Origin of the sequence: Brevibacillus sp. AG (genome assembly GCF_028369215.1) — a bacterium.
Lineage (GTDB): Bacteria > Bacillota > Bacilli > Brevibacillales > Brevibacillaceae > Brevibacillus > Brevibacillus porteri.
Map to the genome: position 1 here is coordinate 346,028 of NZ_JAQMYO010000007.1, position 57,256 is coordinate 403,283.

At 47.3% G+C, this 57,256-nt stretch carries 62 protein-coding genes and 1 riboswitch (2 of these 63 cut by a window edge); of the genes, 15 read left to right on the forward strand and 47 right to left on the reverse strand.

Annotated elements, in window-relative coordinates; genetic code table 11:
* The 10 genes in view from POF51_RS20385 to cobO are tightly spaced (at most 37 nt apart) and all read right to left on the reverse strand, a layout consistent with a single transcriptional unit that may run on beyond the window.
* On the reverse strand, window positions 1-440 hold the 5' portion of the coding sequence (locus POF51_RS20385) for a precorrin-8X methylmutase (protein ID WP_017247388.1). The gene continues 211 nt to the left of window position 1, outside the view; 440 of the gene's 651 nt are visible here — the first part of the coding sequence; the start codon lies at window positions 438-440; its stop codon lies off the left edge, out of view.
* Window positions 441-442: 2 nt separating this feature from the next.
* Window positions 443-1,216 (reverse strand): precorrin-6A reductase, encoded by a 774-nt coding sequence (gene cobK / locus POF51_RS20390; protein WP_017247389.1) that lies wholly within the window; start codon window positions 1,214-1,216, stop codon window positions 443-445.
* A gap of 12 nt (window positions 1,217-1,228) precedes the next feature.
* Window positions 1,229-2,200 carry a sirohydrochlorin chelatase gene (locus POF51_RS20395; protein ID WP_069846301.1) on the reverse strand — a complete coding sequence of 324 codons (972 nt, stop codon included), beginning with the start codon at window positions 2,198-2,200 and terminating at the stop codon, window positions 1,229-1,231.
* A gap of 37 nt (window positions 2,201-2,237) precedes the next feature.
* On the reverse strand, window positions 2,238-3,998 hold the full coding sequence (cobJ, locus tag POF51_RS20400) for a precorrin-3B C(17)-methyltransferase (RefSeq protein WP_069846304.1): 1,761 nt from the start codon (window positions 3,996-3,998) through the stop codon (window positions 2,238-2,240).
* A gap of 27 nt (window positions 3,999-4,025) precedes the next feature.
* Window positions 4,026-4,976: an adenosylcobinamide-phosphate synthase CbiB gene (gene cbiB, locus POF51_RS20405; RefSeq protein ID WP_069846306.1), complete on the reverse strand. Its 951-nt coding sequence runs from the start codon at window positions 4,974-4,976 to the stop codon at window positions 4,026-4,028.
* A complete protein-coding gene (locus tag POF51_RS20410; RefSeq protein ID WP_069846309.1) occupies window positions 4,973-5,605 on the reverse strand; it encodes a histidine phosphatase family protein in 633 nt (210 codons plus the stop codon). The genes cbiB and POF51_RS20410 overlap by 4 nt, the downstream gene beginning before the upstream one ends.
* Window positions 5,602-6,342: an adenosylcobinamide-GDP ribazoletransferase gene (gene cobS / locus POF51_RS20415; protein ID WP_017247394.1), complete on the reverse strand. Its 741-nt coding sequence runs from the start codon at window positions 6,340-6,342 to the stop codon at window positions 5,602-5,604. The genes POF51_RS20410 and cobS overlap by 4 nt, the downstream gene beginning before the upstream one ends.
* Window positions 6,339-6,878 carry a bifunctional adenosylcobinamide kinase/adenosylcobinamide-phosphate guanylyltransferase gene (gene cobU / locus POF51_RS20420; RefSeq protein WP_069846311.1) on the reverse strand — a complete coding sequence of 180 codons (540 nt, stop codon included), beginning with the start codon at window positions 6,876-6,878 and terminating at the stop codon, window positions 6,339-6,341. Before cobU ends, cobS begins: the two co-directional genes overlap by 4 nt.
* The gene (gene cobD / locus POF51_RS20425; protein WP_271755994.1) at window positions 6,875-7,990 is read right to left on the reverse strand and encodes a threonine-phosphate decarboxylase CobD; all 1,116 of its coding nucleotides are present in this window, start codon (window positions 7,988-7,990) and stop codon (window positions 6,875-6,877) included. Before cobD ends, cobU begins: the two co-directional genes overlap by 4 nt.
* Complete coding sequence (gene cobO, locus POF51_RS20430; protein WP_271755995.1) at window positions 7,987-8,535, reverse strand: cob(I)yrinic acid a,c-diamide adenosyltransferase; 549 nt, start codon at window positions 8,533-8,535, stop codon at window positions 7,987-7,989. Before cobO ends, cobD begins: the two co-directional genes overlap by 4 nt.
* Window positions 8,536-8,699: 164 nt before the next feature.
* Window positions 8,700-8,915: riboswitch (cobalamin riboswitch) on the reverse strand.
* A gap of 183 nt (window positions 8,916-9,098) precedes the next feature.
* Between cobO and POF51_RS20435 the strand changes: the two genes are divergently transcribed.
* Window positions 9,099-9,791, forward strand: coding sequence for a M15 family metallopeptidase (locus POF51_RS20435; protein WP_069846317.1), 693 nt, complete (start codon window positions 9,099-9,101; stop codon window positions 9,789-9,791).
* 94 nt (window positions 9,792-9,885) lie between these two features.
* Here the strand turns inward: POF51_RS20435 and POF51_RS20440 are convergent, their stop codons facing one another.
* The 6 genes from POF51_RS20440 to POF51_RS20465 form a co-directional block, all read right to left on the reverse strand.
* Complete coding sequence (locus POF51_RS20440; protein WP_069846320.1) at window positions 9,886-11,304, reverse strand: LeuA family protein; 1,419 nt, start codon at window positions 11,302-11,304, stop codon at window positions 9,886-9,888.
* A gap of 13 nt (window positions 11,305-11,317) precedes the next feature.
* Window positions 11,318-12,421, reverse strand: a complete 1,104-nt coding sequence (locus tag POF51_RS20445; RefSeq protein ID WP_271755996.1) for an alpha/beta hydrolase — start codon at window positions 12,419-12,421, stop codon at window positions 11,318-11,320.
* 36 nt (window positions 12,422-12,457) lie between these two features.
* Window positions 12,458-12,907 carry a DUF441 domain-containing protein gene (locus POF51_RS20450; protein WP_017247402.1) on the reverse strand — a complete coding sequence of 150 codons (450 nt, stop codon included), beginning with the start codon at window positions 12,905-12,907 and terminating at the stop codon, window positions 12,458-12,460.
* Between the two features lie 8 nt (window positions 12,908-12,915).
* Window positions 12,916-13,776: a HesA/MoeB/ThiF family protein gene (locus POF51_RS20455; RefSeq protein ID WP_069846322.1), complete on the reverse strand. Its 861-nt coding sequence runs from the start codon at window positions 13,774-13,776 to the stop codon at window positions 12,916-12,918.
* Between the two features lie 30 nt (window positions 13,777-13,806).
* Window positions 13,807-14,655, reverse strand: coding sequence for a HesA/MoeB/ThiF family protein (locus tag POF51_RS20460; RefSeq protein WP_271755997.1), 849 nt, complete (start codon window positions 14,653-14,655; stop codon window positions 13,807-13,809).
* A 214-nt stretch (window positions 14,656-14,869) separates the two neighbouring features.
* Entirely contained in the window at window positions 14,870-16,960 is a 2,091-nt protein-coding gene (locus POF51_RS20465; protein ID WP_069846327.1) for a TerD family protein, read from the reverse strand.
* Window positions 16,961-17,240: 280 nt separating this feature from the next.
* On the opposite strand from POF51_RS20465, the gene POF51_RS20470 reads away from it, so the two are divergent.
* Together POF51_RS20470 and POF51_RS20475 are read left to right on the forward strand one after the other, a co-directional pair.
* Window positions 17,241-17,675 (forward strand): hypothetical protein, encoded by a 435-nt coding sequence (locus tag POF51_RS20470; protein ID WP_244521716.1) that lies wholly within the window; start codon window positions 17,241-17,243, stop codon window positions 17,673-17,675.
* Between the two features lie 75 nt (window positions 17,676-17,750).
* Window positions 17,751-18,281: a peroxiredoxin gene (locus POF51_RS20475; protein WP_017247407.1), complete on the forward strand. Its 531-nt coding sequence runs from the start codon at window positions 17,751-17,753 to the stop codon at window positions 18,279-18,281.
* Between the two features lie 180 nt (window positions 18,282-18,461).
* Here POF51_RS20475 and POF51_RS20480 read toward each other — a convergent pair whose 3' ends face one another.
* A complete protein-coding gene (locus tag POF51_RS20480; protein ID WP_069846330.1) occupies window positions 18,462-20,036 on the reverse strand; it encodes an FMN-binding glutamate synthase family protein in 1,575 nt (524 codons plus the stop codon).
* 73 nt (window positions 20,037-20,109) lie between these two features.
* Window positions 20,110-20,421, reverse strand: coding sequence for a hypothetical protein (locus POF51_RS20485; protein ID WP_017247409.1), 312 nt, complete (start codon window positions 20,419-20,421; stop codon window positions 20,110-20,112).
* Between the two features lie 370 nt (window positions 20,422-20,791).
* Between POF51_RS20485 and POF51_RS20490 the strand changes: the two genes are divergently transcribed.
* Genes POF51_RS20490 through POF51_RS20505 form a run of 4 tightly spaced genes read left to right on the forward strand, consistent with a single transcriptional unit; the run spans window position 20,792 to window position 24,216 of the window.
* The gene (locus POF51_RS20490; protein ID WP_069846610.1) at window positions 20,792-22,084 is read left to right on the forward strand and encodes a NosD domain-containing protein; all 1,293 of its coding nucleotides are present in this window, start codon (window positions 20,792-20,794) and stop codon (window positions 22,082-22,084) included.
* Window positions 22,081-22,662 carry a nitrous oxide reductase accessory protein NosL gene (locus POF51_RS20495; protein ID WP_069846332.1) on the forward strand — a complete coding sequence of 194 codons (582 nt, stop codon included), beginning with the start codon at window positions 22,081-22,083 and terminating at the stop codon, window positions 22,660-22,662. Before POF51_RS20490 ends, POF51_RS20495 begins: the two co-directional genes overlap by 4 nt.
* Window positions 22,663-22,679: 17 nt before the next feature.
* Window positions 22,680-23,486: an ABC transporter permease gene (locus POF51_RS20500; protein ID WP_069846335.1), complete on the forward strand. Its 807-nt coding sequence runs from the start codon at window positions 22,680-22,682 to the stop codon at window positions 23,484-23,486.
* Window positions 23,487-23,490: 4 nt separating this feature from the next.
* Entirely contained in the window at window positions 23,491-24,216 is a 726-nt protein-coding gene (locus POF51_RS20505) for an ABC transporter ATP-binding protein (protein WP_069846337.1), read from the forward strand.
* 52 nt (window positions 24,217-24,268) lie between these two features.
* Here the strand turns inward: POF51_RS20505 and POF51_RS20510 are convergent, their stop codons facing one another.
* From POF51_RS20510 to POF51_RS20535, 6 genes are all read right to left on the reverse strand, one after another.
* The gene (locus POF51_RS20510; RefSeq protein WP_069846339.1) at window positions 24,269-25,186 is read right to left on the reverse strand and encodes a response regulator; all 918 of its coding nucleotides are present in this window, start codon (window positions 25,184-25,186) and stop codon (window positions 24,269-24,271) included.
* Between the two features lie 3 nt (window positions 25,187-25,189).
* Window positions 25,190-26,458: a sensor histidine kinase gene (locus tag POF51_RS20515; RefSeq protein ID WP_069846612.1), complete on the reverse strand. Its 1,269-nt coding sequence runs from the start codon at window positions 26,456-26,458 to the stop codon at window positions 25,190-25,192.
* A 175-nt stretch (window positions 26,459-26,633) separates the two neighbouring features.
* Window positions 26,634-27,284 (reverse strand): amino acid ABC transporter permease, encoded by a 651-nt coding sequence (locus POF51_RS20520; RefSeq protein WP_017247416.1) that lies wholly within the window; start codon window positions 27,282-27,284, stop codon window positions 26,634-26,636.
* Between the two features lie 15 nt (window positions 27,285-27,299).
* Window positions 27,300-27,953, reverse strand: a complete 654-nt coding sequence (locus POF51_RS20525; protein ID WP_017247417.1) for an amino acid ABC transporter permease — start codon at window positions 27,951-27,953, stop codon at window positions 27,300-27,302.
* Between the two features lie 96 nt (window positions 27,954-28,049).
* Complete coding sequence (locus tag POF51_RS20530; RefSeq protein ID WP_069846341.1) at window positions 28,050-28,901, reverse strand: transporter substrate-binding domain-containing protein; 852 nt, start codon at window positions 28,899-28,901, stop codon at window positions 28,050-28,052.
* Window positions 28,902-28,934: 33 nt separating this feature from the next.
* On the reverse strand, window positions 28,935-29,663 hold the full coding sequence (locus POF51_RS20535) for an amino acid ABC transporter ATP-binding protein (RefSeq protein ID WP_017247419.1): 729 nt from the start codon (window positions 29,661-29,663) through the stop codon (window positions 28,935-28,937).
* A 188-nt stretch (window positions 29,664-29,851) separates the two neighbouring features.
* On the opposite strand from POF51_RS20535, the gene POF51_RS20540 reads away from it, so the two are divergent.
* On the forward strand, window positions 29,852-30,430 hold the full coding sequence (locus tag POF51_RS20540; protein WP_069846343.1) for a sigma-70 family RNA polymerase sigma factor: 579 nt from the start codon (window positions 29,852-29,854) through the stop codon (window positions 30,428-30,430).
* A complete protein-coding gene (locus tag POF51_RS20545; protein ID WP_069846346.1) occupies window positions 30,420-31,406 on the forward strand; it encodes a hypothetical protein in 987 nt (328 codons plus the stop codon). Before POF51_RS20540 ends, POF51_RS20545 begins: the two co-directional genes overlap by 11 nt.
* A 78-nt stretch (window positions 31,407-31,484) precedes the next feature.
* Here POF51_RS20545 and POF51_RS20550 read toward each other — a convergent pair whose 3' ends face one another.
* Window positions 31,485-32,003 (reverse strand): DUF2179 domain-containing protein, encoded by a 519-nt coding sequence (locus tag POF51_RS20550; RefSeq protein ID WP_007715966.1) that lies wholly within the window; start codon window positions 32,001-32,003, stop codon window positions 31,485-31,487.
* A gap of 287 nt (window positions 32,004-32,290) precedes the next feature.
* Here POF51_RS20550 and POF51_RS20555 point away from each other — a divergent pair, with 287 nt between their 5' ends.
* Window positions 32,291-32,647: a DUF2512 family protein gene (locus POF51_RS20555; protein WP_069846348.1), complete on the forward strand. Its 357-nt coding sequence runs from the start codon at window positions 32,291-32,293 to the stop codon at window positions 32,645-32,647.
* 140 nt (window positions 32,648-32,787) lie between these two features.
* Entirely contained in the window at window positions 32,788-33,306 is a 519-nt protein-coding gene (locus POF51_RS20560; RefSeq protein WP_106836416.1) for a DUF3231 family protein, read from the forward strand.
* 66 nt (window positions 33,307-33,372) lie between these two features.
* Here the strand turns inward: POF51_RS20560 and POF51_RS20565 are convergent, their stop codons facing one another.
* From POF51_RS20565 to POF51_RS20620, 12 genes are all read right to left on the reverse strand, one after another.
* Window positions 33,373-34,299, reverse strand: coding sequence for an ADP-ribosylglycohydrolase family protein (locus POF51_RS20565; RefSeq protein ID WP_271755998.1), 927 nt, complete (start codon window positions 34,297-34,299; stop codon window positions 33,373-33,375).
* Between the two features lie 38 nt (window positions 34,300-34,337).
* Complete coding sequence (locus POF51_RS20570) at window positions 34,338-34,535, reverse strand: hypothetical protein (protein WP_238144675.1); 198 nt, start codon at window positions 34,533-34,535, stop codon at window positions 34,338-34,340.
* 96 nt (window positions 34,536-34,631) lie between these two features.
* Window positions 34,632-34,922, reverse strand: coding sequence for a DUF3817 domain-containing protein (locus tag POF51_RS20575; protein ID WP_017247427.1), 291 nt, complete (start codon window positions 34,920-34,922; stop codon window positions 34,632-34,634).
* A 96-nt stretch (window positions 34,923-35,018) separates the two neighbouring features.
* Complete coding sequence (locus POF51_RS20580) at window positions 35,019-35,546, reverse strand: PadR family transcriptional regulator (protein ID WP_069846354.1); 528 nt, start codon at window positions 35,544-35,546, stop codon at window positions 35,019-35,021.
* Between the two features lie 12 nt (window positions 35,547-35,558).
* Window positions 35,559-37,076, reverse strand: coding sequence for an MDR family MFS transporter (locus POF51_RS20585; protein ID WP_271755999.1), 1,518 nt, complete (start codon window positions 37,074-37,076; stop codon window positions 35,559-35,561).
* A gap of 111 nt (window positions 37,077-37,187) precedes the next feature.
* Window positions 37,188-37,841 (reverse strand): hypothetical protein, encoded by a 654-nt coding sequence (locus POF51_RS20590; protein WP_069846359.1) that lies wholly within the window; start codon window positions 37,839-37,841, stop codon window positions 37,188-37,190.
* A 117-nt stretch (window positions 37,842-37,958) separates the two neighbouring features.
* Window positions 37,959-38,795, reverse strand: a complete 837-nt coding sequence (gene bla, locus POF51_RS20595) for a subclass B1 metallo-beta-lactamase (RefSeq protein ID WP_271756000.1) — start codon at window positions 38,793-38,795, stop codon at window positions 37,959-37,961.
* Window positions 38,796-38,809: 14 nt separating this feature from the next.
* Complete coding sequence (locus POF51_RS20600) at window positions 38,810-39,493, reverse strand: FHA domain-containing protein (protein ID WP_069846365.1); 684 nt, start codon at window positions 39,491-39,493, stop codon at window positions 38,810-38,812.
* A gap of 27 nt (window positions 39,494-39,520) precedes the next feature.
* Entirely contained in the window at window positions 39,521-40,435 is a 915-nt protein-coding gene (gene blaBBI / locus POF51_RS20605) for a BBI family class A beta-lactamase (RefSeq protein ID WP_271756001.1), read from the reverse strand.
* A 239-nt stretch (window positions 40,436-40,674) separates the two neighbouring features.
* Window positions 40,675-41,073 carry a penicillinase repressor BlaI gene (gene blaI / locus POF51_RS20610; RefSeq protein ID WP_271756002.1) on the reverse strand — a complete coding sequence of 133 codons (399 nt, stop codon included), beginning with the start codon at window positions 41,071-41,073 and terminating at the stop codon, window positions 40,675-40,677.
* Window positions 41,074-41,115: 42 nt separating this feature from the next.
* Entirely contained in the window at window positions 41,116-42,885 is a 1,770-nt protein-coding gene (locus tag POF51_RS20615) for a BlaR1 family beta-lactam sensor/signal transducer (protein ID WP_271756003.1), read from the reverse strand.
* Between the two features lie 231 nt (window positions 42,886-43,116).
* Entirely contained in the window at window positions 43,117-43,686 is a 570-nt protein-coding gene (locus POF51_RS20620) for an FAD-dependent oxidoreductase (protein ID WP_271756004.1), read from the reverse strand.
* A gap of 190 nt (window positions 43,687-43,876) precedes the next feature.
* Here POF51_RS20620 and POF51_RS20625 point away from each other — a divergent pair, with 190 nt between their 5' ends.
* Both POF51_RS20625 and POF51_RS20630 read left to right on the forward strand, forming a co-directional pair.
* A complete protein-coding gene (locus POF51_RS20625; RefSeq protein ID WP_069846377.1) occupies window positions 43,877-44,755 on the forward strand; it encodes a YpjP family protein in 879 nt (292 codons plus the stop codon).
* A gap of 50 nt (window positions 44,756-44,805) precedes the next feature.
* The gene (locus POF51_RS20630) at window positions 44,806-45,336 is read left to right on the forward strand and encodes a hypothetical protein (RefSeq protein WP_069846379.1); all 531 of its coding nucleotides are present in this window, start codon (window positions 44,806-44,808) and stop codon (window positions 45,334-45,336) included.
* 60 nt (window positions 45,337-45,396) lie between these two features.
* Here POF51_RS20630 and POF51_RS20635 read toward each other — a convergent pair whose 3' ends face one another.
* The 6 genes from POF51_RS20635 to POF51_RS20660 all read right to left on the reverse strand — a co-directional run bounded on the left by POF51_RS20635 (window position 45,397) and on the right by POF51_RS20660 (window position 50,819).
* The gene (locus POF51_RS20635; protein WP_069846381.1) at window positions 45,397-45,927 is read right to left on the reverse strand and encodes a GNAT family N-acetyltransferase; all 531 of its coding nucleotides are present in this window, start codon (window positions 45,925-45,927) and stop codon (window positions 45,397-45,399) included.
* A 222-nt stretch (window positions 45,928-46,149) separates the two neighbouring features.
* The gene (gene cyoD, locus POF51_RS20640; protein WP_069846383.1) at window positions 46,150-46,467 is read right to left on the reverse strand and encodes a cytochrome o ubiquinol oxidase subunit IV; all 318 of its coding nucleotides are present in this window, start codon (window positions 46,465-46,467) and stop codon (window positions 46,150-46,152) included.
* A gap of 1 nt (window position 46,468) precedes the next feature.
* On the reverse strand, window positions 46,469-47,077 hold the full coding sequence (cyoC, locus tag POF51_RS20645) for a cytochrome o ubiquinol oxidase subunit III (RefSeq protein WP_069846385.1): 609 nt from the start codon (window positions 47,075-47,077) through the stop codon (window positions 46,469-46,471).
* A 2-nt stretch (window positions 47,078-47,079) separates the two neighbouring features.
* On the reverse strand, window positions 47,080-49,050 hold the full coding sequence (locus tag POF51_RS20650; RefSeq protein WP_017247321.1) for a cbb3-type cytochrome c oxidase subunit I: 1,971 nt from the start codon (window positions 49,048-49,050) through the stop codon (window positions 47,080-47,082).
* A 23-nt stretch (window positions 49,051-49,073) separates the two neighbouring features.
* On the reverse strand, window positions 49,074-50,060 hold the full coding sequence (qoxA, locus tag POF51_RS20655) for a cytochrome aa3 quinol oxidase subunit II (RefSeq protein ID WP_069846388.1): 987 nt from the start codon (window positions 50,058-50,060) through the stop codon (window positions 49,074-49,076).
* 546 nt (window positions 50,061-50,606) lie between these two features.
* Window positions 50,607-50,819, reverse strand: coding sequence for a hypothetical protein (locus POF51_RS20660; protein ID WP_069846390.1), 213 nt, complete (start codon window positions 50,817-50,819; stop codon window positions 50,607-50,609).
* A gap of 266 nt (window positions 50,820-51,085) precedes the next feature.
* On the opposite strand from POF51_RS20660, the gene POF51_RS20665 reads away from it, so the two are divergent.
* Window positions 51,086-52,714, forward strand: coding sequence for an ATP-binding protein (locus POF51_RS20665; protein ID WP_069846393.1), 1,629 nt, complete (start codon window positions 51,086-51,088; stop codon window positions 52,712-52,714).
* The gene (locus tag POF51_RS20670) at window positions 52,707-53,426 is read left to right on the forward strand and encodes a response regulator (RefSeq protein WP_174225361.1); all 720 of its coding nucleotides are present in this window, start codon (window positions 52,707-52,709) and stop codon (window positions 53,424-53,426) included. Before POF51_RS20665 ends, POF51_RS20670 begins: the two co-directional genes overlap by 8 nt.
* Before the next feature lie 28 nt (window positions 53,427-53,454).
* On the opposite strand, the gene POF51_RS20675 is transcribed toward POF51_RS20670, so the two are convergent.
* The 4 genes from POF51_RS20675 to POF51_RS20690 form a co-directional block, all read right to left on the reverse strand.
* The gene (locus POF51_RS20675) at window positions 53,455-54,420 is read right to left on the reverse strand and encodes an EamA family transporter (protein WP_271756005.1); all 966 of its coding nucleotides are present in this window, start codon (window positions 54,418-54,420) and stop codon (window positions 53,455-53,457) included.
* Window positions 54,421-54,439: 19 nt separating this feature from the next.
* Complete coding sequence (locus POF51_RS20680) at window positions 54,440-54,892, reverse strand: Lrp/AsnC family transcriptional regulator (protein ID WP_069846400.1); 453 nt, start codon at window positions 54,890-54,892, stop codon at window positions 54,440-54,442.
* Window positions 54,893-55,127: 235 nt separating this feature from the next.
* Window positions 55,128-55,910, reverse strand: a complete 783-nt coding sequence (locus POF51_RS20685) for a class I SAM-dependent methyltransferase (protein ID WP_069846402.1) — start codon at window positions 55,908-55,910, stop codon at window positions 55,128-55,130.
* A gap of 23 nt (window positions 55,911-55,933) precedes the next feature.
* On the reverse strand, window positions 55,934-57,256 hold the 3' portion of the coding sequence (locus tag POF51_RS20690) for a tripartite tricarboxylate transporter permease (protein WP_069846405.1). 201 nt of this gene lie beyond the right edge of the window; 1,323 of the gene's 1,524 nt are visible here — the last part of the coding sequence; its start codon lies beyond the right edge, outside the window — the gene reads right to left on this strand; the stop codon is at window positions 55,934-55,936.

Genomic DNA, 57,256 nt, shown 5'->3' on the forward strand with positions numbered 1-57,256 from the left:
AGTGCTGTAGGTGCGTTTCCGATGCAAAAGATTCCACCATCTGCTTCCTTGATCGCTTTGCGCATGGAAATGATCGCGCGGGTCGTATTCAGACGCTTCGCCTCTTCCATCACATCGCGGTCAGAGATGTACACCTTTACTTCTCCGCCGAATTTTTCAATTCGGTTTTTGCTGATGCCGACTTGCACCATTTGTACGTCTGCTACGACGATTTTGCCGCTGCGGATTGCTTCGATTCCCGATTTTACTGCGTTCGGGTGGAAAACAAGGCTGCGTCCAAGGTCAAAGTCTGCGGATGCGTGGATGACGCGTTGTACTACCGGATATTGTTCTTCCGTAAAAGAATGCTCGCCCAGCTCATCTGTAATGATTTGAAAGCTCAATTCCTCAATCTCTTGCGGTTGTACGGTCATTGGTTTAAATTCCGTTTTGAAATCCATGGTTAGTTTCCTCCAGTCGCTTGTTTAAGTTCGCCCAGCACGCTTGCGTAATCGGAAAACTTCGTTCCATAATCGATCTTCGGACGACCGATGACGATTGTTTCGATGCCCATTTCCAGTGCCGCTTCCACCTTTTCGTCAAAAGCGCCTACCTTGCCACTCTCCTTGGTGATCATCAGCGTAACACCATAATGATCGTAGAGCGCTTTGTTCAGCTCCTTGGAAAAAGGACCTTGCATCGCGACGATGTTTTTTTGCTCGACACCGAGCTCTTCGCATTTCTGCATATTGTCAAGACGCGGCAGCATTCGGGCGACCACCGTAGTATCCGGCAGGCCCAACAGACGATCCGTGAACGTTTTCAGCGTCTTGCTTCCTGTCGTCAGCATGATGATGCCACGCTTTTCTGCCGCCAACTCAGCCGCTTGGACGTAGTCTTCTACTACAATCAGCTTCTCGCTGCCCGGTGAGGAGAGGCTTTCACGCTCGTAGCGAATGTAGGGGACTCCCGCGCCCTGTGCTCCTGCCATGGCGTTTTTGGAGGCTTCCTCTGCGAAGGGATGACTCGCGTCGACCACGCATTGCACGGCTCTCTCTTGAATCAGCTGCTGAATATCTTCGGCGGTCAGGCGTCCGACCTGGACAGGCACGCCCGCCTCCTCCATGCTTTTCGCAGCATTGTCAGTGACGACCGTCGTCAACAGCTCGTAGCCCTTGTCCTTGATTTGCAAAGCCAACTCGCGCGCGTCGCTCGTTCCAGCCAGTACCAGAATCATGCTGTCTCCCTCCTACTTGGTAACGTGGTCGTGCTTGTGATCATGCTTGTGGTCGTGGTCATGATCGTGATCGTGGTCGTGGTCGTGGTCATGGTCATGGTCATGGTCGTGATGATGATGATGGTGACCATGGTGGTGATGATGTCCATGCTCGTCATCGTGGTGGTGATGGTGATGGTCGATGTGCTCCATCGCTGCCAGCCTGTACTGACAGGTATCACAGTTCAGCTTCACTTCCCCTTGCAACGCTTCCACCACACGATCCTTGAGCACTTCTTTCAACAACGGATGGAAGCCAAAATACTCGGCCATTTCGAACTGGGCTTCTGGATATTGCTCACGGAACTTCTCCAGCTGATCGCTCATCCGTTTGATCAACACACCCGTGAACAAGAAGTACGGCAAGAGAACAATGCGCTTCGCACCCAACTTCAGGCAACGCTCAACGCCTTCGTCGTACAGCGGATACGTCACGCCCATGAAGGCAGTCTCTACCCACTTGGCTTTGTAGCGCTCCCAGAACAGTCGGGACATTTTGTAAATATCGCTGTTAGCATCTGCATCGCTGCTGCCGCGTCCGATTACGAGTACAGCCAGGTCATCATGGTCTTCCCCGGAGGCAAAGCCTGCCCCTTCCATACGCGCGGTCAAAATATTGATCACTTCGTCGTGAATGCCGATCGGGCGTCCGTAGATGAACTGAACGTGTGGGTGCAGCTCCTTTGCCTCGTCGATGGCAGCTGGAATATGAATTTTTGCATGTCCGGCAGAGAACAGAATGATTGGAATCACCGCCACGCGGGTTGCCCCCCGTGCCACGCATGTATTCAATCCTTGCAGCATGTCAGGACGGGCAAACTCCAGAAAGCACGTCTCGATTATCGGAACATCCAAGTCAGGCGTTAGTGTCGCCACAAACTGGCGAATCTCTTCATTACCTTCCGGGTCCTTGCTTCCATGACCTACAAATAATACTGCGTCCATTTTATATCCCCCTCGTTTTTTATTCAGTGTTCTTGCATTAATCTCCGCAGGCAGCATTCTCGATCTCAGCTTTTGCTGGCTCGTACCATGCGTAGCCCTCCAGCTCACCTACACGTTGGAAAAACTTGTGGAAACGCTCATTCGGAAATGCTTCTTTTTTGAATCGGTTCACGATTCGCTCCACGAGTGGAACAATCTCTTCTTTTTCGATGCCTTCTGCTACTGGAATACCGGAGTGTGCATTGCGTCCCACCGTTTTTGCTCCCAGGAATAAATCGAACTTTCCTTTGCGGAATACGATCCCGATGTCCTCTTGAACCGCGCCGTAGCATGCCATCCCGCAGCCGTTGAATCCGATCTTCAGTTCCTTCGGCATTTCTTTTCCACCCAGCTTTTGGTGCAACTCGTCGGCATAAGGAATACTGTCTTTTTTCTCACCGTCGCAGAAATCGCAAGCTTTTACCTGCAAAACGTCTCCGATCGGGCTGAGAATCAGTCCAAGCTCTCGCAAGCGGCTAGTGATGCTGGCAGGGTTGGCCGTCGGCACGCGCAAAATCATCTGGTGGTGTGGGGTGTATTCGATCTCGCCTTTTTCTCCAGCCACTTCGGCAATCGCCATCATTTGCAGCGGCGTGATTTTTTTGTTGGCGACACCCGGACTTATCGCGCATTCGAAAATCATTTCTGGCGTAAAGGTAGATACCGGACGATGGACTTGGCCGGAAGCGGGCTTGGTTTCAATGCCTTTCGCCGCATTGATAGCAGTCAACGCCTCCATAGCCCATGCGAAAGGAGCTTTTGGTGCCTCTACCTCTGTTGCAGGCGGCGCTTCCAGTACGGCCGTGCTTGTTGCAGCATAATTTGCTGGTTCTGTAGCAGTTACTCTGTCCTCGGTAACGGCTACTGGTCTTTCTGCCTTCGGTGTCACTGGTGCTTCCGGAGCTGACGCAAGGCTGCTCTCCTCGGAGGCCTCGAGCGACCACGGCTCATTTTCTACACGCAGACGCTGATGCGGCTTCAGTGGCTGCTCATCGGCAGACAGCGTGTATTTGCGCTGGTAGCCGCGCGGCGTAATCATTTTGCCGTCGTATACAAACGTCGATGTATTTCCAATAATCACGGTGGTCAACATGCCGATATCATGCTCCAGCATTTGCGCCAGGGTCGTCACGACAACCGTTTCCCGTTCGCGATAAGCACTTTTTACAATGCCGACTGGCGTATCTGGTGAGCGGTACTGCAAAAGAATACGTTGCGCTTCAACGATTTGGCGGGTACGTCGTCCGCTGCGCGGGTTGTACAACGCGATTACAAAGTCAGCCATCCCTGCTGCGTCAATCCGTTTGGCAATCAGTTCCCACGGCGTCAAGTGATCACTCAGACTGATCGTGCATGCGTCGTGCATGATAGGCGCCCCGAGGATTGCCCCACAGGAATTGATCGCCGAGATGCCCGGTACGATTTCGATTGGTACACCGGTTGCTTCTGTCCAGCCTTTTTCCACCAACACCTCGTATACGAGACCTGCCATCCCGTAAACACCTGAGTCTCCACTGGAAATGACCGCTACTTTTTTGCCTTCCTCTTCCGCCTGACGCACAGCTTCCCGTGCACGCGTCACTTCTTCCGTCATCCCTGTGCTGACGATTTGCTGATTCGTCAAAAGTCCGCGGATCAAATCTACGTAAGTGGAATAGCCGATAATGATATCAGACTCCTGCAGAGCTTCCCGCGCCCGCTTGGTGATATGCTCAAAACTTCCTGGACCAAATCCGATCACAAACAACTTGCCGCTCATAAGGCCCCTCCCCTTTTCGCTTCCTATTTATAATAAAATCGATATCATCACGCTAACGAGCAGACATAAGAGCGAAACGAGATACATCAAACGAATCGTCGCGACAATATCACTTGCCTGCAATGGTCGTTTCGCATCTCCCATTTTTGCCCGATTCGATGCAACACCTTGGTAATAATTCAGTCCCCCGAGCTGCACGCCTAATGCCCCAGCGACTCCAGCTTCTGGCAAACCACTGTTAGGACTCGGATGCAAGTGTGCATCTCTTCTGATCATTGCCCAGCACTGCTTCCAATCCAATCGCTGCAGCCAGCTTGCGGCAACGAGCAATAAAGCTGTCAAACGGGCGGGTATGTAGTTCAGTACATCGTCAAAGCGGGCGGATGCCCAGCCGAGATTCCTATACTTCTCGTTTTTATAGCCAACCATGGAGTCGAGAGTGTTGGCGGCACGATACGCCATTGCCAACGGCGCTCCCCCAATCGCTGCGAAAATCAGCGGAGAGACGATCGCATCGACGATGTTTTCTGCCACGGTTTCTACCGCTCCCCGACATACTTCCGGTTCATCTAACCGCTCTGTATCCCGACCAACTACCATGGACAAGGACCGTCTCGCCGCTTCCATATCCCCAGCCACAAGATGACGGGCAATCTCCATCCCGGCATCAGCCAAGCCTTTTGTTGCAATCGTCGTGGATATCAACCAAGCACCCAAGATCCAGGCAAGCACCGGATGGATGAACGTGACTCCCCACAAAAGCAGCCAAACAACAGCGTAGCTGCCGCCTACGATCACGAGCGGGAACAGGACTCCTGCCAGCTTCAAATGCGACTCCTCTTTGACGAGAGAACGTATGACCCGCTCCAATCGTGTAATCCACCAGCCCATGATGATCACTGGATGCGGCAGGCTCCGGGGGTCTCCTACAACTCGATCAATCAAGTAGGCCGCGCATAAAATCCATACTTCTGTCATGTTGTCCCTCTCTTACTCTTCGGGGGTTGTCGCATCCAGCTCTGTCCTTCCGCATCCAAGCATTCCGCTATCAGAGCCTCCCCATGCTTAATGCCATCGACCTGCCAATATCGGTCAGGATTGTTTTCGAGCCACGCGGCCTGGAACCAGCGGATCACGCCGCCATGTGTGACGATGACGACTGTATCGGATGCCTCCTCCTTGCCCGCTCTCTCCAACAAGGACCGTAGCCAACCATCCACGCGCATCCCCAGCTCTTCCAGACTCTCCCCTTGTGGAGGTCGATTTCGAAAAGGATCGTCGTACCAACCTGTAGCTCGCACAGGGTCCGTTTGCATCAGCTCATCGTAGGTCATCAGCTCCCACTCACCAAAAGACAACTCTCGCAATGCTGGCTCTGGATTAACCGATAGCCCCCAAGCAGCTGCGAGCGGTTCGGCAGTCTGGATGCATCTTAGCAGATCACTGGAATAGATCACAGCAGGTTGCCCGATGAGCACAGGTAATTCCTTTGCCAACTCACTCACGTGCAGATACCCGTGTTCATTCAAAGGAACGTCACTATGCCCCAAATATCGATGCTCACGATTGCTGTCTGTCTCCCCGTGACGTATCCAAACTAGCTTCATAACCACCAGCTCCCGACTAACACCAAGAGAACGACTGCTTCACTGCTTTCGATAACAGCCCCGTAGCAGTCTCCATTTAGTCCACCCAATTTTTTTGAAACCGAGCGTGAAAACAATAGAGCGAACAACAGTGACAGGAAAATGGCTGTGATGACCTGCAGGCCCCCAAGATACCAACCTGCGGCAAACACGATGATGTAGCTCACGATGATAGAGGAAACGGAAAGCCCAGCACTGATGCCTTTTCCGATCCCTTTATCTGCCGAAAGATACGGCCAGAGCTTAATCGACAAAAGCACATGTGTCCGCGCTGCTACTGGTGCTACGATCAAAAAGCTGCCCCATCCCGGATGTGCGAGCTCTGCGACTGCACCCGCCTTGATCAGCAACAGCATAATCGCAGCAAGAACGCCCATCGCACCTACGCGGCTGTCCTTCATAATCGAAAGGATTTGCTCTCTCGGTCTGCTGCTGCCAAGACCGTCCGCGAGATCCATCCACCCATCCATATGAAGACCACCGGTCACGTAGACCCATGCGACCAGCGTCAAAATAGCGGCGATCCATGGACTAAACAGCACCAGTCCTGCCTGATATACACCCCATAGCAATAAACCGATGACCAAACCAACTGCGGGATACCAGTTGACGCTTTTTCTCCACGCCTCCTCTGAAGGACGAAGCCACGGAACCGGTATACGCGTAAAAAACGAGATCGCGTGTAAAAATGCATTCATCCTTTGATCCTCCACGGTATCCCCGACAAAACCGCGTAGACGGCGTCCGCTTGTCGCGCACTTCTCTGGTTGACATCGCCCACCACATCCGCGAACCATCTGCCCAAACGACTCAAGGCTACACCGCCCAATCCGACCTCGCTTGTGACGGCAATGACTTTTTGCGAGGAATTGTGTACGAGAGACAGCCATGCCTCTGCCTCCTGCAGCAGGGCTTGCGTGTGTGAAGGACTTCTCCATTCAGACTCATCTACGCTCATCAATCGATTACTCACCCAGGTGGACAGACAATCGATTAAAACCACATCATACTGCTCACTGAATGCGTGGTAATCGGTTAATCGCTCTCCTACCTCCACACAGCCCCATTCCAGCGGACGACGTGCCTGATGCAGCTCGATTCTCTGCTTCATTTCATCATCCCAGGCCTTGCCTGTCGCCACGTACAGGACTCGACTGCCCAACATCATCGCAAGCTCTTCCGCGTAGCGGCTTTTTCCTGAACGGACACCGCCTGTTACCAGCACCAAGCTCATCGCTGTTCACTTCCTTCCGCATGGACCTCGCGGAGCGCTGCCAGAAGTCTTTCATTTTCCTCTCGTCCACGCACTGCGATTCTCACATCATGTGCCGTCAAACCGGGATACATCGCACAGTTGCGGATCAGAACGCCTTTTTTGCCGAGCCGTGCCTGCAATTGTTCCGCTGGCAATCCTTCTGGTGAGCGCAGCAGCAAAAAGTTTGCCTCCCCCGGCCATACCTGCCAGCCCAACTCACCGCTGATGCAATCGATCAAATACGCACGTTCTGCTTTTATGAGCCTTCTTGTCTGTTCCTCATATGCCTGCTCCTGCAAGCACAGTTCTCCAGCTAAAAGGGCCAGTGCATTCACGCTCCAGCTCACTTGCTTCTGGCGCATCCTCGCAATGACATCCGGATGCGCAATCGCATAACCCAGGCGCAATCCCGGGATCGCGTACATTTTCGTCATCGAGCGCATCAAGATCACACGGGGAAAGCGCTCGAGCTGCGTCGCCAATGTATATTGCCGATCTTCCTCCACAAAATCGAGGAAAGCCTCATCCACGATGAGCCACGTGTTGGTCTTACTCGTCCATTCCGCCATTTGGCGAAGCTCATCCGGTTGATACAGGATTCCTGTCGGATTGTTTGGCGACCCGACAAATACGAGATCAGACTGCGTAAAAAGAGTGTGCAGCTCTATAGGATCGGGCTTGTACCCGTTCGCTTCCTTCCCGAAGCAGCCAATGACACGGGCACCATACTGCTCGGAAAGTTGCGCGTATTCCGAAAAGCAAGGATATACCACACCAACCGTTTCCGGCGAAAGACCGAGAATGGCCAGTGCCATCGCCTCCGCTGCACCATTGGCAGGCAGCAACCATTCCTCCGGCACTTGCAGCCGCTTCGCCAGCGCACGCCGAAACACACGATGTCCAGGGTCTGGGTAATGCGCTACAGCAGCCAGCGAATCCAGCAGCATCTCACGAACGCTTGCTGGCATCCCCAGCGGATTAATATTGGCACTGTAATCCAGAAACTGCCCGGGCTCTCGACCAAAGCGCTGCGCTGCGGTCAGCAAGTCTCCGCCATGACCGTACGTCTCTATTACACCTGCGCTTGTCAAAACTCTACCCCCAGCACAGCTGGAATCCCTTCATCATAGTAATGCTTGATTGGCTTCATCTCTGTCACCAAATCTGCGATGTCCAAAATCTCCTTCTTTGCGGCCCGTCCCGTAATCACGAGGTGAATATGACTTGGCCTATTTTGAATCGCTTCCAACACATCGGACAATGGCAACACATCATCAATCGGGAAGCGGTCAATCGCCAATGCATTATTTAGCTCATCCAAAATGACGACATCGTACGCTCCGGAAGAAAGCTTTTCGCTCGCAAACGCCCAAGCTTCTTTCAATGCCTGACGATGCTCCTCCGGTGTCTTCGTCCATGTGAAGCCGACACCCATTTGCACAATTTCAATGCCCAATTTATCGAAAATAATCTTTTCTCCGTATGTACGCTCCGGCGACTTGATGAATTGAACCATCAGCACCTTTTTCCCGCGCCCTGTCGCCCGCACAGCCAACCCGACTGCTGCTGTCGTTTTTCCTTTGCCGTCTCCTGTGTAAACGAGGGTCAATCCTCGCTTCTTATCGTTTTTCTCCATCGTGACCACCTCAAAAAGTGACGTATTTTACTCCGCTGTTTCCTCCAAATACTTTCCGAAGCATAAAAAAAGCGCTCTGTTTCCCCCAGTACGTAAGGAAAAACAAAGCGCGGATAGCTGAAAAGCAACAATCCTCACCTCTTCCTTTGACCCGAAGGAAATCAGTGTAAACATAAAAACAGGCAGGTCTCCTGGCTCGAGGATTATCGCTTTTCTTCTCCTTCCCGCTCCCGGATGGGCAGTGGATGGCATGGTGCCTTGAAGAACAGCTACTCTCTTACAGTGGCGGGACCGCGTTGGCTTTTCACCAAACTTCCCTTTTAACCTTGCTCCTGCGAATCGGTTTCGCAAAAACAAGGACCTGTTTCTCTTCCATATGTAAATGTCGTTCGTTCCGTTGACAAGCACTTGCTTTAATAATAGCAAAAGCTACCGAGGATTCAAGCAAAAGCTGCCGATTCGTCGCTGGTGACTATTAGCAGAAAATTTAAGATAATGACCGTTTACATGCCTGATGTTTTTCGTTACCCTATTGGCAAAACAATCGAAAGTGGTGTGCAGTCATGCTATTTCCTCCGATTCCAAAAATACCAGACATGGTCCTGCCCAGCCCACTGCCGATCAAGGAATGCGGCGAACCGATGATTCCCCTCTCTTCCCTTTCAGCTCAAATCACAGTCTATCCAGCCTACTACCACGAGGGCTATGCCGGAACACAGCCAGAAGCCTTTTTGCGAGAAGGGGCAGCACGCAAGCTCGCCATGGCAGCCTCACTACTGCCTGTTGGCTACAAGCTCGTCGTGTTGGACGGCTGGCGCTCATTTGAGGTACAGGCATCCTTGTATGATCGTTTCCGCGAAGCCTTGCTATTACAAGGCTGGCAGGAAGGACCCGCCCTCACGGAAGAATTGAGCAAATTCGTCGCTTATCCAACAACAGACCTCTCCAAACCGTCCCCTCACCTATCCGGCGGTGCAGTGGATCTGACTATCGCAGGGCCTGATGGCTGGCTGGAGATGGGGACAGACTTCGATGATTTCAGTGAACTGGCTTCCACTCGCTATTATGAAGAGTTGGCACAGTCTAAGCAAAAGGACATCGAGATTCGAGACAATCGCCGACTGCTCTATCATTTGATGACGGCTGCCGGATTCGTCAACTATCCGAAAGAATGGTGGCATTTCGAATACGGAACGCGCACTTGGGGACAAAAAACGCAGCAAGAGCCGATCTATGGCGGGGTTTTGTCGATGTAACCACAAATAATCAAGCAAGGCATGAGCCCGGTCGATACCGTACTCATGCCCAGATGGCCGCCCACTCTTCAAACTCAACAAATTCCTGTACCTCTTAGGTCACTGGTATTTCAGAAGATGCTGCTGAAACCAAAAGGCTTTTGTTGTATTCAGGTGACAATACAATATTTGTATAAGTTCCGTGCCCTGACACATAGTGATAGGAATGCTCGACGCCTGCTGGGATAAAAATAGCTGCTGGACTCTCAACAGTCTTCTCTTCTTCACCGAGTTGAACATGACACACCAGACCAGTGCCATCAGATGCATCTCCCCAAAAGAGGAAGGCACTGTCACAATGATGCGCATGTCTGTCTACATGTTTTTCAGGAATACCGGACAAATCGCATAATCCAAATATCCTTTGGATCACATAGAATGAGGCTCGCTCATCAACACGCGAATCCATCATAACCCAGCGTATCCCTGGACCGTCACGATGATACTGTAGCTCTGAAGCACCTTTTGGAAACGGCTTTCCTACCTGTAAAGAAACAGGCAGCTTTGGGCTTCCTATTGGAGGACGCTTTTCTTCGAGAAGCCGTGTTCTTCCAATTGTTTCGGGAGGAAATGGCTCATACGCTTTGGAATTCCTCTTTACGGCTTGGACATGGTAAGCCGATGTATGCGTAAAAGCATTTTGCCCAGCGATTGGGCGCAGTTCGTCCGGTCTATACCCTGTCGTTAGACGTATCGCTTGTACAAGCTCGGGAATTCTATCCAAAGAATAACGATGATCATTTCGAAGCTTTTGCAACGCAACAGTAAGCTGGATCAAGTCAGTAATTCCAGCTCTTTCGCCGATTCCTAAAATTGTCGTATCAATGACCGAAGCGCCTGCATCAATAGCCGCCAGCGCATTCGCTTGAGCAAGACCAAGATCATTATGCAGATGAACTTCAATTTCGCATCCAAATTCCTCAATGGCACGAGTTACGATTTTTTTGCATGTATCAGGCTCCCATATCCCGACAGTATCTGCCAAACTAATGCGATCTGCGCCTGCCTGCAAAGCAACATGACCTAAGCTGGATATCTTTTCCCACTCTGTCCGTGAAGCGTCTTCAATCGTGAATCTAACCTGTAAGCCAAGCTTTTTTGCTTCGATAACAGCTTGTTGGACTTTCTCTTGTATATAGCTTTCCTGGTGATGACTGAATTTGGTTTGGATAGACACATCATTAATGGAAGCCCAAATCCCCACCCAGTCTGCTTTGGCGCGCTTTACTGCATGTACTTCTTCAACAGTAGCTCTCGCATGCATTAATATTTGCGCTCGTCTTGCCGATTGAGCCACTTTTCGGCAGATTTCTTCATCCACGGCAGAAATTCCAGGATGGCCCACTTCTATGAGGTCTATCTGATAGCTTTCCAAGAGATGCAGGATGCGAATCTTGTCTTCGCATGTGAAGCGCACGCCTGATTGCTGCTCTCCTTCTCGCAGTGTTGCATCCAAAATTTGAAACGGCTTCATTTCCAGCACATCCTTACGGGTTTACTTCCTTTTTCAGGAATTCGTCTGTTTCACGCAAGAGTTGATCACGATTTTTTTCATACAACACCCAATGTGTTGCATCTTTGATAACCACTTCTTGTTTTGCAGATGCATTGGTCAGCTTATGGAAGAGGGACTTATCGGCAAAAAAGTCCAGATCTCCTCGAATGATCAACACTGGCGTCGTAATTTTCGCTGCATCAAAAATGGGTTTGTCCGTCCAGATGTAATACAGATCTACCAAAGGTCCCATTGGACGGCGGATGGATTGTTCAGGTTGCTTGCTGCTGTTAGGATCAGAGTTTACGAAGACCTTGGATACAGCATTCATTGCCTCACCGGAAACCAGATCACGTTTATCTAGCATCATGTGCCAATGGTGCATGGCCTTGTCAAACTGGACAACCTGGTACGCTGGTAATTGGGGATTGATTTCACCTGGCTTCCCTTTTGCTTCAAATGGAGTTGCCATCAAAGGTAAGGAAAAACCATGCATAACACCATAAAGCACGAGTTTTTCAATATCATCGGAATGTTCAGTCGCGTACATCCCTGCAACAACCCCACCCCAAGACCATCCTACGATACTGATTTTATCCACTTGTCGCGTTTTCTTTATGTGCTGGACGACAGCCTCCAGATCTTTTACCGCCTCAGTGGCACGGACGACAGGAGCATTCTTTACAGGTGGTTGATCCATTTCAACTGGTCGGGTAGAATGCCCAAACCCTCGGAAGTCCATCGCCCATGTGTCGTAACCTTGCTTTGCGTATTCCTCCATCCAGGAGTATCCCGGAACATCAAATGCTTGGGCGGTAGGTACGCTAAACGGTTCAAGAAACAATACAACCTCATTATTGGTGAACTTTTCCTTGTTTTTGGCACTCATGTGCCTCACATATAAGGAGACGTCCTGATCGATGCTTGGCACTTTCAGCTCTTCCGTTACGATTTCACTGGTTGATTCCACTACAGATTGAGCTTGTGTTGTACTATTTTGATTGGGGGAATCAGGAGTTGAACACCCTTGAACAAGCAGCCCTAAAGATAGGACTAGCATAAGAAAATGATTTTTCATTTGATGATTGAGATTCATAGTTTGGCACTTCTTTCAAAGTAGATTTAGAGGGTGCTAGAAATTGAAGATTCTTGACAGCAACGCAATGCATCCTGCTGCAATGATTAAGCCTGCGGGCAGCCCATTAGTCAGTAGCACTGCCAAAAGTGTTCCAAGTGTTACGCCTATGAAAACAACCGGTTGATCTGGCAAAATACTTAAGCCTTTTCCCCCGACATAAGAGATGATAAAACCTGCTAAAATGGCTATCGTTGCTTTCCAACTGACCATTTCCTTGCCAAGGGAGATGAAATCATATTTTCCTTTGGCAATCGGAATCAACAAGAATACCATTAGACAAAACAGACCCACATGGAAAATTGGTTTTTGGATTGCATCCATGACAGGCACTGCTTTTAGCAAAGATAATCCGAGCAGCAAGAGGGAAGCGTAGACGAGAACCAGATCCTTTGCCACTAATGACAAGAGGGCGATTACCAGTAAGATAATGGTGGTATGCAACATAGGAGTCCTTAGAGTAGCGTGTTATCCCAGCTTCCCTCTGCCGGGGCTTCCACCTGTACCATTTGGACGGAAGCTAAATTGACTTTGACTAGATTGGGAGCAACGGCTGGCAATAGGTCTGGTCTCTGAATGATTAGTTTGAATGCCTCAAAGCTAGCCAATACGCCGACGATATTCGCTACCGGAGCAAGCACTGCCCATGGAGCCTCTCTCTTTACATAGGCATCTGCCCATTCAGGCAAGGCGCCTTGCGATACGGAATACTTTGCACGCTCGTCTTTGATCTGATTAATTTTTTCACGCATCTCTGGCGTGAGAGGCTGTTGATAGGAAGGGTGTCTCATGGCGACCTCATAGGGCAAGGAATCGGGTGTCATGCACATGACTCCTCCGCGGAAAGGTGGTGTTACCGCAATCCAGATGGAGGGAATACCCATATCGGCTGCTGTTCTATGGATGATTACCCGTGCAACCAGATTATCCGTAGCATCTACAATCACATCTGTATCACCCAGCAGATCATGTGCATTTTCTTCGGTAACAAACTCCCTTGTTACCTTTACTTCCAGCTCTGGATTGATATCGTGAAGTATTTCCTTCGCTACTTCCGCCTTGGGAGAGTTGATTTTGCTGACAAAGCTGAGCATTTGGCGATTGAGATTACTTTCCTCAAACGAGTCTTGATCGATGACATGTAGCTTCCCTACACCCATCCGAGCGAGTTGAATCAATGTGATCCCTCCCACGCCGCCTGCACCTACCACCGTTACTCTAGCATTTCGCAGTTTGGCTTGCTCCTCACTCGTAATGATTCCGAAATTACGGGTAAAACTGTTGTTATATAATTCTCTATTTTCTATCAATGACATACAATCATCTCCTTTGTTCTTTCAAAATCGTTATAGTGTTGCATAGTTCCACGTTCCATCAGGGGGAGTTGTCACTTTTACCGGTGTGTCCGTATCTAGATTAATGAGAACTCCTTTGGGTGCACGTGCCAACGGTTCTCTGCCCGTCAAGATTTGCACAGCTTCATGAAAGCTGAAAAGCGCTATGAGATGGGCACGAACTGGTGTAATAATCCAGCCAGCCTTTCCCTCACAAAAATCCTCTGCCCATTCCTTTGGAGCTCCTTCTTTGACAGAGTGCCAGGCCCTGGCTTTTTTTATGTCAGCAATCTCTTGGCGTAACGCTTCATTGGTCAACTTTTCCCCTGCTCCTGGAATGTTCAATGCTGTTTCGTACGAGATGCCGTCTGGAAAAAAGGAAGAGACAAACCCGCGGGTTGGGGGGCTCCCTGACATGCCCACGCTTGGTATGCCCAACTCACGAGCGGTCCGGTGGATGATGACGCGGGAGGGTATATCGTCCACTGCTTCAATCACCAGATCATGCCCTTTCATCAGTTCAAGCACATTGTCTTCATCAACATTTGCTTGGACGCATCGAACAGATATGTATGGGTTGATGGACTGAAGAACTTGTTCAGCCGTCGCCGCTTTTGATTTACCCAATGAATGTACCGTTGCCAGCATTTGACGATTGATGTTAGAAACTTCGAATTCATCAGGGTCTACTCCAGTGACCTGCCCGATCCCCATGCGGGCGCAAAGAATCGCTTCCATCCCCCCAACCCCGCCGAGTCCAAATATGATGACCCTTCCTTCCTTTAAGCGGTTTTGTTCCTCAGTGGTATACACGCCAATATTTTTCTTGACCATTTCCCAATAAAACGAATCCATTTCCAATTCTTCTTCCTCCTCTTTCCAATTTCAATTGACCAATTACATTTGCCATTATAGAGTTCCAGTTACTAGCAAAAAAATAGCTCGTTCTGACTATTAATTGGGTTATATTTGAAATTTTCATGAACAAAGGAGAAAAATTTTTAGCTAGAATAGACAAAATGAAAAGGCTTGAGTCCGGTACAATACCGAACCCAAGCCTTACACTCCCCTAACCTTACTGCAAGAAATCCGCCATGATGATCTCCGTATCAAACGGCGTAATTCCCTCTTCCAAAGAAAATACCGTATCTGCCTCTTCTGCTTGATCAGTCAGCGTCCCCCTCGCCTGCGCATGAAGCATGAACAACTCATGCAGGGTAGGCTTCACCAACGAGGTGAGCGCTCTTCCCATCAGCTCCACCCCTCCCGCATTGGACTCCACATTGTTGGCAAACCGTGGATCGGAATTCAGGGCGATATCCGTCCAAATCACTTTTCTCTCCACGAGATCCAGAATAACCGGGATACAAATCCGCGTATTTGCGGCGAGATCAACCTTGTCCTGTACCGTCTGCGGCTCGAAAATCTCCCCTGTCTGTGGCGCCGAACGAATCATCCAGCCTGCGAAGCATTCGGGCAAATCGCAATAAGGCTGACTCGTAAACGAATACAGGTTCATGACGACATATCGACCGCCATAGCGGATGACAGAATCAATGTCGATGTCGATGAATTCGCACGCGCCTTTGGGAGCCTCCACAATATCCCCGCTATGGCACGCTTGATACTTATCGGAACGCAGATTGGTATAGGAAATATGCTCCATGTACTTCCAAGCCTCGTTATAGAGCACGGCAGACAAATCGATATCGACTCTGCCTGTAGGGACATCGTTGACGATCCCTTCCTTCCACCACAGGAAAAAGCGAATCGTCCCACCATCCGGGATCGATAGCCGGGAGCCGCGTGCAATCGTGCGTAGTGCTTTGCTGGCGGATCGCATCGAAAACGGAACGAGATGCTCCTTCAGCCGCGGGTCGATATAGACGTTACCCAGCGACGGCAATTGGGCAAAACGGTTCAACAAAGATGTCCGGCATATATCCGCTGCCTTCTGTCTGATGTCTTCTTGCAGCCCTGGCACTCGGTTTTCAATTGCCTGTACTTTCGCCACTTGCCCTTTCGGAAAAAAGGTCCGCCATTCCCCGTAGCTATCCCGTTTGTCGAAGTGATTCATGACTTGCAAAAGAACTGGAGTCGATACACCGTGCGCAATTTTCTCGAAGGCAGAAAGGACTGAACTCCCCAGCTCCGTCAAACGCAACAAATGATCCAGACGACGGGCAAATTCCCCTGGACGCTGTTCGAGCAGCTTTATCGCCATATTCACATCCGCACGAACCAACGCCTGCTCTACTTGGCTATTGAACGTCTCGACCTTGTGATTGTTGCGCAAAATATCGAATGCTTCTGCCGCTTTCGGATAGCGATCCTTATATTCAAACGGATGCAAGATTTCCCCGAGACGAATCCATCTGTTTTTGTAACGATTCATGTCTTCTACGATATTCGAGCTGGCTTCCAGCAGGCCGAGGAGCAGTCTTCTTTCGCCGCGCTTAAACTTGCGAAATTTCGCAGGCTCCGCCAAGCTCACATCCCCGTCAGACAGCGCCGCTGCCAGACGTAGTACATCTGTCGCTGTCTTGCAATAGTGGGCAAAAAATGTAGCAGGAAGCTTGTCATATTTGAGCAACAGGCTAGCAGCAATCGCCACGTTTTCCTTTTGGGGAATCTCGGCTGGGAGAGCTTCTGCGATTCCTTCATAGGCCTGAATCAAGCCCTCCAAGTCTTCCCTGTCAGTAGCAGAGAGCGAGCTATTGGAGCGGAGCAAGTTCATTCCTACCTGTAGTAGCTCTTCGTCTGTGCCCAGATGTATCAACTTCAGGCGAGATTCTCGCAGCAAAGGCAAACGTTTTTTCACTTCGTGCACAGGAAGGTCCAACGTCAAATAGTGAATGATCGCATTTACAAACAGCTCACCCTCGCTGGCCTCCATGACTTGCTTAGGAAAATTCGGATACATCGGCTTGTACTGGCGGGATGCCCCGATCTTTACCTTGAGCACAGCTACCACGTCCGAATAGAGCGCAAAAAACTCTCCTTCCGACAGCGTCCGGATTCTTTCTAGCAATTCCAGTGAAAAGGTATAGCCCAAGCTCTCAATATTACGTAAAGCCGCAGCTAAATAAGAGGTAGGCAGTTCATGTTGCTGCCCCTGATGTACGATGATTTTATTTTTCCGGCGAAGGTAGATTTGATTTTTCATTGGCATCACGAAAAAATCAGGAAAGCAGTACCCCTAATGGTGAACCAAACCTTTAGCTCAGAAGGAAGGTGTACAATAGCCTGATTTTTTATTCCTTTTTGTAATTTTTCACCATCTTACTTCAATTTTGCCAGATGGTAAAGCTTTCCGGGAGGAGCGAGAAATAAATCCGTCCCCGGACCTAATTCGATTTCAATCCGCTGCCCGTTATTCCCTATTCTTCATCCCTGTAAAGTGAGTAGCAGAGTACCAAAACTTTACAGGAGGGAGAACTCGATTCATGAATCAATCTGTTATGGATCGTCATACATCTCCCCTTTCTTTTAAGGGGAGATGTATTTCGGCTTGCTCGGCTTCTTACTGGCTGCCATATGCGCACTCTGGGTCATGCTGTACGGAGGATCCGTCGCTCCTATTGGCGATGTCGAAAGCGTTTTCCTTTAATACAGTACCTTTTGTCGCTTGGTTAGCTGAACGTAAAAAGCATGTGTCCACTGCTCGTACTGGATTCATCCATCTCGCAGGTATCGCCTACTTGCTCGGTTTAGCAGCAATCGGCTGGCAAACCTATCTCGGTCGTGCTGTTTTGGAAATATCCGTATTTCCGATTCTCGCCGCCTGTTGTTTCTTGGTTGCCTTCTTTCCAATCGTTTTCTTCCTTCAACAAAAGAACAATGCAAAAAACCTCCACCATACTTCTGATATTCAGAACTAATTGATTGTCTCGATCTTTCGTGATACTTTGATACCAGTACCCGACATACGGTATCAGAAACGAGGAGATCGATCTATGACAGCGCGTATTGGACTTCCTGCACCTGATTTTACGATGGACACCGTAACGTTTGACAACGGATTTCCCCTGCCAAAGAGCTTGGTAGATTATCGTGGAAAATGGCTTCTTTTGTTCTTTTACCCTTTTGACTTTTCGAAAGTATGCCCGACGGAAATCCTCAGCCTCAACCGCCGGATCAAGGAGTTCGCGGATTTAAATGTCGAGGTGCTTGGCATTAGCGGCGACAGCATACATACACACAAAGCATGGATGAGATCGAGTGAAGGCATCGGGCCGCTCTCCTTCCCGCTCGCTTCCGATTACAGCAAAGAAGCGACCATTGCATACGGTGTGCTGGACGAAGCAACCAAAGCTCCGCTGCGCGGCAGTTTCATCATCGATCCAGAAGGTATCCTGCAATACGCAGTCATCTCCAACTCCAAGGTTGGCAGAAGCGTAGATGAGACGCTCCGTGTGATCGAAGCTCTGCAATCAGGCGGATTGTGCCCAATGGACTGGAAGCCGGGGCAAAACACGATCTCCTAGTCGATAGACATAAACAAAGGCCGCATGATCGCTTACACAGGATCATACGGCCTTTCCATTTTAATTATAGGCATAAAAAAATCAGGAAAGCAGTACCCCTAATCGCTAGTTGGTTTAGAAGGAAGGTGTACTATAGCCTGATTTATTCACATTACCATTATTTATCTTCTTTGTAAATACTTATCTGGACACGACCGGGTACGGAAACAAGTCAACGACACGCATGGTCTCCCCGCTTTCATTGGTAAACACGACATGCTCTCTTCTCAGCTCAGTCGGACTCTCCAAGCCACATGCTGCCGCCAGCGAGAACAAGCCTTCCCTCAATTGCAAAATATAGTTCATGACACGCCACTGCTTTTCTGCCGGAACCAACGCCTCCTGGTACTTGGAATCCGTCGTAGTGACCCCTGTGGGACATTTACCCGTATGACATTGCATCGCCATGATGCAGCCAGTTGCAATCATGAAGCCGCGCGCGGAGTTGACGCAATCCGCTCCCAATGCCATGGCGATAGCTACTTTGTCAGGAGTAACGAGCTTGCCGGAAGCAAAAATTCTGATGCGTTCCCGTACGCCGAACTTCCTCATCGTATCATCGAGAATGATGAGCGCGGCGAAAAGCGGCAAGCCCATGCCATCTGCCATTGCCTTATACATCGCACCCGACCCGCCCTCAGAGCCATCTACCGTGATGAAATCCGGATAAATCGACAGCTCCACCATCTTCTCAAAAAACGGCTCCAATCGCTTCGGATCGCCGACGACGATTTTCACACCGACAGGCTTGCCCCCCGCCTCCTGCAAACTGCCGATGAATCGCAAGGCTTCCTCAGGATTGGTGAGAAACTCGAAGCGGTTCGGTGAATTGACCGTTTGTCCCACTGGTACCAGCCTTGCTGCCGCGACTTTTTCCGTGACCTTGGAGCCCTCGAGGTGACCTCCGCGTATTTTGGCCCCTTGATGGAACTTCAGCTCAAACGCCTTGATGTTAGAAATGTTAGCCTTGTTCTTGAATTCTTCGATCGAAAACTTGCCCTTGTCATCACGGAAGCCGAACATCCCCGGCCCGATTTGCGAAATGATATCCGCGCCTGTCGAGAGGTGAACTTCTGCGACGCCACCCTCTCCTGTATTGATCCAAGAGCCGCCTGCCATACGTGCCCCATACCCTGTGGACATGATATAGTTCTCTCCCACTGCTCCAAAGGAGGTAGCCGAAGCACCAAACATCCCTTTCAGCCGCCAAGGCTGCCTTCTGTTTTCTCCCACGACAATGACGTCCTCATCATGTAGCAACCACGGCTTTACCTCTTGTTCCTCGATAAATTTTTCCCTTCTCGTGAACAGCCCTTCGTGGGTAATCTCGTATTTTCTGCCGGGGACGACTTTTTCATTATCAATACGCAGTTCACTCGTCAGCTTCGGGAACATCGCATTGGACAAATAGAAGCCGGGCTTCTCATAATCACGTTTACTTCCGAACGAGATCAGATCCGTCCGGTATTTTGACGCATACATGAGGCCCACGAAGTCGGCTCTGGAAAACGGTCTACCGTCTGTATCATCGTCAAACCAATACTGGCGAAGCTCCGGCCCGAGCTTTTCCAGCAAATAACGCATCCACCCCAAAAATGGATGGGACCGAATAATGGAGTGCTTCGGCTGTTTAGACAAGGCATACATGTAACCGAAAAATACAATGGGTGGTAAAAGAATGATGAAGATAATGACGCACAACAGAGTAGGTACCACTTGTGCTTACCCTCCCCAAACACAATATTCTAGTAAATCATGTCAAGGATAGGATGCAACAAGTTCTCTGTTTTTAATCGTATTTCTCATCATCCTCCCGTATTTGCCCATCTACGATTAATTCCAGCTCCGTTTCAAAATTCAGCATGATCTCTACAGGTAACTGCTCCGCAACCTCTGCCATGTCCGGCAGAAGCAGTGCATCCTCTATCGTATCAGGCTTCGTCTCCAGTTGATCGTACCACTCGCGGATTTGCTCCATCATGCGGTAAAACGAAGCCTCAAACTGATTCGCATCGTCCTCCGCGTCGTCCTCGTGGCTCTTTTTCATCCGATCCCAATATTCCAGTGTCGTGCGCAGTGCTTTCTCTATGTTTGTATCCATTTATCGTCTCTCCTTTTCGCCTCTTCCTTCTCTTCCCTTTAGTATGACCACTTTGATTTCACAATGCCACCTCAGGTGCAAGCCGCTCGCAACCTTCCATTTTTTAAAAATCGTTGCGTTTTTTGACACGTTTTATAGCCCGGTTGAGTCATACGAAAATGAAAAGAGGCTGTTATCCTAAATGTAGCTAGCAGCCGACTATCCGGCAATAAACGAGAGAGCTCTCTAGTGGAATAGGGGAGGATGCACCCTGTCATTGCGATGGAACAATCGAAAATTATCTCTCCCGCTACTTTTCGTCTCCGTCATTTGTATCGTTGCCCTACAGCTGCCTATCACAGCCAAGGCGACGCCTGCAGATTCTGACTCCTTGCAGGCGATGATTGATCAAGCACGTCCTAACGATACTGTTACCATCCCGTATGGATTGTACAAAGGTCCTATCCGCATTACCAAGCCGATTCAATTGGTGGCCAATGATCCAGTGAAGATCATCAATCCGACCGAGGAGGAGGCAACGCTCACGATTGAAAGCGACAATGTGAGTGTGCAAGGAATCCATATCGTGGACAAGCGAATCAACAGTGACGTAGCCGCTCTTGTCATCCGTGGCGATCAAAACTTTCTGGAGAATGTCATCGTTGAAACGAAAGGGATCGGCATTCAATTACGGCAAGCAGACTACAACACGCTGCACAACGTTCAAGTCATCGGAAAAATCAAAGGCGATGGCAGTCCAACGACCAGTACTGGACATAATCACGGAGCACAGCCTGAAGTAAAGCCAAAGCAAACGGAAAAAGCGAAACGAGGAAACGGAATTGACGTGCGTGAATCGCATCATAACCGTTTCATTAAAAATCAGGTAACGAATGTCGAGGATGGCTTTTACGTCGAAAATAGCGATCGAAACCATCTGGAACAAAATCTGGTGACGAATTCGCGGTACGGCTATCACTTCATGGGCACCTCTGATACGACGGTCATCAACAACATTGGAATGGAAAATGTGACGGGCTCCCAGCTTATGGAGTCGCGCAAATTGACGGTTACCGGGAATCAATTTTTGAAACAGCAAAAAAATCCCGGTTCGCAAGGAATTCTTCTCATTACCGTACAGGATACGCTGGTTGCAAACAACACGATTGAGGGGAACCGCGTTGGACTGTATTTAGAGCAATCATCCGGAATTACGGTTAAAAACAATTTACTCAGTCTCAACTTTATCGGCATGCAGTTTTTGTCCTCTTCTGACAACGTATTAACCGATAACCAATTTGTCTCCAACGTCATCCAAGCACAAGCTCAGGATAGTCAGAACAACAACTTAAATAAAAACTACTGGGACAATTTGCAAGGACTTGATGTGAACGGAGATTCCCGCAGTGATTTGCCGTACGAGATGAATCCTTTTTATCTGGGTTTGACCGATGCGGTTCCTGCCTACCAGTTGTTTTTCCAAGCCCCGGGATTCGTGTTTCTGGAAGGCTTGTTTACAAGTGGAGCCGGCTCAGCAATCAAGGACGCATCTCCTTTAATGCAACCCTCGGACACCATGCTCATTGAATCCGGGGAAACGAGCGGTTGGGGTGCTGGCATTCTTGGACTTATTTTGTTAATAGGAAGCTGTTCTATCATTTATATAGGAGTGAAAAAATCATGAACAAAATGAAAAAATGGTGCACAACAGTCGGAGCAATTATCGGTATCAGCCTGCTTATGGTCGGCTGCGGAAGCGAAGAGCCAAAACCAGTAGATATCGCGGAAGGCGTAGACAAATGCGACCTTTGCAAAATGCATGTCCCTAACGATCACAATGCTACTGAAATCGTCTTAAAAGATGGAAAAGCCCTGAAGTTCGATGATCTCGGCTGCCTACACAACTGGACGAAAGAAAATGGAACCGATAACGTGGCTGTACAATTTGTCCGCGATTACTACACAGCAGAATGGACAAAAGCAGAGCAAGCTACCTACGCTTACGACAAAGACTTCAAAACGCCAATGACGTATGGCATCTATTCCTTCAAAGAGAAGTCTGCTGCAGACAGCTTTGTTCAAGAGCAAAAGAAAGGCATTGTCATGAGTGCAGAGGAATTGAAAAATCATAGCTGGGAAAACGGCATGAGCAAGCACATGAACAAAGACGGTCAGTCTTCCGAAGGTCAACATAATGGCGGTCACGAAAGCAAACCAGCTGATCACGGAAGCAACAATACTACCCCAACCACACACAACTAACAGAGGGAGTGGAGTCTTTGCACATCAATCTGATTGCCAAACGAGAAGTGAAGGTAGGCTTTCGCAATCCATGGTCCTACTCGTTTATGGCTCTGTTCTCCCTGTTTAGTTTGGGACTCTTGATCATCCAATCGCAGTCCTACATGAAGGGTTATACGTATACGACAGGTACCATGCTGAATCTGATTTTGTATTTGCTGCCACTAATGACGATGCTTCTCTCTTCTTTTTCCTTGACGGCGGAAAAAGAAGAGGGTAGCTGGCAGCTCCTCTCTACCTACGCCATGACAACCTTCTCCTTCTTGGTGGGGAAATACTTGGGACAAGCACTCGTATTAGTCGCGATCGTCAGCTTCGGGTATGGGTTGTCTGGTGTAGCTGGCATGCTGTTAGGAAAAAGCTTTGCATTTTCGACTCTCTTGTTTTTGCTTGCCTTTTCCATCTGTCTCATTCTGTTATTTTTGGGAATTGCCATGCTGATTGGCGCCATCAGTAAAAACCGTTGGCAGGCTTTGACAATGGGGGTTAGCATCTGGTTCTTCTATATTCTGGCATGGCCTACTCTACTCATCTCGGTGCTCAGCTTCGTCCCTTATACATGGATCAAGCCTCTGCTTCAGCTCGCAACATTTCTCAACCCAGCGGAGTTTGTACGAATCTTTTCCGTTGCCAGATTAGGCGGTGGCTCGATCTTTGGACCTGAATACTACAAATGGGTGTACTGGGCTGATTCTCCGCTTGGTGATCTCATCTTTGTCGCACTCAGCCTACTCTGGATCAGTTCGACCTTGTTCATAGCCATCCGGGTATGGGAAAGAAGGTAATGAGATGAATATGTCAGGACTTACCATCGACCAGGTCACCAAGGAAATCAATGGGAAAACAATCGTCCACCCATTCAGTATGAACATTGCACCCGGTCAGGTCGTCGCCTTATGCGGCGGTAACGGTGCAGGGAAAAGTACGATCCTGCGGATGCTGGTCGGTATTCTCCCGCCTTCTTCGGGAACCATTCAGCTAAACGGGTTGAACTGGAACGATAACCGTGTGGAGTATCTTCAAGAAATCGGTTATATGCCGGATCACTTTACGTTTTCTGCCGGACTTTCCGCGAAAGAAACGCTCGAATTTTACGCTTCCCTGCGCAATCGCACCCCAGAAGAAGCGGATCGACTGCTGAAAATGGTGGGACTGCATGATGTGAGAAACAAACGGGTGTCTCAGTTCTCCAAAGGTATGCAGCAGCGCCTCTTGTTTGCCCAAGCGATATTGGCAAAGCCTGCACTCGTCGTCCTCGATGAACCGACCAATGGACTCGATCCGTATTGGATGGATGCCTTCGTCGATCTCGTACGGGAAGTAAAGCTCGGGGGTCAATCCGTTCTCTTTACGACTCACCAGTTGCAGGTAGCAGATGCGGTAGCAGATCGGGCGATTTTTCTAATGAACGGAAAAATCGTGCGTGATGCGTCGATAGAGGAGTACCAACAGCAGTATGGAGCAATTGGTTTGTATGGTGCCTTTTCCGAGCTTGTTCATCAGGCAAAGACATAAATAAAAAACGCGAGAGATTTGATCGTTATGATCGGCTCCCGCGTTTTTTTATTTATAGCGTCTTTGCTTCCATATAAAAAACAGATAAAAACTTTTTCACACTAATCCGGCACTTCGTCGTTTTTTCGCCCGCCTCCAGCTCTTGCATCCGCTGGCGAATTTCTTGAAAGTCAAACAGTCGTGGTGCAAAGTGTTCAAAGGTCGGGTTGGCATAGTCGGTCAACCCTAATGAGGAAAGATGCGTAAAGGCTTGTAGGACCATCCGGCGAATCCGTTGCTCCATGGCACGCACCTCTTTAGTAATCCCATGCTCATCCAGGCTGGCATGCACCTTCAGTAGAATTTGTGTATACAGTTCCTTGAGCTGCAATTCGTGCAGCTTGTCTCCCTGTCGCTCATCCTGTACGAGCCATTCCATGATCAATAGTAGATCGGGAGCCCCAGCTTCACTCGCGATCCCTAGCTGCAACAGCAGTTTTCTCGCTTTTTGTGCCAGGTTGTCCTGATCGGAAGACTGACTTTTCAAGCCGCTGGTATGCGGTTCTTTTGCTTTGACATCCAGGATTTGCAATGATTTGCGGATAGTTTGCAGAGATGCTTCCAGCGACAAGTAATCCGATACCCGCTTCAGCACAGCCATGACTTCCAAGCGGTTGATCGGTTTTTGAATAAAGGTATCAATCCCCTGCAAATAAGCCTCCCCGATCATTTCTTTGTTTTCCACCTGTGACACCATGATGAAGCGGCCCGCGAAGCCATCTGCCTGCAACTTTTTGATCGTTTGGATGCCATCGAGCCCCGGCATTAGTAAGTCGATCAAAATGACATCGACCCCATACAGTTGATCAATCGATACGTGACTACCGTCGCTGGCTTGCCCTACAATTTCGCCCAACCCGCTGTCTTGAATAATCCGTTCGAGCATGCGGCGCACTACAGCATCATCTTCAATTAAAAAGAAACGTATCATGGCTTACACTCCCTCCTTTCCGAGTAATTGGTCGGTCGGAATTTGTACTTCTAAGTGCGTCATTTGCTTCTGATCCGGTAAAATACGCAAGCTTCCTTGTAGGCTTTGGACAATTCCACGGGCATGCGTCAGACCAATTCCGGTAGATGCATTTCCCTGTTCATCGTATTTGGTCGTATACCCGGGCTGAAACACCCATTCCTGCTCTTCTAGCGGAATTCCCGGACCACTGTCAAGTACACTGAACACCAGATGACGATGAATCAGCTTCGCATTCAGCTCAATCCGTCCCGACGTGGGAATCGCTTCTACCGCATTGGCTACCAGGTTGTTTAGCACGGAGAGCAGTGCATAGATTTGGCTGGTCGACAGGTTGATGTTACAGCTCCACTCAATTCGTATATCTTTTCCCAACATCTCTGCGTATTTCTGATTCGCGCGAGCAACCAACTCACACAGCTCTTTGATCGGCAGCTGTGGTGCTAGCCCCTCCTGATTAATCAGCTTGGAAATGCCCGCCAGCATCCGCTGCGAATCTTTTTTCACCTCATGCACATTCTCGGCAATCGCCAAGGCTGTCGGGGATTCCGCATGATCCGAGGTGAGCAGACGTCTGTAGAGCTGGTAGCTCTCGCGCGTGATTTCTTCCAAATGCGTCATCGATTTGCGCAAGTAAAAGGCTTCTTCATACAGCTCCGTATTAATCATCCGCAGACGCTCCAACTCTTGCTGACGCACCTCTCCCACTGCCCGCAACTGCCTGATCGAAAAACTGTTGTACAAGCCGACAGCAAAAAAGCTGCGCAAGACTCCAAAGAAGAGAAGCATCAAAAAGCTCTGCCAAGTGATCGGCGGAAAATCAGTGAAATACTGTCGCACCTGGATCTCTACCACATTGGAGACGAAATCAATGGATGCACCTATCAACCCCAGCCACAGGGGGAACTCACGATAGCTACGTGCTCGGAGCAAATAAAACAGGACGGTAAAAGTGAAATAGTAAAAGGCTGAGGGAAGATGGGCAGCCACACTCTCCATATACGGACGGTATGCAAAAAAGACATCCATTCCGACGCGAAATCCGAAGATAAACGTCCCTGTAAAAAATCCCGTCAACAATACAGGTACGGACGAAAACCACAGCAACCCGAAAAAGAAAGCAGCGATGCCCAAGGAAAAACGAAATGACCCGCCTACGGGGTTTACCTTCATCTCTCCAAAAAAAGCAGTTGCCAGCATGATAATAAACAGGATCAAAAGGCGTTCTCGCATAGCTGCTCCTTTCATTACGTGTAGGAATTTATAAAATAAATTCCGGAGCGCATGAAAACTTTCCACTTAAACGCGGTCGCTCCTCCTTGAAAAGGCCTCGGTGGAGGTTTTCCTACGGAAAAAGATCTCCTATTCTTATTTTACTAAGAATCGGAGATCTGCAAAGATAGAACGATTAAGCGTGCTTGTTTTCCAGTCGCTTGGAGACGACTGACAACGCGTAGTTGACGACAAAGTACATCACTGCCACCATCAGGAAGGTCGGGATGACGTAATTGACATTGCGTCCGTTGATGATTTGCGCATGGTTCATCAGCTCTGGCAAAGCGATTACGACGGCCAGCGACGTATCCTTCAAGAGCGAAATAAATTGGCTCACAATCGGCGGGACCATTCTTCTGAGAGCCTGTGGCAGGACAACATGCCACAGTGTCTGGACATAATTCAGTCCAGAAGAACGTGCAGCTTCAATTTGTCCTTTTTCGACCGAATTTAAACCGCTTCGCACGATTTCCGACAGCATTGCTGCTTCGAAAATAACCAACGCCAGAACAGCGGCCCAAAACTTGTCCATCTTGATTCCCACTTCTGGGAGAGCAAAATACGTAAAGAAAATAATCAACAAGAGCGGCAAATTGCGAATCAGCTCTACGATTGTCCCGAGAACTTGTGAAACTCCAGGAATTTTTGCGTAACGCAAAACCCCTACGACAATCGCAATGGAAAAGCTGAAGACAATAGACAAGAAAGCGACCTGCAAGGTGACCCAAAAGCCTTCGAGCAGGAAGGTCAAATGACTGGGCGTATAGGCTCCGATAAAGTCCATGATGTCCCCTCCTTCTTAGCGGCTTCCAGCCAAGCGTCGCTCCAAATAACTGACGAACGCGCTCAACGGAAGGGTCAGAATCAAATAGAAAACAGCTACAAAAATGTACACATCAAAGGTAACAAACGTATCAGCCGCGATCAGGTCTCCAAAATACATCAGGTCAAGACCTGCAATCACGCCTAATACCGAGGAGTTTTTAACGAGATTGATAAACTGGTTGCCCATCGGCGGGATCACGACCTTGATCGCTTGCGGCAAAATGATATAGCGCATCGTTTGTCCGTACGTCAATCCCGAGGAACGAGCGGCTTCTGTCTGTCCTTTTGGAATCGCCAAAATGCCTGCGCGGATCGTCTCCGCGATAAATGCTGCCGTATACACCGTCAAGCCAAGCGTACCTGCAATAAAGGGCTCCAGTACGATACCAATTGCCGGCAAGCCCACAAAAAAGAGGAAAACGACGAGAATCAGCGGGATATTACGCACAAACTCGACGTAAACCGTAGCGATCCACTTGAGTGGTCGAATCGGAGAAATCCGAAAGATCGCAAAGAGCGTCCCCAGTGCAAAGCTCCCGACGAGAGCAAGCAGGCTCGCCTGCAAGGTGTTCCAAAAGCCTTCGAGATACATATCCATGTGATCAAACAAGATAGAAAAATCGATCATCTCTTATGCGATCCCCCTTGTGTGCAAAATTCTGTTAGGAATATAAGGGAATGAGCGGCAGAGTAAACCGCTCATTCTTTATGGAGTCGAACCGCATTATTTTTTAGGTTTTGTTCCGATCCATTTTTCATAAATCTTGTCGTATTCGCCGTTTTCTTTCATTTCTTTTAGCAAATCGTTCACGGTTTTCACGAATTCAGCGTCACCTTTGCTGATTGCAATACCGTATGGCTCTTCCGTGAAGGCCTCTTCTGTTACACGGTAGTTCGGATCTTGCTTCGCCATGCCGTACAGGAGAGCGTTATCAGTTGTCAGCGCGTCACCTTGACCAGCTTTGAGTGCTGTGAAGGCTTCCGCGTAGTTTTCAAATTCAAGTACTTCTACATCAGGAGCACTCGCTCTGATGTTTTTCGCAGAAGTAGAGCCTTTTGCGGTCACGATTTTCATGCCTTTTTGCATGTCTTTCAGACCGTTGATGGAGCTGTCCTTTTTCACCAAGAAAGATTGACCTGCCAGGAAGTACACGTCAGAGAAGTCTACTTCTTTTTTACGTTCTTCTGTAATGGTCATCGTTGCGATGATCGCGTCAATTTCTCCGTTTTTCAGCATCGGGATACGCGTTTTGGAGGTTACTTCCTTCAACTCAATTTTGTTTTCGTCCCCGAGTACTTTCTTCGCAATTGCTTTTGCAATATCGATATCGAAGCCTTCTACATTTCCGGTTGCCGGGTCTTTCAAGCCAAACAGGTTCAGGTCGTACTTAACTCCGACTACTAATTTGTCTCTTTCTTTGATTTTTGCCAATGTTCCCGCACCTGCTGCGGCTGGTGTGCCTTGTGCGCCGCCTTCTGTTTTACTACCTCCACCACAGCCTGCCAACGCAGTTGCACTCAGCATCAGAACGAGACCCATACCTGCTACTTTTTTCCAAAGCTTGTTTGCTTTCATCTGAATACCCCTTTTCTCTATCGTTTTATATATTTAGTGATTCAAAATCCGACTCAAGAACAAACGCGCACGCTCTTCACGCGGACTTGCGAAAAACTCTTCTGGTGTAGAATCTTCGAGAATCGTGCCCTGATCCATAAACACGATGCGATCTGCCACCTCGCGGGCAAAGCCCATTTCATGCGTCACGACCACCATCGTCATGCCTTCCTTTGCCAGCTTCTTCATGACGTCGAGCACTTCGCCGATCGTCTCGGGATCAAGCGCAGAGGTCGGCTCGTCAAACAACATGATTTTTGGTCGCAAAGCCAGTCCGCGTGCGATCGCCACGCGTTGCTGTTGACCGCCAGATAGTTGCGTTGGGAACATTTCCGCCTTTTCCGGAATCCCTACCTTTTCCAAATAGTAGAGAGCCGTTTCTTCGGCTTCTTTCTGCGATACGCCCAGAACCTTAGTTGGTGCCAGCGTAATGTTTTGCAGTACGGTCTTGTGCGGGTATAGATTGAAGTGCTGGAACACCATACCGATGTCCCGACGCAGCTTGTTGATATCGGTGTTTTTATCGTTCACTTTCACCCCGTCTACCACCAGTTCTCCGCTTGTAACCGTTTCCAATCTGTTGATGCAACGAACCATCGTGCTTTTACCCGATCCTGACGGGCCAATGACCACGACGACTTCTCCCTGGTTGATATGCAGGTTGATGTTTTTGAGGACATGAAAACTTCCGTAGTGTTTATTTACTTGATGAAAACTGATCAACCTTAAATCCCCCCTTGCTCTATGTCTTATTTTGTATACTAATGTCGAACTACCCAAAACTACTGAAAAAGACAAAGAAAAGTTTTTCTGTTTATAATTTTCTAATAACGAGCAATAAAAAAATAAAGTGAACCTACCAGTTGAATGGGAGCCAATATATCATGTAACACCTGAATGGAGGCCGGCCTATGAAAGAGGAAAACGTAAAGCCTTGGCTCATCCGGATGCGCCGAGGAGAGGAAGAAGCTTTTCAAGAAGTCTATCGAGCAACTCGCACGTACGCCTACAACCTGATCTATTTTCTGGCGCCGCACAAACAAGATGTAGACGACATGATGAGTGAAGTGTACGTAGAGTTGATTCGAAGCATCGACAGGTACGATGTGGAGCAACCCTTTATCCCATGGTTCAACGGATTGATTGTGCGGCAGGTTCGCAACTGGAATCGAAGCATTTGGCGAAGATTCCGCCTGTTGGAGCGGGTTAAGGAAAAAGGCTACGAAGCACCTGTCGCGGGTATGGAGGATAAGCTGGGGGCAATCAGTGATGAGCTGGAGGTCATTCCCGCCGTAGAGAAATTATCCTTCAAGCTCAAGGAAATCGTCGTACTGCGTTACTATCAAAACTGTTCCTTGGAGGAAATTGCAGCGATTCTACAAATCCCGCTCGGAACGGTAAAATCGAGACACCACTTGGCGATGAAAAAATTGAGAGAGAATTTTGAGCATCGAATCAATCATGAGGAGGCATCTTTTCATGTTCATTGAAAAAAAGGTGAGAAATGAGTATGAATACGCAGCAGGGAAGCTACACATTGATCCTGCATTGGACAGCAAAATCGAACGAGTAGCCAAAATGGAGTTGGCTGGCAAGTGGCGTTTGCACAAAGGGATGCGCTTTCGTCCAAAGCTGGTGCATGTTGCAGCAGCGTTCGCCCTGCTCACTGGTTTTGGTTATGCGACTCACAGCTTGTTGTACAAAATTGATGAAAGCTCTGTCCGTATGGAAGTTCAAGCTCATAAGGATTTTACATTGACGCAAATAACCCCTGAAGAAATACGGCTGGGATTGGCAAACGTAGAGAACAAACTGGCAACAGGCGAAACCGCCCTCGTCTATTTCGCAGCGCTGGAAAAAGAGAAGCACCTTCTCTTTCAACAAAACCCCACGATCGGCATAGAAAAGCCGGATATCGTGAAAGATTGGAAAGCATGGACTGCCGTCCTCAGTGAAGAAGCTTCTCTCTCACATGCCTTGCCACACGAGCTTCCTGACAGCTTTTCATTCCTTGAGGGCAAACAAGGCACCCCCTACGGTGTCATGATGGGTCAAGAAGGACAGCAGTGGCTGCATGAACTTCAAGAAGAAAGCAAGGAAACAGGTAAAAGTGTCGTATGGAAAGTCGTTCCACAAGCGACTTCACCTATCGAAGCGTATACGAGCCTGTATGAGAACAAGCAAAAAGAACGCATCTTTGTCACGGTAGAGAAATTCCCGAAGGAACAGCTAGATGTACAATTGAGCACGCCAGAAACAACGAAATACGACGCAGTAACTGTTAGTGGAAAAAAAGCGCATTACACAAAAAACGATCAGTTCTTGTTTAGTGAATCTGGTCAGTATCAAGAGCTGTCTTGGTTGGATCAAGATGGAGAGCAACCGATTATGTATCGTGTAGCTACCGATTCGCCAACAGTTTCCAAAGAAATGCTGCTCCAGGCTGCTAAAGCAAGCCAGCAGTAACCATACGAAAAGCCAGCCCTCTCTTGCTTTGTATCTGCAAAAGAGGGCTGGCTGCTTTTTTGTTTTCGTCACAAGGGATTATCCCCGTAGGCGGTTCACCCAGAAGCCGCCCTTCAAATGTTTCGGCTCAAAAGAGATCACGAATGCTTTTGGCGCAATCTCATGAATGAGATTCCACAGTTTTTTCTCGTTGCTGCGCTTCGTCAACACTTGCATCATGAGACGATGTCCGTCGCGTCCTTCTGCTACCCAGGAAGTAACGCCAAAGCCGTGTTCACGCAGCTTCACAGGAACCTCCAAGTCAACGGAATCCACAACGACTTGCAGCGTAACATAGCCCAAGGCCAAATACTCCTCGATCTTGCTGCCGATGAATACACCCATTCCCCAACCGATACAGTAGGCTGCGAGATTGATCGGATTGTCCAGGTTGTCCAGAACAATCTCCAACCCTTTCAAATACACGAATACTTCCACCATCGCTAATAGGGATGCCAACACCCGATAGCCCTTGATCACCATCAGTAGTCGCAGCGTAAAAAACGAAACGTACAAAATGTTGATCCCGATGATGATCAAAACAAACGCCAAGCCCATTGCTCTCCTACCCCCACCCAGACCGGGTATTATGATGATTTTGTAATCGTGATAATCATATAATTGAAGGTATTTTTATAACAGCGGTAAAATTCGGCTATCAAAGAATTTTTTCCTATAGATTCAAACACCCTTTTTTATGATAAGGGGTTTTTATTAGACCAAACAGCCTCCGCATAAACCTTGTTGTTTTGTAAAACAGTAAGCATCGAGAACACTTATTTTTCCATAGGAACGCTGGCTGAAAATCTCTTTGTTTCCGACTGTAAGTAGAGGAGGGTGAATACATGTCTCGCTTTTTAATGAAAGCAGCTGTTACCGGTATGATTGTTGCCATTTGTTTATGGTGGTTTGCCAATGCAACCTGGGCTTCCGCTATTTTAACGGCACTCGGCTTGACTGTCATCGCTTATCTGATTGGAGATCAATTAATATTACGTGCTTCCAACAATATTACGGCTACAATTGCAGATGCAGTAATCGCTGGTTTTTATTTATGGTTCGTTGCCAGATGGATGGATTGGCCACTAAGCTTTGGAGAGTTAATAATTACGGTAGTCCTTTTAGGTGTAGCAGAACTTGTGTACCATCGCTTTTTGGGGATTTACGACAACAATCGTATTAATAAGGAACCTGGAAAATAACTCACCATTCCCCTTTATTTGTAATTTCCTAAAAGGGGATATATCTCGTCCCTTTTGCTAACCTTATCTTTGGGTTACATCACAAAGTTAGGAGAACCCGAATGGATCTGAAAACTTTACTAAGTACTGGGAGGACACTAATGGGTATTTTATCAGGCAATCCACAAAATGAACCCATGCATTATGGGGAGGTTTTTGGCGTATGGATGTATCTGGCAACAACAAAAGGATTGATTGCTGGTTATCAAACAGCGCTCAACCATACTGGTGATCATGATCTGAAAAGCTTCCTCGAAGACATTACGCGAAGCATGAAACAAGAAGTGGAACAACTGGATGAATTGCTCAAAGTAAATGGCATTGGATTACCTCCTGCACCGCCAGATCGCCCTGTAGCTGATTTAGAGAGCATTCCTGCCGGTGCTCGTATCAGTGACCCTGAAATCGCTGCAGGTGTATCAAGGGACATTGCAGCCGGATTGCTTACTTGCAGTCAAATAATGGCTCAATCCATTCGAGAAGATATCGGTATGCTTTTTGGTCAGTACCATGTTGCAAAAGCCCAATTTGGCCTCAGATTGCTCCGCATTTTAAAAGAAAAAGGCTGGTTGGTTCCGCCGCCACTTCATATGCAAGCGCCAGAACTTGTCCATGCCTAAACTTGAGGATAAGCACTGCCTGATTGGTAGTGCTTATCGTTTTTCACCTATTTTCCATTTTGTCGGTTAGTGGTTAGCATGCTCGTACAATTTCCGCGCGAACTCCTCCATCAACTCCCGCTTGGCCAACAGCGCAAGCATCCGTTGGGGCAAGCCTTCTACTCCGTAATAAGCACCTGCCAATTGACCGTAGACAGCTCCCGTCGTATCCGCATCATCACCAAGGTTTACCGCTAGGAACAGGCCTTCTTCAAAAGAACGACTGGAATGAAATGCCCAAAGCGCCGCTTCAAGCGAATCGACGACATATCCAGATCCTTTGATCTCTTTTCTAGTTTTCTCTTTGTAGGAGCCATTCGCGACACGGGCGATATCAGGATCAAGCGGTTGCTTTTCCCATAGATCGGCTACAGGAGAGAACGAATCAGCAAGCAACTCCTCTTTGGAAATACCCTGTAGAGCCCCCAGGAGCAATGCCCCGAAAAAACGACAGCCGTCTACTGCCTTTGCCGTTGCGTGTGTAGTTCGAGAACTTTGCGCGCAGTAATCGATGGCGAGCTCCGGTTGATTGGCATAATAGAGTGCGACTGGTGCTAGCCTCATAATGGAGCCATTCCCTGCCGACATCGGGTGATCCGATCCGCTGAATGGATTTTTTGTCTGCTCAAAACGCCACAGTGCTTCTTTGGTGATATTCCCGATATCGAAGCAATGATCCTTGCAGCTCATATAACCCTCTCGAAACCAAGCTACGTATCGGTTCATCTGATCAACCGGATCGAAGCCATTTTTCGTAATCAAGCTCTCAGCCAGGCACAGGGCCATCGACGTATCATCCGTCCATTCTCCTGGCCTTAAATCGAATGGTCCTCCCCCGATCATTTCTGTAAGCGGCTCGAAGGTACCCGGTTTGCGAAATTCTAAAGTTGTGCCGAGTGCATCTCCAACGGCCAACCCTAGCAAACTTCCAGCATAGCGATCACGCAGCTCCACACCTATCCACACCTTTTTTTCTGAATTATCTGTTCATATCAAACAAAGCATCTGGCAATGACATTTTGACCGAAGTATTGTTCGTTCAATTCATCCGTCGCTACCTTTTCTTCTGTGCTTGCAAGCGTGATAATCTGCGGCAGAACCAGCTTGAAACGGTCCTCCATCACGGTTTCAAGAACGTACTGTTCCTCTTCGTCCCACAAAAGAATTCCTGCTAAAATTCTGGTCTCCACACAGATCCCCTCCATTTTTTTCTCTTTTGAATATGTACGAAAGACGGGTACAATGACCCGCCTTCTAGTTCCTTACATAATGTGTAATGTGTATACTTACTGCTCTTTTTTCAGGCGTGCATCCAGAACAAAGTTGCCGAATGGCAGTAATGAAGCAATAAATGCCCCGATCACTTTCAAAAAGGACCACTTATTGGTCATTGTAACATGTGCCAACGCCAAAATATACAGGACAAAAAACAATCCATGAAGCGAGCCAGCAATTTTTACTGCGGCTGGATAATCCCAAAAATACTTAAGCGGCATAGCAATTCCGAGAAGTACCAAATACGAGATACCTTCGATCAGGCCGATGAGACGGAAACGTCCGAGGGCAGATTTCATCATGTGCGGGTACCATCCTTGCCATTGAAATTAACACTATTATAAACGAAAAACTATCATAATGATGAAAATAGTCCAATGTTCATAATATATTCAAAATCAACGGCCCCAAGCTTCTTCCCGGATACGTTCCATCCAGCGCATCTCTGCGTGCAAATGCTCAATGGCACCGATCAGAATCGTTCGTGCTCCCCAGCTAAGCCTCTCTCTTTTTTCCTCCTGGATCGATTCCAATAATCCAGCTAACCTTCTTACCTCCTGGATGTTCACTTCCAAGGCCTCATCCATTTTCTGTGGATCACCGTACGAAGCAAAAGTAAGAGCCGCGTAGATCGGATGGGTCAGATGCATCGGTTTTTGCAGTTCTTCCAAGAGAAGCTGTTGAAATTGCTCTTCGCCTTTTTCCGTGATCCCATACATCGTCTTATCTGGGCGGTTAGTCTCACGAATGACTTCTTTGACCTCAATCATCCCGCTCTTTTCCAGTTGGTCGAAGGCATAGTAGAGGGAGCCTTTGGCGTATTTCATGTAACAATCCATTCCCCTGGCCTTCACCTGCTGCTGAACCTCGTAGGGATGCTTCTCCCCTTCCATCAGCAATCCCAGAACAAGCAATTTTAGACTCATGACGATTCTCCTCTACCCGCGTTCCGGTTTCGGTTCGGAAGGCGATTTCGCCAGCGCCCGATCATTTCCCATTAGCAAAATGCACACGAGAGCAAGAACAGCAGGAACGAGCGCCCACGTAAACGTGTTCGCAATCGATGACGCGAGAATATCGATCATTTGATCCAAAACAGGACCCGGAATGGATTCGCGCGCTTCTGGTGTCAAAATCGCTCGCGGATCCGTAATGGCATTCGTCATCTCTTGTCCCCCGAAGGCAGAGAACATGCCGTTTTCAAACGAGTTGCGTTGCAAGATACCAAACACGGTGATTCCCAATGTCATCCCCAATGAACGGGAAAAAGAGTTCGTCGAACTGGCCGATCCTCTTTGACGCATATCAAAGCCATGAATCGCTGAAATTCCCAAGGTGGAGAAAGAAAAGCCCACACCAAACCCTGCAATCACCATATAAAGCGTAACGATTGAACGAGGAATATCAGGCGTCAGTGTACTCAAAAGGAAAATACCTGGTATGAAAAAGACTGCGGACAGAAGCATAATATTGCGGAAGCTGGTCTTCGTTGTCAAAAATCCGCCTAGCTGGCTTCCAGCAACCGAACCGAGCATCATCGGTGTCAACAGTAATCCGGCATTCGTCGCTGACCCGCCATATACCCCTTGGATAAAAATCGGCAGATACACCGTAGCGATAATGAAAGCAGCTCCATACAACAGTGCAATCGCATTTGTCGTAGCAAATAACCGCTTCTTGAACATGGAGAACGAAATAATCGGATCAGATGCCCGCTTCTCGACAAATAGAAAAATCACAAACAACAAGAAAAAGGAAGAGAACAATCCAATAATCTGCATCGAATCCCACGCGTATTGATTGCCGCCCAGCTCCAGTGCAAACATCAGACTCACTACAGCTCCGACCAGCGTAATCGCTCCCCACCAGTCAATGCTCTGCTTGCGATATTCCAGTGACTCCTTGTAATACATGGAGATCAACCAGAGGGACACAGCACCAATCGGTACATTGATGTAAAAGATCCAATGCCAGCTGACATATTCGGTAATATACGCCCCCAGCAAAGGTCCAAATACGCTGGACGTACCGAATACAGCTCCGAAAAGTCCCGTCATCTTTCCACGCTTCTCCGGCGGGAATACGTCAAAAATAATCGTGAAGGCAATAGGCATCAGCGCTCCGCCGCCAATCCCTTGAATCGCCCGATAAATGCTCAACTCAACGATGCTGTTTGCCGTCCCGCATAAAATGGACCCTAACAAAAATACAATGAGACCAAATACGTAAAAACGTTTTCGCCCATACATATCGGAGAGTTTACCGAAAATCGGCATCCCCGCCATCGTAGCGACCATGTACGCTGATGTCACCCAAACAAACTTATCCATGCCGCCCATCTCACCGACAATCGTAGCCATCGCCGTCGCGACAATCGTATTGTCCATGGAAGCCATCAGGAGACCAAGCAGAAGCCCCGCCAACACCCTATTCACTTTACTTTCTCTTGCAATCATTGCTTCACCCTCCTGAGTGGTCAAATCAAAGTACTATACATTATTATATTCAAATTTGACTACTGATCGAAAAAAACTGCTCCTTTTCTCGGAGCAATTTTTCGCGACTCATTATCGCCCGAACGGTGACGGGCTGAATGGCGATGGCTGCTGGGCTTGATTGCCCTTCCACATTTTATACGCCGCTTCTGACATCGGTTCCACTGTTGGCTTAATCTCTCCAGTGAATGGATTCTTATCATAGGGCAGGTTAAATGTCCGTGTCCCGTCGCTCTTACGCAGCAAAGAACCATCCGACAGCCTCACCCAATTGCTTCCTGGTCCTCCATCGTCTACGACATAGAGGCCGTTATCATCCCAGGCCGGATACGTTGGCACCTTATTTACCGGAGGACGTGCCGTCTGTTTTTTGACTGGTTTTGTTGCGGTTTTCGTCTTTTGTGTTTTCTTCTTCGGTGTGTTCGTTTTAGCAGCTGCTACCGCTTTTGTTTTTGGCTTTCCTTCGCTTTGTTTCTGCGCTGGTGCTGGTACAGGTGCTGACACAGCCACAGGCTTTTCAACCGGATAGGCAGAAACGTTTTCGGCGCGCGGACCTTGATTCGCCAAATCCATAGCGGGCTTTGCCGTACCTGCTTTTTGCGAGACAGATGCTGTTTTCACATCGGTTCGTCCATCTGTTTTTACCGCGTGAATCAGGGTCGGCCACAAATAGGCGTTGAAGCCTAGTAAAGCGACCATCAAGGCAATACCTACGATTTTTTTCATAATGAGGACTCCTATGACTGAATCATTGTGGTAATAGAGCAATGACTTCTGGCCTATATCAAAAGTTTAGACGATTGGAAGAAAAAAGAAAACACCCCTACATAAACAAACTCCTTCTCATGTTGATCTTGAGAAGGAGTTTGTTTTAGCTGCTTGCTTCTGGGAATGTTGTTTGATTAGCTCAATGGTGTGATCAAGCAAATTTTTGCCTCCCGTGTTTCCATGTCCAGGTACAACCATTTCGGCCTGTGAATATTTTTTAATTACTTTCTGAACAGAGTCATCCCATTGTTCTACATTGGCATCTGAAAGATTTCCGAGGTCCTTAGCCTCTAATGATTTGACGAAGCATCCACCAAATAATACTTTGGATTGGGGAAGCCAAACGGTAATGTTATCACTCGAATGCCCTTCCCCAGGATAATAGGCTTCTAAGATCGTGTCGCCTACCTTTATTACGGGCTTTTCATCGAGTGTCGGATTGGACGAAGGATATCCATATTCTTTCGCTAATTTTGCCGTCAAACGTGTACTGCGTACATCTATTTTTTGATGGAGTAACGCACGGATACCTGAAATGCTGTCATCATGTGCATGTGTAATCAGCGCCAACACAACGTCTTTCTTCCAATGCTTCTTAATCAGCTGTAATAGCTCTTCCGTTTTTTGGGTGTCCCCCCATGCTGTATCAATCAGGACGATCCCTTTGGACGTAGAAACGATTAAGCCATTGTGGTCATAGGTTGTGCCATTCCATTCATTATAGGTTGTATGTAACCATACTTTGTCATTTAATTTTGATAACACAATGCTTTTCCCTGGATTGGTAATCTGAGTGGGAGATGCTGTTTCAGATTGGGCAATCGTTTGATGAGAAAACGGTGTCAGAGCAACGGCGACTGTCAGGAAAAAACTACATACAGCCTTCCCTATCCATCCTTTATGAATCTTCAAATGAATCTCACCTTTCAAACATCTAAGCGATATCCATACCGCGGAATCGTCGTAATTTGCTGCCCGTAGCGCCGAAGCTTTTTCCTTAATCGATAGACGAGCGCATTGACTTCCACTCGTCCAACATCCGGGACATTGCCCTCATGCAGCATTCGCTCTGGCCATACTGTCAGCATGATTTCTTCAAAACTAACGGCGCTGTTCGCCTTTTGGTATAGAAGCTTCAGCAAATCCATATCTTTTCCGGTCAAATGCAGTCTAGCCCCATCGAGACGAACTTCTCTTCTCTCCAAATGAAACTCCAATCCTGGCAAAAGCGACGTGTTCTTTGACTGCGTGAAAGGGAGCTCCACTGTATCATCCAGTCTATTGGCCTCTCGTAAAAAGACGAGCTCTGCTACCCCTTTTGACAAGCTTATTTGATCCCCGTGGCGCAGAATGTGAGAGGAATAATGAAGGGGCGTCCCGTTTACCTCTGTGCCATGCTTGCTTTCCAGATCGATAATCTTGTAATCATTCCCGATCCTTTGAAAGGCTGCATGCATTCTCGAAATGTACGGACTGGAAAATGTAATGTCCAGTTGAAAACCAGTTCCCCTCCGCCCGATTGTACAGCGATCCTTGTTGAGATATTTGCGTGTGGTAAATAGGTTGGGATCCCCTTTTTTTACGAGTAAGTATGCACCGTTGTCTATCATCTGGTGATCACCTCACTTGTTGATCTATTACGGTTTTACAGCCGTCAGTGCTTCAACAGCAACCTTGGTAGCTTCAGCAATGAGCGCATCATCATAAGTGGCGTCCTGCTTATCTCTGCTAGACAGCACTGCAATGACAATGGGCTTTTTATTCGGTGGCCATATGATACCGATATCGTTTCGTGTTCCGTAGCTTGCGGCTCCCGTCTTATCTCCGACCTTCCAGTCTTTAGGTACGCCCGCCCGAATCAGCTTGTCTCCCGTTGTGTTGCCTTTCAGCCACTCGATAAGAATCGTCTGCTTGTCCGACGACAGCACATCCCCTACCGTATAGGCTCTCAGGCTCGTTGCAAGTGCTTTCGGTGTGCTTGTATCGCGAATATCTTCTGGTTTAGCCTCATTCAATTCCGGCTCATAACGCTCGGACGTCGTCACACTATCGCCAATCTGTCTAAGGGCTGATTCAAAGCCTTTCGGTCCACCCAATTCTTTGAACAACAGATTTCCCGCCGTGTTGTCACTATAGCGAACCGCGGCGTCTGCAACCTCACGAAGAGTCATCCCGGTCGCTACGTGTTTTTCTGTGATGGGTGAATAAGTAACGAGATCATCCTTGGTGTAGGTGATGACTTTGTCGAGCTCTTCCAACGGCTTCTGATGCAAGACTGCACCTGCTGCTAAAGCCTTGTACGTAGAGGCAAAAGCGAATCGTTCATCTTCGCGATAAGCAACTACCACATCGGTTTCGGTGTCGATCGCATATACGCCGAGTCTCACATCAAACTTGTTTTCCAGCGCAACGAACTTTTGATCCATTGCAGATGCTGGCGTTTCCGTTTTAACGACAGGTGCTTCTGGAGAAGAGCAACCAGTGAGCGTAAGAAGTGTGAGAATAATCGTTTTCACTGTGAATCCGATCCGTTTAGATTGGTGAATTTTCATGGATGACGTACCTCTTTCTAGGAAGATAACAACGATAGATTACTCTCGTAATACCGTATTACGTTTGTAATCAACTGATTTCACGATTATATTACACGCGTAATCCACTAGTGTCAATCTCCTTTTTCTTGCTAAGGAACAGAGCTACATCCATTCTTTCTAAAAATAAAAAAGACGCCCTTTCAAGAAAACTGGATAACCGTAAATGGTTTCTCCAAGTCAGCTTGAAAGGGCGTGCTTTATTTTTTAGGAAGATCAGTCGATGTTTGTTTCGCATCCAATATGGAACGTAGCTCCTGAATCTCCTCGTCCGATAAGGATTCCTTCTGGATGAACTGTACCAGCATCGATTTTAGCGCTCCGCTGTAAATCCGCTCCAGAAAGGACTGTGCCTCGGCGTGCTGGCATTCATTTTGTGAGTACAACGGATAAAACGTATAGACTCTTAGGTTTTGATTGACTCCAACGGCATTTTTTTGAACCAAACGATTCAAAAGAGTACGTACTGTTTTTGGGTTCCAATCCGTTTGACCTTCCAAGGAGGAAATAATTTCGTTGGCTGTCAGCGGTGACCTTTCCCATAGCACATTCATCACTCGCCATTCCGCTTCTGAAATACTTGGCATGGATGTAGACATGAAGTCTCCCCCTTTCGATATTCATGACTGAAACAACAAAGGCTAGAAAAGACCTTTCGCTTTCAAAATAGACAAGGTGATTTCTGCTGCTGCAGATCCATTCGCGTCATCTTCGCTTTGTATATTTGTAGCAAAGAAGTAGGTGCCTTCCTCGTTCTCTACATATCCAACAAACCAACCGTTCACATCTTTTTGATTGACGGCGCCCGTACCTGTTTTCCCGGAAAGAATCGAACCCGCCTTTTCCGATAACCGGATGGAATCTTTCACCGTCTGGATATTGTTTTCTTGAAAACCAAACTGGTTCGTATAGAACGCTTTTAATAATTGTACCTGCTCCACCGGTGAAATCTTCAAGGAAGATTCTATCCAATATTCGCCGATTCCACCAGATGTATTGTAATTTCCGTAGTTCAATTGTTCCAGAAAAGCTTGCAATGTATCCGGAGAAATGCTCTTATCCAACTCTTTAAAGTACCAGTTCGTGGAGTATCGCATCGCGGTAAATAGATCTTGATCGTGATTCCACTGCTCATACGGATAACGGATTCCATCCCATTTTAACAGGGAGCTTTCCCTCGAAATCACATCGGTCTCCAATCCAAACAAGGTGAGAAAAATCTTGTAGGTGGAGTTCGGTGAAATTCGTTGTGTACTTCCTGCCTTGTTGTAAATCCGATACTGGTCGGCTTTCCAATCATATAAGACAAAACTACCTTCATAACCACGGAAATAGTTGTCTAAATCCTCGTAAATCGTTCGATCATCTTGAAAATGATAGCGACTGCGATCGTCAGCTAAAGCGGAACCAACAAGAACCTGACTGGCAACCAAGATGCCCATCATGGAAAAAATGAACGTACTTTTCAACTGCAACAGCTTTGATTCGGCATTATGGGATGCAATTTTCTCGATTCGTTTTTTCACTGCTTTCTTGGAACCGTTTAACTGATTGGCCAAAACGACATTTCCGGCTCGACTTTCTTTATCCAAAAACTTAATGATGGTATGACCATATTCCGGATAATTTCGCTTGTCTAAAAAGTTCAATACAGCTACATCACAAGCAATTTCACGGTCTACTCTCATTTCCCGAAAAGCCAGCCAGACCAATGGATGGAACCAATACAAAAGCTGATACACGACAGTCACGTAGTTCATGACGATATCATTGTTTTTTTTGTGCATGAGCTCATGCAAAAAGATATACTTCATTTCATTGAGCGACAGCCATTCATCAAAATGACTGGGAAGAACAACATACGTCGTAAAAACGCCAAACGTCATCGGAGATTTGACGTGCTTGGATTCTGCTAACACGATGTTCCGCGTTATTTTTACATCCTTCTTGCATTGTTCAAACAACTCGATGATTTCTTGATTGGTGATCACAGATGCTGTCCGCTTGATCTGCTGGATTTTTAACCAGGCTGATAACGTGATCGAAGCACAAATGATCATGCCGACTACCCATATGCTGACGAGAATCGTAGGAAAGGAGTCGGGTGTATAGCGATTTACGGACAACGTTAAATCCTGTACCCAATTCGCATTTTCAAACACAGGAGCTTTCGTAGCGAGCATCGAGCTGCCAGCTTCATTGCGCTGATTCATCCCTGAAACAAAAACATTTCCAAAATCAAAAAAGTAATTCGGGATAAAAACTGGCGTCAAAGCGACCAGCAAGAGAAACCACAAATTGTACTGCCATCTAGCCGACATCTGTGAGCGAAATACTTTTCGAATCAAGAAAATAAGTGCGATCGTACAGGAAGAAACGATCAAGCTAATCACCACATGATTGACGAACATGCTACCTGTCTCCCTCCCTTCTTACATAGGGCAATCTAGATAAAAATAGAATCCGTATCAATTTTCCAGAGCAACAGGAACGCTCTTCAACCTGACAGGATTCTTTCACGTCGATTAGCACAATTAGCTTCATTATGTCAAAAACGAGATCACGATACAAGCTATCGTCGATTGGAAGAAAAAAGAAAACACCTTCTTCAAAAATGGTAAGAAGGTGTTTTTGAACCTGATTTAGTTTATTTTCAAAACATCGTGATCGACGTAACGCTCGCCATTCAGTTCGCTGATGACATTGATTGCAACCTTGGCGCCATCACCAGATGTAATAATCGTATGTACGCTTACTCCCGCGCACGTACCTGCTGCCCATATTCCTTCGATGTTCGTCTTTCCTTGTGCATCGACATCGACAACGGTTTTAATCCGTGGCTCTGTACCTTCTTTGGTTTTTACCCCAATCGCTTCTGCCAAAGTCACGAGCGCTCCCGTTGCAAGAATCACATGTTTAGCCTCGAAGCTGCCTTTTTCCGCTGTCTCTACGAGTAAGCCTTGCTCTGTTTTGGTAATGTTGCTTACTTGGTCGGCTACCAGCTCCGCACCGAATTTCGCTGCTTGCTTTTTACCGATCTCAATGAGGTCTGGGCCTGAGATTTCCATGATGCCGTAGTGATTTTCCATCCACGCGCGCTTGGTCATGCTTTTGTCATTATCAATCAGTAACGTCTTCTTACCTGCTTTTGCAGCAAACAACGCTGCACTTCCTCCTGCCGGGCCTGCTCCAATAATTACGATATCAAGCAAAGAAATCTCTCCCTTCCAAAATAACTTTCACAACATAATTATATACTAAGTATGATAAATATGACAATATCTTTTAACTAGTTTATCCAGTGATTTTTAGCTTCGAACAAAATATTCAAAAAGCAATTGATATAATCATAAATTTATATTATCTTATCAATTGGTAAATATTTGAAATAGGAGGATTAAAATGATTGATTTTATCAAAAAAGGAAAAAAGTTGTTTTTAACCTCTCTTGCCTCAATGATGCTATTCAGCACTGTTCTAACATCTAGTTTTGCTGCAGAGACTGATGTATTAACCAAATCATCCGTGAATGAAATGCTTCAATACGAATTTTCAAGTGAAGTCATGTCAGTAGACAAAGATGATCTTGAAAAATCACTTACCGATACTTTCGACAACCTGGACCTTGTTCTAAAAGGTATGAAATCCGAGAGGAATCTTCAAGAAGCATTCTTAGAAAAGACTTCACTTGAAGATGATGTGAAAAGGGATTTGGAGGAGTATTTTTCCACCAGTCAAGATGATGAAAAAGAGCTGAACAATTTAATTCGTGATGTAAAAGACCAAATAGCTGAAAATCATTCGGTATTGCCCGAAATAACAGAAGTCCTGCTGTTGCAAAGTAACTCAAGCATTAAAAGCGAAGATAAAGTTCAAGCTACTATATTACCTATTCTCCTAAGACTGGCTCTTAAAGAAGCGGTTAAGAAAAAAATGGGGAAGAAAATAAAAAGAATGGCCTATGACGAATTTGAAGAAAGAATAGAGCCTGAGATATGGGCAGAAGTTGATGCGTTGCACGAACAATATAATGGAGATATTGATTATGACGGCCCAGAAGATAAAAGTGAATTAAATGGCATTAACCAAGGAGAAAAGGTTTTCAATATTATTCACAAGAGGACAAATAAACACTTATTGAGATTTCATATGAAAAGAGTGGACAAAGGTAGAAGCATTGACTTCCATTGGCATAAAAAGGATGATAATTTCGAGTGGCATCATGGCCAAACTAAAATTACGAAAAGTAATCAATACCCAGAACATTGGGGAGAGGATTAATGGACAGGAAATCGAGTTAACACGATTTTCTCTTCTTCATGAAGGAGTGAGTGACAATCGATCTGCAAATAGGCTTCGTGATTGGAAAAAAATTAAATATCGAAAAAATTGAAGAGATTTTATACACCTATGAAAACAAACAAGCTGCATCTTGTAAGGTCGTATTAGACTATATGGAGATGGACCCAGATATTTTTTTAAGTCGTCCCTTTTCTTCCACAGAACAGGTACTCGTTAAAGATCCCGATCTCCTAGAAGCTGAACTCTCCCAGTCATATGATTTTGTATGGGTTGAAGTACTAGGCGGTATTGAGAGACATGGGCATCCTTCCGTTACTATCTCTGATATAGAATATGAAGGGAAGCTCATCCATGCGATAGACAATAGAGTGCTAATCTTTTTACGTGATATCATTATTGACAATCACGGAAGAGAACTGCTTGAGAAAATCTGCCATGTTCCCAAACCATTACAATGGCTCGTCCTACCAAAAAAGGACGGCAAAACTCCACCCCCAGACTATATTCTTGACGAGATGGAGCAATGGGTTCGCAAGTTGATTGCATATGAGGTAGATTAATAAATAGGGAAAGGGCTATCTCAAACGTCGTGTAAACTGACAATGAGATAGCCCTTTGCTTTACGAAGGTCGTGTAATCCAGAAGCGGCGAATGACCAATCCCTCCTCGTCTGTACATTCCGACTCAAAGACGCCCCCGTTCTTCCGAATCGTTTTTTCGGATCCTACATTATCATAATCACAAATCACCAATACTTCGTTTATCCCCAGCTCGTTCGTGATGTTTAGGGCTTGCGCTAAAATTTCCGTCGCATATCCTTTGCGTCTCTCGGAAGGCCGGATTCCGTATCCGATGTGCCCGCTGTATTTTCGTAAACGCTCGTTGAGACGATGCCGAATGTTCACCGCCCCCACTATGCGCCGCTCCTCGTTCATGAGCCAATACGTCGAATGGGGAACATAGCCATCTGAAAGATTTTCCTCGCTGCTCTCACTCTCCAGAAATTCCAGATACGCAGGAAAATCATAGGGCTCCCGATCCACCACCCACGGTACGATAGGCTCTCCACTTTCTTTCCACTCTTCGTAAAAGGAAATATACTCTGCTTGAAGTTCTGCACAAGGCTTCGTTACATACAGTTGCCCAGCCATCACCTTCACTCCCCTTGCCGTAAAATTCTTTCTATTATAGCTGCAAGAAGAGAGTGATACCAGCTAAACAATTTTCTACCTTCTTGAATTACTTCCATTGGTTGACTAAAAGCCGCGTAGGAAGAAGCGTAGACTGGATATGCGCTTCTTCCCACAGCTACAAATCATAAACAAAAAAACGCGGCACAAGCATCGAATCGCTTGTGCCACGCTCTTAACTGATTAATATTTGTTAAACAACATGATCCAGAGGGAACCTGCAACGATTGTAAATACAATCACAAGTCCAAGAATCAATGTCTGTACGTTGTAGCGCGGTTTTTCTCCTTCGCGGATGTGCATGAAGAAGACCAACTGAATTACGAACTGCAAGACCGCCATTACCAAGATCGCGATCATGGTCGCCGTTTTACTCAAAATCGAGTTCATGACCAGCACGAGTGGGATAATGGTGAGCACGATCGACAGGATAAAACCGATTACGTACTCTTTCATCGATCCGTGACTATGATGTCCGCCATGGTTTTGATGTTGTGCCACCTTACATCACCCCCATCAAGTAAACGACTGTGAAGAGGAAGATCCACACAACGTCAAGGAAGTGCCAGTACAAGCTAAAGTTGGTAATTTTGCGGCGAGTAACCGCAGAGATTCCACGACGCTTCAGCTGCATGATCAACGCAGTCATCCAGAACAGACCAAGCGTTACGTGCAATCCGTGCGTACCAACCAGTGTGTAGAAAGCGGACCAGTAGCCGCTAGTCGCCATGGTTGCGCCTTCGCTCATCAAGTGCATAAACTCAGTAACTTCCAACACTACGAAAGACAATCCCAAAAGACCAGTTACAGCCAGCCAAGCAATCAGCTGCTTAACGTTGCCTTTGTTCATCGCCAGAACAGCGAGACCGCTGGTAAAGCTACTTGTCAACAAGATAAAGGTTGAAGCAATAACACCTGGCAGCTGGAACAATTCCTGTCCAGTTGGTCCGCCAGCAAAGCTATTCATCATTACCGCATATGTTGCAAACAATGTACCGAACAGCACGCAGTCTGTAACAACGAAAATCCAAAAACCAAGAACCTTTAATTGTTCATGCTCTTCATGATGGTCGTGGTCGTGGCCGTGACCATGGTCATGATGCTGCGCCATCGTTACACCACCCTCCCCAGTGAAGCCTCAGTGCGACGCACTTCCTCCACCGGTACGTAATAATCCGTGTCGTATTGGAAGGAGCGTGCCCACATGCATGCGAATACTCCAATGAATCCAATGACGGCCATCCAAACCCAACCAAACGTGAAACCAAAACCTACCAAGAACCAGAAGTTCGCCATGATAAACGGAATTCCAGAGTTCTTCGGCATATGAATCGGCTCAAGTTTCGCCGGTTGTTCTTTATAGGTGCCATTTGCTTTTGCTTCTTTTGTTGCCCACCAGTCATCCATTTCTTTCACTTGTGGTACAACAGCAAAGTTGTAGAACGGTGCAGGTGACGGAATCGACCACTCCAGCGTACGACCATTCCATGGATCGCCTGTCGTGTCGCGCTCACCATTCTTGATGCTGTAAGCGATTTGCCATACTTGGAAGATGAAACCGATACCCATCATGAATGCCCCAACAGTGGATACGAGGTTCATATCTGCCCAGCCGCGGTCCCAACCGTACGTGTAGTAACGGCGAGTCATACCCATGAAACCGAGCGCGTATTGCGGCATAAAGCACACGTAGAAACCAATATTCCAGAACCAGAAGCCCCATTTGCCCAGCTTCTCGTCGAGCTTGAAGCCGAACAGTTTTGGCCACCAGTAGTAAATACCAGCCAAGTAACCGAATACTACCCCACCGATCAACACTTGGTGGAAGTGGGCAACCAAGAAGTAACTGTTGTGATACTGATAGTCTGCTGGAGCTACTGCCAGCATTACCCCTGTCGCTCCACCAATAACGAAGCACGGGATAAAGGCAATGGTCCACAGCATTGGTTGTTTAAAGGATATCCGACCACGGTACATTGTAAACAGCCAGTTAAAGACCTTAACCCCGGTCGGGATACCAACAACCATCGTTGATATCGCAAAGAAGGCGATAACACTTGCGCTCGTACCCATTGTGAAGAAGTGGTGAGCCCATGTAAAGAACGATACAACGGCAATGATCATCATCGCCCAAACCATTGATTTGTAGCCGAAAATCTTTTTGCGTGAGAACGTAGCCACGATTTCAGAGAAGATACCGAAAGCTGGTACTACTACGATATATACCTCAGGGTGACCCCACATCCAGATGAGGTTGAGGTACATCATCGGATTACCGCCGCCGTCCATCGTGAAGAAGTGAGCACCTGCAAAACGGTCAAGGAACAACAGTGCAAGTGTTACAGTCAAGATTGGGAAAGCGAAGATAATCATAATGCAGCTGGACAATACGGACCAGCTAAACAATGGCATTTTGGAAAGCTTCATGCCAGGTGCACGCATCTTGAGAATCGTTACGATAAAGTTAATCCCTGTCGCCAAACTACCGATACCGGAGATTTGAATCCCCCATATATAGAAGTTCTGACCTGGTCCAGGGCTGAATTCATTTTGTGACAATGGCGGGTAAGACAACCAACCAGCGTCCGGGGAGCCCCCGATTACGAACGAAATGTTGAACAGCATCGCACCGAGCATAAACAGCCAGAAGCTGAGTGCGTTCAAGAACGGATACGCTACATCTCGAGCACCGAGCTGAAGCGGTACTACCATGTTGAACAAGGCAAACATCATCGGCATCGCCATGAACAAAATCATGATCGTACCGTGAGTCGTAAAGATGGCATTATAGTGATCCGAGTTCAGGAACTCTACGTTCGGGAATGCCAGTTGCAAACGCATCAGCAGGGCGTCAACCCCACCGCGGAACAGCATCAGAAGCGATGCGATCAAATACATAATACCAATACGCTTATGGTCAACTGTAGTCAACCATTCACGCCATAGCCAACCCCATTTTTTATACTTAGTCAGAACGAATACGATCGCAACCATGGATAGTACAATCGATACGTCCGCACCGTAAATCAGCGGGTCACCTGTTACAAAGAACGTGGATGCAAAATCCTTAATGTTCTCCCACACGTGGTATTCCTCCTCCCTCTCGCCTAGTGGTTCATACTGGAATGATTCATTCCAGGCATGTTGTGCGATTCAGTTTTTTGCTGCGTATTTTGCGAAGCCTCATTAGAAGACTTGTCACCTGCAGGCGCAGGAAGTTTCTCCATCACATAGTCCATATCGTGACCATGGCCATATTTCGCAACGATCTCTTCAAACATACCTTCTGGGAATGCAGAATACGTAAACTTATCTGTCACGCCAGGCTTGCGAAGTTCTTCATAATCTGCCTTCGTCATAGCTGGAGTCGTACCTTTTACTTCTTTAACCCACTTATCGAACTCTTCTTTCGGTTTTGCCACTACATTAAACTGCATTTTGGCGAAGCCTTCACCAGAGAAGTTGGAGCTAAATCCAGCGAATGTACCTGGTTCATCTGCTTGCAGATACAGCTCGGTAGCCATTCCCGCCATCGCATAAATCTGTCCACCCAATTCTGGAACCCAGAAAGAGTTCATCGGTGCATCAGCAGATACCTGGAAACGAATCGGTACGCCTGCTGGAATCTCCAGATGGTTAACAGTTGCGATATTTTGTTCTGGATACGTAAACATCCATTTCCAGTCCAAAGCCGTAACCTGAATGGTCATAGGGGCAACTTCTTTATTCGGGTTCTCTTTTAACAAATAAATATCACGGACAGTAAAGTAACCCAGCAATGCAACGATAACGATAGGAATAATCCACCAAATTACCTCTAGGGTTGTACTGTGTGCCCACTCCGGCTTATAACTTGCTTTATTGCCCGGTGTATCCCGATAGCGGTATACAATGAAAGCGGTAAGCGCAATAACCGGAACGATAATGACAGCGACCAATATCGTGGAAATAATAATGAGATTGTACTGCGTTTCTGCTACAGGTCCTTTTGGATTCAAGACGAGGTATTCGCTACCACAGCCTGTCAGCAGAACGGTGCCCAACACTGCCAAGATCCAAAACTGGATATGCCTCAGCATTTTTCCTCCGCTCATTCTCCTAATCCCTCCTAGTCACAAACAACAAGCATGTAATACTTTGAGAGCGCAGTTCTTTTCAGGTGAACTTAGCCTCACATATGTCGAATAGTGCAGTCACTCTCTACGGAGAGATCTCGAACGAGGTTTTGGAAAACCTTCTTTTTTAACGTGCATTCACACTTTTCGAGAGTTCCTCACAATAGAGGTTTTTTAACACAAGTGAACTTCACTATTTGCCGCATATACATACTATCAGAGTCAGCGAGCTTTTGTACTCGTTTTTAACGACGTTCAATATTTCGTAGCTTTTCTGTTACAAAGTGTTCACATAGCAGTCACGAGTTGATCATATTCTTGTTAGGATTCTCCTCTAATGAAGTCCAGCACCCATTTTTGGTCATCTCACCCAATCCTGAATGTCAAGTTTTCTTTTCACTTTTAATAAAAAAATCAAAAAAACGCCAGCGCATTTGGCTGACGGTAAAATTCCATATAAATAAAAAAACCTCTCATTAATAATGAAGAAAATGAGAGGTTCTCTGCGGGACTATTTTTATCTTGTTAGGCGTCCGTTCTTTTTAGTGTCATTAAGCGAAACACCGTGCTCATAATGAAGATATTCATGCCTGCGATCAAAAATCCGATCGACACCATCAACGGCAAGTTCTGCGATCTGAAATCGCTTGCAGTGAAAGCCATAATAGCAGCACCGACAAATAGTACTGTCCAAGCCATCCATCTTAATACATCTGCTGCTTTTCGATCGTTATTCATAACACAAAACCCCTATCATCATAGATTTTTTGCGTGACCGTTTTTGTTTGATGCTCTTATTGTAACATAATATTCACTTGTTGTTCATATTTTGTTCATTTTTTTATAAAAAAATTGTCAAAACTTTTTTCATAAACCTATTGGCTGTCGCATTGTTACATTTTTACTTTGTGTCACAAATGTGAAAGCGTTATTGTTATAATGAATGGAGTAAACGGTTTCATACATTCCTAACATCTTGAACTGTCATCGAAGGTGGTTTGCCCATGGTTCATACACGCAAAAAAGCCCGCATCAGCCTCTTAACCCAAATGGTTCTGCTCATTTCCATCGTTGTCCTGATCAGTATGGGGATAGGAAATGCCTTATTTTCCTTCATATTAGATGACATTTTGGATCGTTATATTGGACAGCAAGCCATGACGGTCGCCAAGCTATCTGCCATGGACGAACGCATTATTGCAGCTTTTGAAACGGATGACCCTTCCAAGACAATTCAACCGATAGCCGAAACCATTCGGATGGAAACGGGCGCCAGCTATGTCGTGATTGGAAACAAGGACGGAATTCGGTACTCTCACTACGACCCAAAGCAGATTGGATTACCGATGGGAACCAGCAATGACCCCGTATTCTTAGAAAATCGCTCGGTCATTTATCGGGGGACAGGCATTTCAGGTCCAGCCATCAAAGCAAAAGCACCGATCGTCAACAAGCAAGGGGAAACAATCGGTGTCTCCTCTGTCGGCTATGTGATGAGTGATGTAGAGAAAAAGGTCGCGGAATACAAGGAAAGGGTCGTTGCCTTATCCCTGGTGCTGCTGGTTATCGGAATTATTGGCGCGATTATCATTGCCCGACGAGTCAAGCGATTGATCTTTGGTCTGGAGCCAGAAGAAATCTCATTTTTGTTTACGGAAAAAGCAGCTATTCTTGAATCGATTCGCGATGCTACGGTAGCAGTCGATATGCAAGGGCGTGTCGTCTCGATGAATAAACGCGCACGTTCCCTCCTCCAAGAAGATTTGACCGTAGGCAAATCGATCGCTAGCCCGCAATTGCGCGACATCATTCATTCTGTCAATCGAAATACACAAGAAATGAACTACAAAATTTTGCTGGGGCATGAAATTTTTATAACCGACTACTCTCCTATTTTGAGCAATAATGAAATCAGAGGCGTGGTCTTCACATTTCGTCCAGAGTCTGAAATCGAGCAGCTCACCGAAGAAATTACAAAAATCAGTTCCTTTTCGGACAATATGCGTGCACAAAATCACGAATATTTAAATCGTTTGAACACCATTTACGGTCTCCTCAAGCTAAAGGAGTACGACAAAGCAATCGAACTCATCACCGATGAAGTAAAGGAACGGCAAGATATTCTCGCCTTTATTATGAGTTCAGTCAAAGAGCCCTTCATCGCAGCTTGTCTGCTAGGGAAAATCAATCGCTCCAAAGAGCTGAAGGTACTACTCGAAATTGATCAGGACAGCTATTTGGGAAATGTACCTGACAGCTTGGATACAAAGGTATTGGTCACTATTCTCGGCAATTTGATCGACAACGCGATGGAAGCTGCCCTCGAATACAAAGGCTCTGACGCAATGGTCCACGTATCCTTTACTGATTTAGGTGGCGATATTATTTTTGACATCGAAGACAATGGACATGGGGTATCAAAAGAATTGGAGCCCCGCATCTTTGAAAGCGGTGTCACTACGAAATCAGGTGAAAATCGAGGACTCGGTTTGGCTATTGTGAAAAACGCCATCGAGGTGTTAGAGGGGCAAATTTCACTCGGAAAAAGTGACCTTGGCGGAGCGCGTTTCACCGTCGTCGTCCCCAAGAAATGGGACGAAGTAAGTAGAGAGGAGGCAATCCACCATGTCTGAGAAACCCATTACCGTCATGATCGTGGAAGATGACGAAATTGCAGCTAGAATCTATGAACAATTCACAAGTAAACTGGAAGGATTCCAGATTATTGCCACGGCCACGACTGGAAAACAGGCATTGGAGATGCTTCACGTCGTTACGCCGGATGTTCTGCTCTTGGATATTTATTTGCCAGATATGAACGGGATTGACCTGTTGCGTGAAGTACGGAATCATTTTCGCGGGATCGATGTCGTCATGATCACAGCCGCAAACGATGTGGAAACCGTGAGAGAAGCGATACGTGGCGGGGCATACAGCTACATCATCAAGCCGATTATGATCGATAAATTCATGTCTACCTTGGAGCAATATGCAAATACGAGACGTCAGCTGCAGCAGCATACAACCATTGATCAAACAGCAGTGGACAAGCTGTTTACAAAAGCCGCACACACTCCTGCTACCAAAACTGTTGAGACTGTCACTACACTCCCGAAAGGCATCGACAAGCTGACGTTAAAGCTGATCCGGGACAAGATGCAGGAGACCACTCAAAGCATGAATGCCGATGATTTGGCTGCACTTGCTGGCATGAGCCATTCGACGGTGCGCAGATACCTCGAATTTCTCGTCTCTATTAATGAAGTGACTGTCGAGACGTTCTATGGAACCGTCGGGCGTCCGGAACGAAAATACCGCTGGGTACCGCAAAAAACGGCCAAATAATGCCTGATGGCAAAAAGAAGGGGAAGCTTCATTTATGAACCTGAAGCTTCCCTTTTTCTTTTCTTGCTACTGGTTTTGTCGCACCTGGACTCTTTTCCCGAAACATCGTGATGATGGCAACGGCTGCGATGATCATGACAGCAGCAATCAAGGTTTGGCTTGTCAATTGTTCATCAGCGATCAGCCAGCCTAGAAATACTGCGACAATCGGGTTCACATAGGCGTACGTGGAGACCAGAGAAGGCTCTGCATTTTTCAAAAGCCAAATGTACGCCGTGTAGGCGACAATAGAACCAAATCCAACTAAATAACCAAAAGCAATCCAGGAACGCAGGGAAATCTCCGTTATATGCAGCTTCGTCCAATCGTCGAGAAACAGCGACGCGATCCCCAGCAAGCTTCCTCCGATGATCATTTGCAAGGCCGTCGCCATCACAGGCGATGCTGGGAGCTTTGCATTGCGTGAATACAGTGATCCCACTGACCAGCAGATCGAGGCAAACAGAAGCGCCACGATTCCGATCGTGTCGATCCCTTGATTGCCTGTTCCCTCGGGATGGACAACCAACACAGCGATCCCCGCCAAGCCAAACAGGATTCCTCCCATGACTCCAACAGTTGGCTTTTGCTTGCTGCCACCGATCCAGTTGAAAACGAGAATCCATAATGGAACCGTAGCGATTAGCAAGGACGCGATTGCTGACGGTACCTTGAGTTGTGCCCATGCGACTACACCGTTACCTCCGAGAAGCAGCAACGCCCCAACTATTCCAGCCCCTCTCCATTCTGCAGCACTCGGCAGCTCTGCCCCTTTCCAACGTCCGATCAGGAACAGGACTAATCCCGCTAGAAAAAATCGCGCACCCGCCATAATAAAGGGTGGCATCGATTCAATAGCGATCTTCATTCCGAGATAAGTGCCTCCCCAAAACAGGTAGACCGCTAGTAACGCAATCGTAACGACAAATAATTTCGAATCTTTTTTTCCTGTCATTGTGTTTCCACCCTGGCTTTCAAATTTCTTTCCTACCATCCTCGTAGATCGTCGACAAGATGAAGGTCGTGGAGGTTTCCAGTATTTCGTCATACTGGACCATTTCATCAATCAGATTGGTGATATCTTCCGGTGCCGTCGCACGTACTTTTAGCATCATACACCACTCTCCCGCGAGCCGCTGGCATTCGATGATGGTCACGTTTGGTACCTGAACGTTCACAATCTTTGCTGTGATTTCTTTGAAATCCTGACATCTTGCTTTGACGAAAATCAATACCTTCAGCCTTTGCTCTAATTTTCTCCAGTCAATGATGCCACGGTATCCCTTGATAACGCCATTCTTTTCAAGCTTGGAAACCCGTTGGTGGACAGCTGGTCGCGAGATGTGCAGCAGCTTGCTGATTTCCTCGTGAGATATCCTTCCGTTTTCCTCGAGCAATTGAACAATTCTCAGGTCAACCTCATCCATCACATACCTCCTGTGGTTATAGTAGCATATTTTCCTTCATATAGACCATTCGTACTCTATATTGACCGAATTCAAACGAATAGTAAATACAGAAGCAAGATATCAAAAATATAATGCCAAAAAACCGTCTTGAAAGCCCCCTTATCATTACGAATCGTTACTTAGGTACCCATACAAAAAAGAACAAGCCCCCGCTTGATTGTAAGCGGGGACCAGCTTAGAAGCATCGTCCTGATCATTCTGGTTTCTCAAACAACGCCATCCACTCATCAACTTGGATGGAAACGACTTGCTCTCCTTCTTTTTCAACCGCGAAGTAGGCTTGGATTTTCTCATCGGCGCTTGTGATATGCGTGGTTACTTGCTCAACCTGCTCCTCAGTCTCAGTCGTACGTCTGACCCAAGTCGCATACGGGAACGTCTTTTTACGGATGCGCGAATGACTCTCCACCAGTCCCTCTTGCTCTATCCATGCTAACCATTCGGACCGTGAGTAGCTTCGTACATGACTGTGATCTCGAAGTTTCTCCAGCGTATTCACAAATTGATCGAGCTTTTCATCCTCTGCTGCGATATTGTCGATCAGCACAAATTTTCCACCCGGCTTTAGGACACGGGCCACTTCTTTTACAAACGCCTCTGGGTTCGGGAAGTGATGAGCCGCGATTCTGCACCCGACTGCATCAAAGGTTTCACTCAAAAACGGAAGTGCTTCCGCATCCGCAACTACATAAAAGACATTGCTTACGTGAGATTTCAGATGGTTTCGCGCCGCTGCGAGCATCGGCTGCGTCAAATCGGTCGCAAAGACTTGACCGACATGTGGAGCAATTGCCTTGGTTAGATGACCGCCACCCGTTGCCACATCGAGAAATACCCAATCAGGCGAAGGATTCAGCCAAGGCTTCAGGAGAGCGAGATCCTCTCCCGTAGCATGCGTCTGGCTATTCACATACTTTTCGGCATTCGCACCGAACTGCTGTCTGACTTCCTCTTTGATCTTTTTGTCATCGCGCATGAGAATCGCCCTCCCCTATTCTTCTATTCTTCGTTCACGATTACTTTCTTCCCTCTCATTTTCATGATCAAGGGAACGGTGATCCAGAGAACCGCAATGATCAGAAACACCAGCGATACTGGCTTTTGAATAAAGATAGAAAAATCACCATTGGACGTCGTCAACGCGCGTCGCAAATTATTTTCAATCATCGGACCCAAGACCAAGCCAAGAACGAGTGGAGCCATTGGGAAATCGTTTTTCGCCAAAAAGTAACCCACGAGTCCACAGAGGAGCAGCAAGACTAGATCAAATACGGAGACACGGACTGCGTATACACCAAACACGGAAATGGCAACGATCATAGGAATCAAATATTTAGGCGGTGTCTCAATCAGCTTCGCAAACACCTTTACGAGCGGCATATTGAGGATCAAGAGCATCACGTTTCCGATGAACATACTGGCGATCAAGCCCCAAGCGATGTTCGGATGATCTTCAAACAAGAGCGGACCTGGCTGCACGTTGTACATAATCAGTGCGCCCATCAATACCGCTGTCGTCCCTGTACCCGGAATCCCCAAGGTCAGAAGTGGGATCATCGCTCCGCCAGATGCTGCGTTATTCGCCGACTCTGGAGCCGCTACCCCAGCGATTGCCCCTTTGCCGAATTTTTCAGGCGTTTTACTGATTTTCTTTTCCAGCAAATAAGCGAGGAAGGATGCCAGAGTTGCACCAGAACCAGGAACAATACCTTTAAAAAAGCCAACCAGCGATCCACGGAGAATCGGTCCGGCACTTTCCTTCAGGTCTTGCTTGGTCGGTAAAATTCGGGAGATTTTGGCGATCTCCCCCTCATTGATATCACGTTCGAGGATCGTCTTGAACACTTCCCCGAGTGCAAATACCCCAACGGCAATCGTCAAGAATTCCAAACCGGAATAAAGCTCTGGCATATCAAAGGTAAAACGCGCCACGCCAGATACATTGTCCAGCCCGATCGTCGCGATCAATAAGCCGAAAACCGTCATCATCAATGCTTTCGTGACGGACTTGCCTGCCAACCCGCTCAGTGCACACAACCCCAAGATCATCAGCGAAAACTCATCTGCTGGACTGAGCTTGAGCGCTACTTCAGAGAGTGGCTCTGCCAAAAATACCAGACCGACAAGCGAGACAAGCCCGGCAAAAAAAGAACCAATCGCAGCGATGGAGAGAGCAACTCCCGCTCTTCCCTGCTTGGCCATCGGGTATCCGTCCAGTACAGTAACAACAGAAGATGACTCACCAGGTGTATTCAACAAAATCGAAGTGGTAGAGCCACCGTACATCGCTCCGTAGTAAACCCCTGCCAGCAAAATAATGGC

Excerpts from the sequence above, each read along its gene's own strand:
- cobK (WP_017247389.1), bottom strand. The coding sequence starts at position 1,216 with ATGATTCTGGTACTGGCTGGAACGAGCGACGCGCGCGAGTTGGCTTTG.
- POF51_RS20395 (WP_069846301.1), bottom strand. The coding sequence starts at position 2,200 with ATGGACGCAGTATTATTTGTAGGTCATGGAAGCAAGGACCCGGAAGGT.
- cobJ (WP_069846304.1), bottom strand. The coding sequence starts at position 3,998 with ATGAGCGGCAAGTTGTTTGTGATCGGATTTGGTCCAGGAAGTTTTGAG.
- cbiB (WP_069846306.1), bottom strand. The coding sequence starts at position 4,976 with ATGACAGAAGTATGGATTTTATGCGCGGCCTACTTGATTGATCGAGTT.
- POF51_RS20410 (WP_069846309.1), bottom strand. The coding sequence starts at position 5,605 with ATGAAGCTAGTTTGGATACGTCACGGGGAGACAGACAGCAATCGTGAG.
- cobS (WP_017247394.1), bottom strand. The coding sequence starts at position 6,342 with ATGAATGCATTTTTACACGCGATCTCGTTTTTTACGCGTATACCGGTT.
- cobU (WP_069846311.1), bottom strand. The coding sequence starts at position 6,878 with ATGAGCTTGGTGCTGGTAACAGGCGGTGTCCGTTCAGGAAAAAGCCGC.
- cobO (WP_271755995.1), bottom strand. The coding sequence starts at position 8,535 with ATGGAGAAAAACGATAAGAAGCGAGGATTGACCCTCGTTTACACAGGA.
- POF51_RS20435 (WP_069846317.1), top strand. The coding sequence starts at position 9,099 with ATGCTATTTCCTCCGATTCCAAAAATACCAGACATGGTCCTGCCCAGC.
- POF51_RS20440 (WP_069846320.1), bottom strand. The coding sequence starts at position 11,304 with ATGAAGCCGTTTCAAATTTTGGATGCAACACTGCGAGAAGGAGAGCAG.
- POF51_RS20445 (WP_271755996.1), bottom strand. The coding sequence starts at position 12,421 with ATGAATCTCAATCATCAAATGAAAAATCATTTTCTTATGCTAGTCCTA.
- POF51_RS20450 (WP_017247402.1), bottom strand. The coding sequence starts at position 12,907 with ATGTTGCATACCACCATTATCTTACTGGTAATCGCCCTCTTGTCATTA.
- POF51_RS20455 (WP_069846322.1), bottom strand. The coding sequence starts at position 13,776 with ATGTCATTGATAGAAAATAGAGAATTATATAACAACAGTTTTACCCGT.
- POF51_RS20465 (WP_069846327.1), bottom strand. The coding sequence starts at position 16,960 with ATGAAAAATCAAATCTACCTTCGCCGGAAAAATAAAATCATCGTACAT.
- POF51_RS20470 (WP_244521716.1), top strand. The coding sequence starts at position 17,241 with ATGAATCAATCTGTTATGGATCGTCATACATCTCCCCTTTCTTTTAAG.
- POF51_RS20475 (WP_017247407.1), top strand. The coding sequence starts at position 17,751 with ATGACAGCGCGTATTGGACTTCCTGCACCTGATTTTACGATGGACACC.
- POF51_RS20485 (WP_017247409.1), bottom strand. The coding sequence starts at position 20,421 with ATGGATACAAACATAGAGAAAGCACTGCGCACGACACTGGAATATTGG.
- POF51_RS20495 (WP_069846332.1), top strand. The coding sequence starts at position 22,081 with ATGAACAAAATGAAAAAATGGTGCACAACAGTCGGAGCAATTATCGGT.
- POF51_RS20505 (WP_069846337.1), top strand. The coding sequence starts at position 23,491 with ATGAATATGTCAGGACTTACCATCGACCAGGTCACCAAGGAAATCAAT.
- POF51_RS20510 (WP_069846339.1), bottom strand. The coding sequence starts at position 25,186 with ATGATACGTTTCTTTTTAATTGAAGATGATGCTGTAGTGCGCCGCATG.
- POF51_RS20515 (WP_069846612.1), bottom strand. The coding sequence starts at position 26,458 with ATGCGAGAACGCCTTTTGATCCTGTTTATTATCATGCTGGCAACTGCT.
- POF51_RS20520 (WP_017247416.1), bottom strand. The coding sequence starts at position 27,284 with ATGGACTTTATCGGAGCCTATACGCCCAGTCATTTGACCTTCCTGCTC.
- POF51_RS20525 (WP_017247417.1), bottom strand. The coding sequence starts at position 27,953 with ATGATCGATTTTTCTATCTTGTTTGATCACATGGATATGTATCTCGAA.
- POF51_RS20530 (WP_069846341.1), bottom strand. The coding sequence starts at position 28,901 with ATGAAAGCAAACAAGCTTTGGAAAAAAGTAGCAGGTATGGGTCTCGTT.
- POF51_RS20540 (WP_069846343.1), top strand. The coding sequence starts at position 29,852 with ATGAAAGAGGAAAACGTAAAGCCTTGGCTCATCCGGATGCGCCGAGGA.
- POF51_RS20545 (WP_069846346.1), top strand. The coding sequence starts at position 30,420 with ATGTTCATTGAAAAAAAGGTGAGAAATGAGTATGAATACGCAGCAGGG.
- POF51_RS20550 (WP_007715966.1), bottom strand. The coding sequence starts at position 32,003 with ATGGGCTTGGCGTTTGTTTTGATCATCATCGGGATCAACATTTTGTAC.
- POF51_RS20555 (WP_069846348.1), top strand. The coding sequence starts at position 32,291 with ATGTCTCGCTTTTTAATGAAAGCAGCTGTTACCGGTATGATTGTTGCC.
- POF51_RS20560 (WP_106836416.1), top strand. The coding sequence starts at position 32,788 with ATGGGTATTTTATCAGGCAATCCACAAAATGAACCCATGCATTATGGG.
- POF51_RS20575 (WP_017247427.1), bottom strand. The coding sequence starts at position 34,922 with ATGATGAAATCTGCCCTCGGACGTTTCCGTCTCATCGGCCTGATCGAA.
- POF51_RS20580 (WP_069846354.1), bottom strand. The coding sequence starts at position 35,546 with ATGAGTCTAAAATTGCTTGTTCTGGGATTGCTGATGGAAGGGGAGAAG.
- POF51_RS20585 (WP_271755999.1), bottom strand. The coding sequence starts at position 37,076 with ATGATTGCAAGAGAAAGTAAAGTGAATAGGGTGTTGGCGGGGCTTCTG.
- POF51_RS20590 (WP_069846359.1), bottom strand. The coding sequence starts at position 37,841 with ATGAAAAAAATCGTAGGTATTGCCTTGATGGTCGCTTTACTAGGCTTC.
- POF51_RS20600 (WP_069846365.1), bottom strand. The coding sequence starts at position 39,493 with ATGATAGACAACGGTGCATACTTACTCGTAAAAAAAGGGGATCCCAAC.
- blaBBI (WP_271756001.1), bottom strand. The coding sequence starts at position 40,435 with ATGAAAATTCACCAATCTAAACGGATCGGATTCACAGTGAAAACGATT.
- blaI (WP_271756002.1), bottom strand. The coding sequence starts at position 41,073 with ATGTCTACATCCATGCCAAGTATTTCAGAAGCGGAATGGCGAGTGATG.
- POF51_RS20615 (WP_271756003.1), bottom strand. The coding sequence starts at position 42,885 with ATGTTCGTCAATCATGTGGTGATTAGCTTGATCGTTTCTTCCTGTACG.
- POF51_RS20625 (WP_069846377.1), top strand. The coding sequence starts at position 43,877 with ATGATTGATTTTATCAAAAAAGGAAAAAAGTTGTTTTTAACCTCTCTT.
- POF51_RS20635 (WP_069846381.1), bottom strand. The coding sequence starts at position 45,927 with ATGGCTGGGCAACTGTATGTAACGAAGCCTTGTGCAGAACTTCAAGCA.
- cyoC (WP_069846385.1), bottom strand. The coding sequence starts at position 47,077 with ATGGCGCAGCATCATGACCATGGTCACGGCCACGACCACGACCATCAT.
- qoxA (WP_069846388.1), bottom strand. The coding sequence starts at position 50,060 with ATGAGCGGAGGAAAAATGCTGAGGCATATCCAGTTTTGGATCTTGGCA.
- POF51_RS20660 (WP_069846390.1), bottom strand. The coding sequence starts at position 50,819 with ATGAATAACGATCGAAAAGCAGCAGATGTATTAAGATGGATGGCTTGG.
- POF51_RS20665 (WP_069846393.1), top strand. The coding sequence starts at position 51,086 with ATGGTTCATACACGCAAAAAAGCCCGCATCAGCCTCTTAACCCAAATG.
- POF51_RS20670 (WP_174225361.1), top strand. The coding sequence starts at position 52,707 with ATGTCTGAGAAACCCATTACCGTCATGATCGTGGAAGATGACGAAATT.
- POF51_RS20675 (WP_271756005.1), bottom strand. The coding sequence starts at position 54,420 with ATGACAGGAAAAAAAGATTCGAAATTATTTGTCGTTACGATTGCGTTA.
- POF51_RS20680 (WP_069846400.1), bottom strand. The coding sequence starts at position 54,892 with ATGGATGAGGTTGACCTGAGAATTGTTCAATTGCTCGAGGAAAACGGA.
- POF51_RS20685 (WP_069846402.1), bottom strand. The coding sequence starts at position 55,910 with ATGCGCGATGACAAAAAGATCAAAGAGGAAGTCAGACAGCAGTTCGGT.